The following is a 57,671-nucleotide window of genomic DNA, read 5'->3' as shown; positions in this document are numbered from 1 at the left end:
CCTGTCCGCCAACCTCGGCTTCGACCATGAGGCGGCCACCGGCGCGGCGCTGCCCGCCACGCTGCAGCCCAGCCGCATCGCGCCGGACGCGCTGGTCGGTCCGGCATGGCCGGCGATCTACGCGGCGCTCGGTTCCGTGTACGTGGACGGCTACCCGGTGATCGAGGGCCTGCTCAACGCCGTGCACCTCGACCATCTCATCGAACTCGAGGTCGATGAGGAGGAGCTGCTGCGCCATACCGGCGAAACCGTGAACCTCACCTCCTGGGCGGAGGACTACTTCGAATCCGCATCCGGCCGTGTGGTCACCATCCACGTGACCCACACCGCCGCCGACGGCACGCTGCTCGCCCGCGAAACCGAGCGTTTCGCCATCCGAGGCCGCGTCTACTCGGATGCGCTGCCGGCCGACGCGCCCGAATTCGGCGACGCGGCCCATGACGAGGTCGAAGCCACTCCCCGCCGCCTGCTGCGCCGCGTGAAGGTTACCGCCCCCACGGACATGACCGCGTTCGCCCGCACTACCGGCGACTTCAACCCGATCCACACTTCGGTGCGCGGCGCACGCATCTCCGGTCTGCAGGCACCGCTCGTGCACGGCATGTGGCTGTCCGCCACCGCCCAGCACGCGGTGCAGGCATTGGACGAGAAGGGCGCCCACTATGAGATTGCCGGCTGGACCTACAACATGTACGGCATGGTGCAGCTGGGCGATGTCGTCGAGATCTCCGTGGAGCGCGTCGGCAAGGTGCGCCACGGCGGCATGACCTTCGAGGTCACCTGCCGCATCGACGGCCAGCTCGTCTCCCGCGGCACCGCGCTGGTGCGCGCGCCCCGCGCGGCCTTCGTCTACCCCGGCCAGGGCATCCAGAAGCAGGGCATGGTGCTCGACGAGCGCGCCAAGTCCGCCGCCGCCCGCGATGTGTGGGAGCGCGCCGACAAGCTCACCCGCGCCAAGCTCGGCTTCTCGATCATCGGCCTCGTGCGCGATAACCCCAAGGAACTCACCGCCAACGGCGTCACCTACCGTCATCCGGAAGGACTGCTCAACCTCACCCAGTTCACCCAGGTGGCGCTCGCCACCGTGGCCTTCGCGCAGACCGCCCGTCTGCGCGAGGCCGGCGCCGACATCTGGCCCGCCTACTTCGCCGGCCACTCGCTCGGCGAATACAACGCGCTGTCCGCGTTCGCCGGCGTGATTCCGTTGGAGACCGTGCTCGAGCTCGTGTTCCACCGCGGCTCCACCATGCACCATCTCATCGATCGCGACGCCCAAGGCCGCTCCAACTACCGCATGGGCGCGCTGCGTCCGAACCAGTTCGGCGTGGACGACGCGCACGTGCGTGACTACGTGGAATCCGTGGCCAAGGCCAGCGGCGAGTTCCTGCAGATCGTGAACTACAACCTCGCCGGCCAGCAGTACGCCATTGCCGGCACGATCGCCGGTCTCAAGGCGCTCAAGGAGGATGCGAACCGCCGCGCCAAGGAGGCGGGCGGCAAGCCTGCCTTCATGCTGGTGCCCGGCATCGATGTGCCGTTCCACTCCACACTGCTCAGGAAGGGCGTGCCGGAGTTCCGCGACAAGCTCGACGCGCTGCTGCCGCAGCACATCGACTATCGCGGACGTCTGGTGGGCCGTTACATCCCGAACCTTGTGGCCGCACCGTTCGAAATGACCAAGGAATTCGCCGCAAAGATCCTCGAAGTGGTGCCGTCCGAGCGTATCAAGGAGGCGCTGGACAACCCGGCCGTGTGGGATTCCTACGCCGCCGACGACCAGAAGCTCGGCCGACTCCTGCTCACCGAGCTGCTCTCCTGGCAGTTCGCATCCCCGGTGCGTTGGATCGAGACCCAGGCGCTGCTGTTCGGCAAGCGCGAACAGTGCGGCCTCGGCGTCGAGGAGTACGTGGAGGTCGGCCTCGGCAACGCGCCGACCCTGGCCAACCTCGGTGCCAAGACCCTGCGCCTGCCCGCGTTCGCCGGCAACGATACGGTGGTCTACAACGTCGGCCGCGATGAAGGCCGCGTGTACATGACCGATTCGGATTCACTGATGCCCGAAGAGGACACGGACGAGTCCGCTGGAGCCTCGTCCGCGGCTCCTGCGCCGGTCGAAACCGCTCCCGCCGGCGGCTCCGCAGTCGCCAAGTTGGGTTCGGCCCCCTCTGACGGGATCTTGCCGTTAAGCGAGAAGTCCAGTGGACTTCTCGCAGGCAAGATGCGAGACGACAGTCGAGCTGAAAAAACGGCCGAAGGCTCTGTAATTGCAGGACGGGCTGGCACGGCGCACGCCGTGACTGGGGGAGAGAAGCAGGCAAGTACCGCGTCCGCTCCAGCGGTCTCCGCTCCCGCCGGTGCTCCGTCGGGAGCCTCCGTGCCGGACCTCCCGTTCAAGGCCTCCGACGCCATCGGCGTGCTCATGGCCTACTCCGCCAAGCTGCGCATCGACCAGATCGGCAGCAACGACACCACCGACACGCTGACCAACGGCGTCTCCTCGCGTCGTAACCAGCTGCTCATGGACATCAGTTCCGAGCTCGGCGTGGCCAGCGTGGACGGTGCGGCCGAGGCCACGCTCGACAAGCTCGCCGTCATCGTCAACAAGGCAGCCCCGAACTACAAGCCGTTCGGTGCAGTGCTGTCCGAAGCCCTGCGCGACCGTCTGCGTGCGCTGTTCGGCGCCGCAGGCGTCAAGCAACAGTACATCCGCGACCGCGTGACCAACGTCTGGCAGCTCGGCGAGGGCTGGGTGGCCAGCGTACTCGCCGCGCTCCTGCTCGACACCCGTGAAGGCGCCAGCTCCCGCGGCGGCGATCTGGCCAAGCTGCCTACCTCGGCCGTGCAGAACAAGTCCGAGGCCGACAAGCTCATCGATGCCGCCGTCGAAGCCGTGGCGCAGCTTAAGGGCGTTGCCGTCGCACTGCCCACCGCCGGTGGCGCTGCTGGCGGTGCCGTGGTCGACTCCGCCGCGCTGGACGCCTTCGCCGAGAAGTTCACCGGTGCCAACGGCGTGCTCGCCGCCACCGCCCGGTTCGTGTTGGGCGAGCTCGGCGTGGCCGCGCCTGTGCCCGAGGAAGGCGAGGATGAGAACGCGGCCGTAGTGGCCGCCGTCGAAGCCGAACTCGGCTCCGACTGGCCCAAGCAGGTGGCACCGCGGTTCGACGCCAACAAGGCCATCCTCTTCGACGACCGTTGGGCCTCCGCCCGCGAGGATCTGGCCCGCGCGTTCTATGAGCAGGACGCTTCGGCTCTGAACGGCAGCTTCATCGGCCTCGGCAAGGCCATCGCAGCCGAAGCCCAGTGGTATGCCTCTCAAGCTCCCTCTGATGAGAGAGCTGGCGTGCGCAGCGCGACTGAGGGAGAGACCAAGAGCATCCTGCGCGATGCCTTCGCTCGCGTCGCTTCTGAAGCCCTCGAAGCCGTCGCCGACAAGAACGCATCCCGCTTCGCGAACGACATCGCCATCGTGACCGGCGTGAGCCCGAACTCGATCGCCGCCCAAGTGGTCGAAGGCCTGCTCGCTGGAGGCGCCACCGTGGTGGCCACCTCGCACAGCTTCAAGCCGTCCATCAAGGCATGGGCCAAGCAGGCGTACCGCGAGCACGCCACCGGCAGCGCCAAGCTCTGGCTGGTCCCGGCCAACCTGTCCAGCTACCGTGACGTGGACGCGCTGGTCGACTGGGTAGGCCACGAGCAGAAGAAGACCTCCGGCGCCACCACGACCATCCTGAAGCCGGCGTGGGAGCCGACCCTGTTCTTCCCGTTCGCCGCCCCGCCAGTGCACGGCACCTTGGCCGACGCCGGCGACCTGTTCGAATCGCAGGCCCGACTCATGCTGTGGGGCGTGGAACGCGCCATCGCCGGCTTCTCGAAGATCGGCGAGGACACCAACGTGCAGCACAAGCTGCACGTGGTGCTGCCCGGCTCCCCGAACCGTGGCGTCTTCGGTGGCGACGGTGCATACGGTGAAGTCAAGAGCGCCTTCGACGCCATCGTGAACCGTGCGCGCGCCGAGCGCGACGCATGGGCCGGTCGCGTGACCTTCGCCCACCCGAAGATCGGCTGGGTGCGCGGCACCGGCCTCATGGGCGGCAACGATCCGCTGGTCGCCGTCGTCGAGCGCCATGGCATCCACACCTATTCCACCGCGCAGATCGCGGTCAGGCTGCTCGACCTGTGCACTGCGGAATCGCGTGCGGCAGCCGTCCAGCATCCGCTCGACGTGGACCTGACCGGTGGCCTCGGCAGCGAGCCCATCGACATCAAGGCCCTGCGCGCGGAGGCGATGGCCGACGCCGCTAAGGAAGCTCCCTCTGATGAGGGAGCTGGCGCGCGCAGCGCGACTGAGGGAGAGAAGCCGGAGAACAGCGCCGAAGGCTCCGCCATCAAGGCGCTGCCCACCCCGATTATCGCCAAGCAGGCCCCGGTCGACCTCGCTGATTGGCAGAGCGTCACCGCCCGCCCGGAGGACGAGATCGTCATCGTGTCCATCGGCGAGCTGGGCCCATGGGGCTCCGGCCGCACCCGTGCGGAAGCCGAACTCGGCATCCACCCGGACGGCACCGTCGACCTGAGCGCCGGAGCGGTGCTCGAACTGGCGTGGAGCATGGGCCTGCTTACCTGGCAGGACAGCCCGAAGCCCGGTTGGTATGACACGGACGGCAACCTGGTGCCCGAGGAGGACATCGCCGAACGCTACCACGACGAGGTCGTGGCCCGCTCCGGCATCCGTCCGTTCGAGACCGGCATGGGCAACGACTACAAGGACGGCGCCGACGAGGAGGAAGCCGAGGTCTACCTCGACCACGACGTCACCTTCTCCGTGCCGTCCGAGGAGGTTGCGCGCGAGTACGTCAAGCTGGACGAGGCGCACACCTCCATCGCCGCGGATGCTGAATCCGGCGAATGGAACGTGACCCGTCACGCCGGCTCGATGATTCGCGTGCCGCGCCGCGCCACCATGACCCGCACGGTCGGCGGCCAGTTCCCGACCGGCTTCGACCCGACCCGCTGGGGCATCCCGGCCTCGATGGTCGGCGACGTGGACGAGATCGCGCTGTGGAACATCGTGACCACCGTGGACGCCTATCTGGCGGCCGGCTTCACCCCGACCGAAATCCTCCAGTCGATTCACCCCTCGTTGGTGGCTTCGACCCAGGGCACCGGCTTCGGCGGCATGATGTCGATGCGCAAGCTGTACCTCGACCGCTTCCTGAACCACGAGATCCCGACCGACATCCTGCAGGAGGCGCTGCCGAACGTGGTGGCCGCGCACGTCATGCAGTCCTACATCGGCGGTTACGGCAATATGATCCAGCCGGTCTCCGCCTGCGCCACCGCCGCTGTGTCGCTGGAGGAGGGCGTCGACAAGATCGCGCTCGGCAAGGCCGACTTCGTGGTCACCGGTGCAATCGACGACATCGGCGTGGAATCGGTGATCGGCTTCGGCAACATGAACGCCACCGCCAACTCCGAGGAGATGTACGGCAAGGGCATCGACGCGCGCTTCTTCAGCCGCGCGAACGACCGTCGCCGTGGCGGCTTCCTGGAGTCCCAGGGTGGCGGCACGATCCTCGTGACCCGTGGCGACCTGGCCCTGAAACTCGGCCTGCCTGTCGCGGCCGTGGTCGGCTTCATCCACAGCTACGCGGATGGCGCACACACCTCGATTCCGGCACCGGGCCTTGGCGCCCTAGCGGCCGGCCTCGGCGGTCGCGACTCCAAGCTGGTGCATGATCTGGCCCGTCTTGGTGTCACGGCGGACGACATCGCCGTGGTCTCCAAGCACGATACGTCCACCAACGCCAATGACCCGAACGAGTCCGAGCTGCACAACACGCTGGCCCACGCCATCGGACGCGCGGACGGCAACCCGCTGTTCGTGATTTCGCAGAAGACGCTCACCGGCCACGCCAAGGGCGGTGCCTGCGTCTTCCAGGTCAACGGCCTGACGCAGCTGTTCAAGTCCGGTGTGATTCCGGGCAATGCCTCGCTCGACTGCGTCGATCCGAAGCTTGAGCGCGACGATCACATGGTCTGGCTGCGCAAGCCGCTGCGCATCGGTGGCGGTGAGGACGAGTTCGGTCGCGTCACGCCGGGCCGTCCGGTCAAGGCCGGCTTGGCCACCTCGCTCGGCTTCGGACACGTCTCCGGATTCGTGGCGCTGGTGCACCCCGGTGCCTTCGAGGCCGCCGTGGCCAAGGCTGACGGCGAGGCCGCGCTGGAGGCTTGGCGCGAGCGTGCCAACGCGCGTCTGGCGGCAGGTCAGCGCCACCTCGAGGAAGGCATGATGGGCCGTGCGGCGCTCTACGAGCCGATCGACAACCGTCGCTTCCATGAGGATGGTCGTGGCTACGACCACCACGAGGTCGAAAAGGCGATGCTGCTGAATCCTGATGCTCGCCTCGGCGAATCCGGCTTCTTCGAAGCCTGATTTCCTCGGTTCGCATCAGGATTCCCTAGCGGGGCACCTGTGGTGTGCCCCGCTCACTTCGCCTACGGGCGATTCGCGCGAAAAGCCCCTTTTCGGAGGGGCTTTCTGCGTTACGAGGGGCTGATTTCCGCTTCTGGGAACATCTATCTGCGTTATGAGGGGCTGCTCGCCAATGTATCTACGGCTATACAGTGCGTGATGACTACGCCATTACGCCGTTTTGTCAGCCGGGTATTGCGGACGGCAACCCCTCGTAGCGCCGATAGATGCTCCTGAAGACGAAAATCAACCCCTTGTAAGCGAGAATGCATGTTTCTACTAGTGGTCTGTCTCACAAATGATTGAGCACTGCTTCTCCTGTCTCTCCCCCAGTCAGCTTCGCTGACAGCCCCCTCGTCAGAGGGGGCCAAAATACCACCGCTGTCTGTTTCATGGCAACGTCCCATCAGGGGGCCAACACCACTCAACCAATTACGAGACGGACCACTAGCTGCGCGCGTTGCCGCAAGGCGAGAATAGGGTCGTGTCGGCAATGCGTGACGGCTTGCTGACAGGTGTTCTACTGTTGAAATGCGTGCGATCAAGCATTAAGGGAGGTGAATATGGCCATGGGCGTGCGTGGATTGGGTCATGACGTGGTGGATGTGGCGGCGTTTGCGACGCAGCTCGCCGAGCCGGGCACGCGCATGCGCTCGCTGTTCTCGGTGCGCGAGCTTCGGCAGGTGAGCGAACGCGCGCGCGTCAAAAACGACAGCGAGGCCGTGCATCTGGCCGTCAAATGGGCAGGCAAGGAGGCGTTCCTCAAAGCGTGGTGCGAGGCGCTGGGGGAGAAGCCTTATCCGTTCACGCTGGACGACTTCCCGTGGCGCGAGGTCGAGATCCTTGACGATTCGCGCGGTGTGCCGCATGTGATGCTGTCCGGCAGGGCGATGCGGGAGTTCCGCGATTCGCTGGCCGGCGATGGGCCCTCTACCGGTTCGCCATCCATGCCGCGTATCTCTGACGGCGGGGTGGCGGATCGTTACACCGATGGCAACGGAGCACAGCATCTTCGCGCAGATAGTGCCGATTGCGCGGGTCCGATTCCCGGCGTTCATATTTCCCTGAGCCATGACGGTCCCATTGCTTCGGCTGTAGTGATGATCGCCGTTTGATTCTCGAGCGACCGTCGCCTCAATCGCACTCCCAATCGCGCCCCTCCATCTCACTCTCAATTGCATCCGGTGCCTCGCGCAACACAATGCGCATGGGGTCGCTGGGATGCCGGTTCCTCTCCGGTGTGTCGCGCGCCATCCCGTCGAACCGGTTCGATATGATAGGCGTCAACGTCAATCGGTTGACGCAGATATGAAGCATGGAACGAAGGAGTTTCCGATGGCTCAGGGCAACCAGCCGGCACAGCACACAACTATCAGCGACACCAAGGCCGCGCAATCAGCCAAAACCGGCGCGACCAAGACCGCGACCAAGGCCGCGGCGAGGGCCCCAAAGCCAGCCAAAACCGCAGCGTCGAAGCGCCCGACCGCAGCCAAATCCGTCACCGCGGCTGCCGCGGCCAAACCGAAGCGCACTACTCCGAGCCCTGTGTTCCTCTCCCGTCTCAAATCGCACAAAGCCGAACTTGAGCGCCTGTTCATGAGCCTGTACGGCGAGCGCGAAACCGCCACGGAAGACTTCAGCGCACTCCTCGGTGCCATGGCCGAAGCCTACGCCGAGCGTCCCGCCGACCTCAAGCGCCTCGACAAGTCCCGCGAAGCCGATCCGGACTGGTACAAGCGCGGCGACATGTTCGGCATGACCATGTACACCGACCTGTTCGCCGGCGACCTCAAGAAGCTCGCCGACAAGATTCCGTACCTCAAGGAACAGAAGCTCACCTACCTGCATCTCATGCCGCTGCTCCAGATGCCCCGCCCGAACAATGACGGCGGCTATGCGGTCGAGGATTTCGATACCGTCGACCCGAAGCTCGGCACCAATGAGGACCTCGCGAATCTCGCCAAGAAGCTGCGCCGCGCCGGCATCAGCCTGTGCATCGACTTCGTGATGAACCACACCGCATCCACCCACCGCTGGGCCAAGGCCGCGCAGGCCGGCGACCCGGAATATCAGGATTATTACTTCTGCTTCGATGACCGGACCATGCCCGACAAGTACGAAGAGCATGTGCCGCAGGTCTTCCCGAACACCGCGCCCGGCAACTTCACGTGGAACGAACAGATGGGCAAGTGGGTCATGACCCAGTTCTACCCGTTCCAGTGGGACCTGAACTATCGCAACCCCAAGGTGCTCGTGGCGATGCTCAGCAGCGTGATGCACTTGGCGAACCTCGGTGTGGAGGTCTTCCGCATCGACGCCGTGCCGTACATCTGGAAGGAGCTCGGCACCGACTGCCGCAATCTGCCGCAGGTCCACACCATCGTGCGCATGCTGCGCATCATCCTCGAATGTGTCTGCCCGGCCGTGGTGCTCAAGGGCGAAGTCGTCATGGCCCCCAAGGAACTCGCGGCGTACTTCGGCACTCGCGAAGCGCCCGAGTGCCACATGCTGTACAACGTGTCCGTCATGGTGAACCTGTGGAGCGCGCTTGCCAGCCGCGACGTGCGCCTGCTCAAGACCCAGATCGACAAGCTGGACGCGCTGCCTGAGAACTGCTGGTTCGTCAACTATCTGCGCTGCCATGACGATGTCGGCTGGGGACTGGACGAGGACGTGGAACATGAGCTCGGCATCGATCCGCTCAAGCACAAGGAATATCTGTATCACTTCTACGAGGGCGCGGTGCTCGGCGGCTGGTCGATGGGGGAGCTCTACAACTACGACGAGGCCACGCGCGACGCCCGCAACTGCGGCACCACCGCATCGTTCTGCGGCATCGAAAAGGCCGTCATCACCCATGACAAGCCGTTGCTGGAGACTTCGATCAGGCGCGACCTGCTGATGCATCAGACCATGGCATTCCTGCGCGGCTTCCCGATGCTCAACTGCGGCGACGAAATCGGTCAGCTCAACGGCTGGGAATATAAGGATGATGCCGATCGTGTGGAGGACAGCCGCAACCTCCACCGCAGCAAGTTCGACTGGGACAAGGCCGCGCTGCGCAAGAAGCCCGGCACGCTGCAGAACCGGCTCTGGAAAGGCATGGAGGGGCTGCGCGAGATGCGCCACGACCCGTGCTTCGCCCCGGACGCCTGGGTCTCCACGTGGGATACGTCCAATGATGCCGTGCTCGCCGTGGTCCGCAAGGTTGACGGTGCCGTACTGATCGGCCTGTTCAGCTTCTCCGAACACGAGCAGCACGTGCACCTGAACCCAGGTGCCGACGAGCAGGGCACCGCCGTGGTCAGGGAGCCGCTCGACGCCGACCTTGCCCCGTATGAGGCGCGGTTCGTACGGCTGTAATGGCTCTGGAGGGTGTGATGGCGTCGTGAGTATGCGCGACTTGCCGCTTTCTGGGATTTGTGTATAATGTCTCAAGTCGCCAAAAGCGACGCCCTACACGCGGATGTAGCTCAATGGTAGAGCCTCAGTCTTCCAAACTGATTACGCGGGTTCGATTCCCGTCATCCGCTCCAAGCTGAAAGGCCGGAAACCCAACGATTCCAAGGGTTTCCGGTCTTTTTCGTTCCTTCTTCGATGCTCCCGTTCGCGGCCATGTCGAGTGCATCGAGCGCATCGAGGGCCTCGGACAGGTCGTGGCCCTCGATGACGAGGCCGGGCATGCCCGGGCGGAGTGCCGTGTATCCACCGAGGCTCCGGACGGGTAGGCGAGTTTCCGATTCTTCAATCGTCTATTCCGGTCTCAAGGATGCCCCTCAACGATTCCGATGCCCGGATTTTCAAAGGACGTTTCCCGGACTGGGTGACGAGGCCCGCACTCATGAGCTCACCCACATACTTTCTCGCGCTTTGCTTGGATAGGCCGATATGATATGCGGCATCGTCCAGCGTCATGGATTTGGATGAGTCGAACATCTCCTCTTGGATTACGCCGTACAGTATCGATGCCGCTTTTGCGGACAGGCCATGTTTTCGTTCAAGCTGCTCGCACATTCTTCCGCCTTTGTTGAGCTGGTCGACTCTGACCTCGAGTTCGTCGATCAGCTCGTCTTGGGATCGTCGGATGAACCCGAGGATGGTGTTCACGAAGAACGTGAGCTCGCCGCAGTTCAGTCTGTCCTCCGCCTCGGTGAATGCCTTGTAGTAGGCGTTCTTGTTCTCCGCGATGGTTCGGGACAGTGACAGCACGGTGGGCATGGTCAGGTCGTGGTTCAGGTACAGGGCTAGGAGGTACCGGCCGGTTCTGCCGTTACCGTCGTAGAACGGGTGGACGTATTCGAACAGGAAGTGCGACATGATGACAGCCGGTAGTCGGGGGATTTCGTCGGAGGTCGCAAGATGGATCATGTTGGTGAGGAGTGCGCCGATGTTGCCTTCGCCTTTGACTCCGTTGTGGATTGCAAGGCCGTGCGGTCCCTGTATCTCCACGTCGCCTTTTCGGAACAATTCGCCGTCCGGCTTGTCGTTCTCATCGATTTCGTCCAGCACGACCTTGTCGTAGATGTCGCGGATGTCCGCGATTCCCGACGGCAGCGCGGTGTCCTTGTCGGTGAGGTTCAGGTACAGCTTGGCGAATTCGCTGAACCGGGCCTTGGAGCCGTCTCCGTCCTTCCTCGCCCTGTCGGCAGCATCCACGGCGTCTAGGATTTCCTTGCGGGTGCTGCGCACGCCTTCCATCTCGTTGGTGGCGAACAGCTCCTCGCTGATGGAGTGCCGTATGTAGTCCCAGTGCATGATGCCGGGAATCTGGTTCCAGAGCCGGGACACCCGCCGTTCGGCGAGGAGTATCCTCTCCGTGAGCATGGATGTCTCGCGTGGCGTGCAGGTGAACAGTTCGCCCAGAGGGGTGATGATTCCGGTTCTGAATGTGGAGTCCGCCTCGAGCCGTTGCCTGGCGAGCTTTGCATGGTTGTTGAAGGCATCGTTCGACTTGTCGGCGTGGAACGACCGCGCCAGGCTCCTATATTTCATATCCATTGCTCAAGCAGTCTTTCCTGATTCCATCATAAATTATAGAAACTATAAGAAAGGGAAAGAAATAAGTCAAGCAAAAGCCGATGAGGATATAAATAATACAATTACAGTGCAATTGGATACGGAAGACGTGAAACAGCGGTAGGCGGCGGCCGCGAACGCGACCATGATGTTTTACGGGGTGGAGTCGAGGCAATCGAATTCCTTGTATTCCAACGATTCCTGTTATTCCGGGGTACGCAATCCCCCTATAGGGGTGTACGCATCCTCTTGCTTCTTTGAATACCTTAACGCCTTGTAGGCGCTTCGCTGGGCTTTCCGGCGTGCGCGGTCGTGAGAGACAGGCAAGGCATATGAAGAGAATCGGACAATGGCTCGCAACGGTTGCGGGCATGATTGGTACAAGCGGCAAGCGGTTGGCGGCCGTCGTTGCCGCTGTGGCGATGCTCGTCGGTGTCGCCGGTGTGAGCGCAACCGCCATGGCCGACAATCGTTCAGACCTGAATGACAATGGAGCCTCGCAGGCGAATCCTCAGGCCGCTCGGGTCGAATCCGCTCAGGTGCAACGGAAGGAAGCCCTTGCCGAGGCGACTAATCTCAAGGCTGAGGCCATGCCTGCCGCTGCCGGAGATGCCGATCTGGGTGCCCCAACCCATCGTAAATACATCAAATACAACAATGACGGCACCTACTGGCTGAGTCTCGACGTGACGGGAGCCTCCCGCGCCAGTACCGAAGAGAAGCGTCAGCCCGCCGACGTGGTGCTGGTGATGGACACTTCCGCCAGCATGTCATCCTGCACGAAACCGGAATACAGCGAGAGCAATGGCACATGGACCTGTGCCGAGTATGCGAGCCCGTCGCGTTGGGATATCGCCAAAAAGGCGGCTTCCGATCTTGCCGAGAAGCTGCTTACCGACCAGAACGCGGCCCTGCCAGAGGATCAGCAAGTGCAGATGTCCGTGGTCGATTTTGACACTAAATCCAGGATCGAAAACCTCGGCAGCGGTCAGTGGAGTACTTCGGCCCAGGCGGTCATCAACTCGTACGACGGCATGGACGTAAGCTATGAGAACGGTGGCGGCACCAACTGGGAAGCCGCCCTTGCGGATGCGAATACACTCAACACCAACCGTGCCGGCGCGCAGAAGTACATCGTATTCGTCTCCGATGGTGCCCCATCATTCCGCAACAGCGAGATGAATACGGATTGCGGCACCTTGAAGGACCCGTCGGATTCGTATACTTACGGCGACTGCGACTACCGCGACACCGAGGGCGTCTACGGCACTGGCCAATCAAATCTCGACTACAACAATTACAACTTCGATGCCGCGGTGCAGGCTGCGAACAAGCGCAACAGTGCCACGCTCTATGCAGTGAGCACCGGTGACGAGGCGAACGACAAGATGACGAAGTTCGCCGAAACGATTGATCCGCACGGTACGTTCTTCGATGGCACCGATGCCACTGGCCTGACCAATGCGTTCGACGCGATCGTGCAGCAGATCACCACTAATTCGTCCTATCAGGACGTGCTCATCAAGGACACCTTGTCCGGATACGCGGTGAACACCGATGCGAACGGCGGTACTGGTTCGTTGGTAGGAACATCCGCCCATAAGGCCGACGGCAGTGATGTGACGCAGACGGATGCCGCCGCCAAGGCCATGACCGCTGATTACGATCCGCAGACCAAACAGCTGGAGCTGAACTTCCCCAAGGGTACGGTGCTCAGCCCGGACGTCACCTATACGGTGTCGATCATGCTCAAGCCGTCCGATGCGGCGTACGAGTATTTCATCGACCATTCCGGCGCATACCCAAGCGTCGGCGATCAGGGTACGGATGCCGAGGGCAATGCCACGAGCTCCGGCAAGCCCGGATTCTATGCGAATGCGGATGTGGCGGACGGGTCGACTTCCGCCAAGGTGTATTACAAGACGGTCACGCAGGTCGAAGGTCAGGATCCTGTGGTCAGCGAGCAGAAGAGCTCCGATTATGACCGGCCGGTCGTTCAGGTCAATGTGCCGAGCCTGACCCTCACCAAGGCCGTGGACAATACGAACGCCGGCGACTATGGTGCCAAGCCGTCCGATTGGGCACTATCCGCCACTAAGAACAACGGGGCCTATGGCATCCAATCGCAGGTGCCTGCAGGCCAGACCACTGCAGAAGGCACAGTGACGAGGCAATCCGTTGCCACAACGAAGCTCGCCCCCGGAACCTACACCCTGAGCGAAAAGGCCAACCCGCAATCCACGTACCGGTACTTCGGCGGATATTCCGCCGGCGACTGGTCGTGCACGGACGATCGGGGAGCAGCGGTCACCGTCACCAAACGCCAGGATGGCTCGCAGACCATGAATCTCCTCCAGGGTGCGAACATTACCTGCACCGTGACCAACACCGCCAAGCCGGGCGCCGTCCAGTGGCAGAAGGTCGATGAGCATGACCAGTCCGAGACCCTGCCCGGCTCCGAATGGACGTTCGCCTCCAAGGACGCCACAGCCGCGGGGTTCGCGAGCAAGAACGTCGTGGACGATGGGGCCAACGATGACGCTGCCAGCAATCCCGGCACTGTGAAGGTTGCCAACCTCAAGTGGGGCGAATACACGCTGCAGGAGACCAAGGCGCCGGGCGGCTATGCCAAGTCCGACAAGACCTATGAGGTCGCCGTCCTGCCTCCGGCCAGATTGTCCGGCGATGCCACCGAGTCAGAGTTCACGGTGCACGCCGGCGACAACGGCAAGATCACCAACACTCGGCTGGCAGTTTCCCAGTTGCCGCTCACCGGCGGCACTACTGGGCGGCAGTGGCTGATTGCCGGTGTCGGTGGCTTGGGCTTCGCGATGCTACTCGCTGCGGCCGGTCACACCATCTGGCGCAAGCGGCGATTGATTTAGCTCCGGGTAAGGGCGGGTTCGCCGGGCGATGGCGAATCTGCCGGACGCCGATCGGGAGGAATACCAGCATTATTCATGCCCGGCCGGCGGACAACAGAAGATTTGCGGATCGCGAGGGCCCGTGTTGCGGGACCGTAGCCTCCGCGATTGCAGAAAACACATCAATAAACAAACAGGAAAGAAGGGTTCTCTCATGGAGATGAGGAAACTATTCGCAGGCGCGGCCGCTCTGGCCACCCTGCTGGGTGGCCTGGCGTTCGGCGCCACCACCGCCAATGCGGCCGATTCCACGGATGTGGCCGTATCCGCCACTGATCTTGCCGCGAAGCAGGACATCACCATCAAGGGTGACGTGGAAGGCCACACGTTCACGGCCGTGCAGCTCGGCTGGTTCAGCTCCGCCACCAAGAACGCGGCGGGCGACGCGCTCACCGGCGTGACCGTCGAGACCTCCGATTACGAGGATTTCAACAACTGGCAACATCCGGATGAGAACAAGTTCGAGGAGCTGCTGTCCGAGAATCTTCCGCAGGGCTGGGACACCACCGATACCGGCAAGTACTACGTCGGCAATCCGGCCGGGTACATCACCACGCTGTCCAACGATCAGGAGAATACACTGTGGGCGGGCCAGCTGCGTGACTTCGTCACCGCCCTCGCCAAGAGCGATGACTTCCAGAATGGCATCAAGACTGATGGCGGCATCCCCACGGCCGGCACGTACACCGCAGCCGAGGATGGCCAGTCCGGCGTGATCTCCGGCCTGCAGCCCGGCCTGTACCTCGTCATCGACTCCACCTCCACCGATCCCGCCACGGTCTCCATCCCGATGCTGGTGGCCACCAAGGTGAACGGCCTGTCCATCAAGGGCCAGACCCAGGGCGAGGTCAACCTGAAGAACCAGACCCCGACCTTCACCAAGGGCGTGAGCCTGACCGCTGACGGCACCCCGGCCGACCATGTGGCCGCATCCTTCGGCGACACCGTGTACTACACGCTGACCACCGAGGTCCCGGTCACCACCGGCTACGACGACTTCGTCTTCGCCGTCAAGGACACCCTGCCCGCCGGCATCGTGTACAAGGCCGACTCCGCCAAGGTCTCCGTCGATGGGGCCGAGGCCGTGGCTCCGGCTGTTTTGTTTCAATGTTTGTTCGACAGGTTCGGCAGTGTTTTTCCGCAGTGTGGGCTGATGGTTTTCCGCAGTTTCGGCAGTGTCCGTGAGTGGTGTGGGGAGGCATCGGCTCGCCGCCTGTATATTCCCGAGTGTCAGTTCGATTTGGTTTCGGTCGGTTGCCGCTGGCCGAAGGCTCGGGAAGGAAAGGATTATGGCGATACCGATGCCCATGGTGCAGGATATCAGGAGACTTGATCGGCAGGGATTGTCCCGCGCGGAGATAGCGCGTCTGTTGCATGTTGATCGCGGGACGGTCGCGAAGTACGCGGATATGCGGGATTGCTCGCCCAGGCCGAAGACGGATCGCAGGTATGGTTCGAAGATCGACCCGTACACGCATCTGGTGGATTCGTGGCTGGAGGCGGACCGGTTGATGCCCCGCAAGCAGCGTCACACGATCAAACGGGTGCATGAGCGTCTGCTCGCGGAGACTGATTACGACGGGGAGTATTCGACCACGTTGCGTTACGTGCACCGGTGGCGCGAGGCGAACCGGAGCGGTGCGGATCAACAGGGGTTCTTACGTCTTGATTGGCGTGCGGGCAGCATGCAGGTCGATTTCGGTCTGGCCCGGGCCGTGATCGCGGGCGGGCAGACGGACGTGCATTGCCTGGTGGTCTCGTTGCCGTGGTCGAACATGCGGCTGTGCGTGGCTTTGCCGGGTGAGAACGCGGAGTGCCTGTGCCACGGCCTGATGCTCGTGTTCGAGCATATCGGCGGCGTGCCGCCGCTGGTCGTGATGGACAACGCCACCGGCGCGGGCCACAGGAACGCGAAGGGCGAGGTGACCCTGACCGACGTGTTCGCCGCGTTCGTGGCGCATCACCGGCTCGAGGTCAGGTTCTGCAACCCGTATTCGGGCAACGAGAAGGGCAGTGTGGAGAACGCGGTCGGGTTCCTGCGCCGCAACATCATGGTCCCGCCCCTGCATGCGGAATCCTACGAACAATTGAGCCGGCTCATGCTGGAGCGGTGCGACGAGCTGGCGGCAGAATCGTATTGCCCGCGTCTGATGGACGTGCCCGTCACGCAGGTGTTCGCCGAGGAGCGGGCATCGTTGATGCCTTTGCCGTCGACCGTGTTCGATCCGGTACGCTGGCAGACCCGTATGGCCGACAAATACGGGCTGGTCGATATCGACTCGAACCAGTACCTCGCCGGCGCCTGTCATGCCCGTTCGCGTGTTCTGGCCGCGATCCGGTGGGACACGGTCACGCTCACCTCGCCCGCCGCCGGGGAGTTCCTGGCCGAGTATCCCAGACTCTACGGCAAATCGAACAGTGTGGAGGACCCCGTACTCGTGCTTCCCCAGCTCGCGCTCAAACCACGCGCGTGGAGGGAAAGCACGATACGCCCTGATATTCCCGACGATATCCGCGGCTGGCTCGATTCCATGGACGACAAGACCCTCAGGGAAAGCCTCAAGGCGATCGCATACGCGTGCCAGGCGGCCGGGTTCGAGCCCGTGATGCAGGCATGCGACGAGATCCTCGCGCATAACAGGAACATGGGCCTGCACGCGGACACGCTCACCCCGATCGCGTTGCGCATGCGCGATGGCGACTGGCAATACCCCGGCGCCATCGACGAACCGGACCTGAGCGACTACGACCGGTTCATCACCAGTAGCAGTCATACCGACAACAACCAGGAGGCGGAACGATGAGCGCCGGACCCGATCCCGTGATCCCGACACACGTCGCAGACGAGCGTCCACGACCGAGAAAAGCGAACGGATCCTCGCGATGAGCCGGAGCCTGCCCCTGACGCGCAGCGTGCTCGCCGACACGCTCGCCGAGGCCACGCCCAACCAGCTCGATCTCATCGAACGCTGGTTCACGGCCGAACTCGACTCACGCGAGCAATCCAGACGCGCCCGCCTGCTCAAACAGGCCGGGTTCCCGGCCGACAAGACACTCGACGGCTACGACTGGACCAACCTGAACATGCCCGCCGACTGGGGACGCGAACAGCTCGAAAACCTCGAGTTCATCAGTCGGTGCGAGGACCTCGTGCTCTACGGGAGCGTCGGCACCGGCAAAAGCCACCTCGCCATCGCGATCGGCAGGCTAGCCTGCGCCAGGGGCGTACCCGTCCGGTTCTTCACCGCGACCGGCCTGCTCATGCGCCTGCGCCGCGCCCAACAGGAGAACCGGCTCGACCGGGAGCTCGCCGGCATAGGCAAGGCCGGACTCCTGATCATCGACGAGTTCGGCTACCTGCCCATCGACGAGGAAGGAAGCCGCCTCCTCTTCCAGATCATCTCCGACAGCTACGAGACAAGGAGCATCATCTACACCACCAACATCGAATTCAGCGGATGGGGACGCGTCCTGGGCGACAAGAACATGGCCGCCGCCCTCATCGACCGCACCGTCCACCACGGACGACTCATCAGATTCGAGGGCCGCTCCTACAGGAGCCAACACGCCCTCATGACCAAATAACCAACACAACGCAGACAGGCAGCGGCCATATACCAATACCGCACACACCGCGGAAAACCCGCTGCCTACACTGCGGAAAAACACTGCACACAACGCGGACACCAACTTGACAAAACACAGCTCCGGCATTGACCCAGGACGGTCAGGCGCTCACCTTCGACCTGTCCGGGCAGATCAAGGACCAGACCAAGGCCGGCAAGAAGATCGTGGTCACCTACGCCGCGGAACTGACCTCCGACGCCAAGGTGTACACGGATTCCATCCAGAACAAGAACGCCGCCACCCTGACCTACTCCAAGACGCCGAGCTCCGTGGCCGGCGAGGCCCAGACCGGCACGCTGGACGCCTCCGCATACGTGTTCACCGGCAAGTTCTCCATCACCAAGAAGGACAAGGCCGACAACCCGCTGACCGGCGCCGAATTCCAGGTCTTCAAGGGCGGCTGGTCCGACGACGCCGCCGCCACCGACCCGGAGACCACCCCGCTAAAGTTCGTCAAGGTCAAGGACGGCGTGTACAAGCTCGCCGACTCCGACGACACCGGCACCGTGGACACCATCCCGGCCGGCACCGCGGAACTGCAGGGCCTCGAGGGCTACTTCACCGTGAAGGAGACCAAGACCCCGTCTCCTGAGTACTCCGACGGGCTGAAGCCCACCTTCGTGGTCGGTCTGCACTCCGACTGGAACACCCCGAAGGACGCCGTCGCGCAGGCCACCTACAAGATGAACAGCGGCGATCCGTTCGACCTTGTCGACCTGCATGTCGACATCTTCACCGTGCACAACGTGAAGAACATCACCGAGCTGCCTCTCACCGGTGCCGCGGGCACTGTGCTGTTCGTGGTCGTGGCCGCCCTGCTTGCTGGCTCCGCCGTGACCGTGTACGCCAAGTCCCGCTCCACCAAGCGCGCACTCACCGCGTGAGTGGTGACAGTCATTCAACATTGATTGAGTGATTCCGCAGCCGGTCTGAGCAATCAGGCCGGCTTTTTCAATGCAAATTACGCGCGATTACATGTTGCAATGGAGGAAGAATAGTCTGAGATGCCCAATTCTATGTATCAGAGAAAAAGAATGAATGACCGAGGGAATGCGATGGGAGTAATCCCGCCAGTGTATTACGGTCGTCGACATTTATTTAAATATGACCCCAAAGCTGTTATCGCATATCGAATCAGTATTGAAATCATTGCTCCTGGACTCAACGCATCTACATTGGACCGTTCTCTACGGGTTTCTGCAATACGTTTTGCTGGATTTATTGCTGAAAGACAACTGGCGAAAGTTCAGAAAACAATGCATGCGCGTTATCCTTTGCGGTCGGACCTTATAGCGGCCGGAATTAGGGACGGGTCTGTCTTTATCGATGTTGCTGGGCAGATTATTCAGTATGGTTTCGATGTCATAGGGATTTTGGCTGCTGTTGATGGCACTCGCAGCTTTGTAGCTCATTGTGTTAGCGATATTGAAAGTATTGCGAATCGGATGAATAAAACCGGCAGCAGGCCGAAGCATGAACGTTCTTCAAACGATAGTCAGGTGGAAAGTGACTTACGCGATTTGAAGAGTAGCGGCCAAGTCAATGTTGATATTACTGCTCAGCCGGTTCGAAGAAGTGGGCCTAAGCATAATGCGCATCAGCGAATCCGGCTGTGAAGAGTGGGGCCAGGATAGTTCTGGATTGTGCCACGGAAATGCAAAAGCGCGGATTATGCGCTCGCGTGGCATACAACCGTGCCACGCGAGCGCATAATGGCTTGATTGGCGTCTGTGTGGCATGTTTTTGGGCGGAAAATGAGTGTAGCGCGCGGTGCAACGTGTCACGAGACTGCATTTTGCCTGTTATTGCACTGCCGTGGCACGCGATTCACGCGCGATTCTCCGAAAATGCGCAGTGCAGCGTTGCACTGCCTCATGCTGCCTCACGCTGCACTGAGCCGCGTCGCGCGACTGCGACTCACCCTGGCCTCGCACAATGCAATGGGGACAGAACAGCCCCCAATAGGGGGTATAAGTGTCCGAACTGCAAGCGATATCGTCCTAAATAATGGCGTGCCTCTCAATCGAGGGGTACAGAATCCAAGACAATTCGCAGTTCCTCAGCGGAATCGAGGGAGAGATGACCAGTGGCGGAGGGATGTTCAGCCCGGAGGAGATCAGATACCTCAAATCATTGCCGGCGGTGGCGGAAGTCACCGCGAAGCGCATCACCTATACCGATGAATTCAAGCGGTACTGCATCAGGCGTTACAACGAGGGCGCGTCGCCGGTGCGATTGTTTCGGGATGCCGGCCTGGATCCGGCACTGATTGGATACAAGCGGATCGAACGATGCATCGCCCGCTGGCGTGCCGCGCAAAGCAGGAATATGCGCGCCGACTTGGCCGTTTTGGCGAAAACGCCCGCGGGGGGGGTATCCAAAGCTGCATCGCCGCACGAGATACAGGAGTCTGCGGAGCTGCCAGAATCGCCGTCGCCGGTCGACACTGCGGACGAATCCGGCTTCCATATCGCCCCCGAACGGCGCGCCATCGTCGTGCCGTCGTCCGGGCAGGCGGAGCACGATACCGACTTGCGCGACCTGCTCATCGCGCAGCAGGTGCGTCTCGTCGATTCGCTGGAGCGGAAGGTCGATATGCTCGAGGCCATGCTGCACGCGCAGCGGAGAGACGGCCAATCCGATGACGAATCTGACGACGAGAGGCACGGTGGCGCAGCCCGAACCCGGGGAACCACCTGACTTCCTGACGTGCACTAATATAGGCATCGCGGTCACATATGGGCGCGCAGCAGGCAATCAGGCAGTCAATCGGCGAGGCGGTGCATGACCAGAGAACCCAACGAGGCGACGGAAATCGTAGGCGACAAAATCGAAACCGTTGAGGTATCCAAGCATCCTGAGGCGTCGATTCCCGTCACGGAACTTTCGTTGGCGGACATCGAGCGCCGGCGCTCGCATCCGGTGCGTGGAGTGCTGGTCATTCTGGCCGTGCTCGTGGCCATCGTCGCGCCGTACTGGTTCGGTCGCACGTTGGCGGTCAATAATACGGACGCCGTGGTCGCCGCGCTGGGCGGGGTCGAGCCGCGCGGCATCGCGCTGATCGGTTGGGCGGTGGTGGTCGTCGCCTATGTGGGGCTGGCGATGGCCGTGGTCGTTTCGCCGTCCTGGCCTTGGCTGATCGTGTTCGTGCTGGGCCTTGCCGCCGAGCAGTTCATCGCCGGGCTGAGTATGCTGAACCTGAACTTCTGGTACTCCACGTATGTGGTGTACGGCGATCAGGCCGGGGTTGCGAATGCCGCCAATCTGGGGATCCTGGCCGCCGCCATCGGCATCGCGGTGTACGCGGTGGTTTTTGTGGGACTACTGGTGCTGATCAAGAAAACGTCGCCCCTGAACTTCCTGACCAGAAGCTGGGCCAGCTTCATCCTGTACTTCGCCATTGAAGCGTTGGCTTTGCTTATCGTACTGTTCGGCGGACTGCTGACTGCGGTGTGAGCGGCGGATGCGCGCGTGCCGCGTTGCCCCGCACGCTCAGCTACGTCCTTACCCTGACCTATAGTTTCCATTTGGCGTAATTTCGCCCGCGGATAGAGAGCGTTTCGAGCGAGCCCGCACGGAACACCGCGCAACGGAACAATTAAGGAGGATGCCGTGGCACTGACGGCTGAAGAGAAGACCCAGATTATCAACGAGTACGCAACGCACGAAGGTGACACCGGTTCCCCTGAGGTTCAGGTTGCCCTCCTGTCCAAGCGTATTTCCGACCTGACCGAGCACCTGAAGCAGCACAAGCATGATCACCACTCCCGTCGTGGTATGCAGCTGATGATCGGTGACCGTCGTCGTCTGCTTGACTACCTCAAGGGCGTTGACATCAACCGTTACCGTTCCCTCATCGAGCGTCTGGGTCTGCGTCGATAATTGAAGACTTCCGCCCGAGTGCCTAAAATGGTGCTCGGGCGTTTTGCATATCGCCAACCAACGGCAACAACAACAAGAGGGTTAGAGGATAGGCCGTAACGTAAGCGGCAGAACAGAGAACCTGAATGAGATGGGTTGACACGAGGAACGGTGGCCAAGGGGCCAGCCGAAGCAAGGTATGTGACGTCCGCTGAAGAGGACATGCGGCATGTATCCGACGCGCTTGCAGTACACCATGTTTGCAGTACCGGCGCGTGCGATGCGGCTGTGAAGTATGTAGGAATAATCAGATAAATACAAAGGAGGAACCCTATGGAGGGTCCCGAAATCAAGGCCGTCGAGGCCGTAATCGATAACGGGTCGTTTGGCAAGCGCACATTGCGCTTCGAGACCGGTCGTCTGGCCCAGCAGGCCGATGGCGCCGTGGCCGCCTACCTGGACGACGATTCCATGATCCTGTCCACCACCACCGCAGGTTCCAGCCCGAAGGAGAACTACGACTTCTTCCCGCTGACCGTCGATGTGGAAGAGAAGATGTATGCCGCCGGCAAGATCCCGGGCTCGTTCTTCCGCCGTGAAGGCCGTCCGAGCTCCGAGGCCATCCTCGCCTGCCGTATCATCGACCGTCCGCTGCGTCCGCTGTTCCCGCACACCCTGCGCAATGAGGTGCAGGTCGTCGAGACCGTGCTCGCCGTGAACCCGGATGACGCCTACGACGTCATCGCGCTGAACGCAGCATCCGCCTCCACCATGATCTCCGGCCTGCCGTTCTCCGGCCCGGTGTCCGGCGTGCGTCTGGCCCTGATCGATGGCCAGTGGGTCGCCTTCCCGCGCTGGAGCGAACGTGAACGCGCCGTGTTCGAGCTCGTGGTCGCCGGCCGCGTGATCGAAAACGGTGATGTCGCCATCGCCATGATCGAGGCCGGCGCCGGCAAGAACGCCTGGCACCTCATCTATGACGAGGGCCAGACCAAGCCGGACGAGACCGTGGTCGCCCAGGGTCTTGAGGCCGCCAAGCCGTTCATCAAGGTCATCTGCGATGCCCAGAACGAGCTCAAGGAGAAGGCCGCCAAGGAGACCAAGGAATTCGAGCTCTTCCCGGAGTACACCGACGAGCTTTACACCCGAATCGACGAGATCGCCCACAAGGATTTGGACGAGGCGCTCTCCATCGCCGAGAAGCTGCCGCGTCAGGAGCGCATCCACGAAATCAAGGAGCACGTGCGCGAGGTTCTCGCCAACGAGTTCCCCGAGCTCGACGACGCCGAGAAGGACAAGGAACTCGGCAACGCATTCAAGGAGCTGCAGCGCCAGATCGTGCGCCGCCGCATCCTGACCCAGGACTACCGCATCGACGGCCGTGGCCTGCGTGACATCCGCACCCTGTCCGCTGAGGTGGACATCGTGCCCCGCGTGCATGGTTCCGCCCTGTTCCAGCGCGGCGAGACCCAGATCCTGGGCGTCACCACCCTGAACATGCTCAAGATGGAGCAGCAGATCGACGCGCTGAGCGGCCCGCAGTCCAAGCGCTACATGCACAACTACGAGATGCCGCCGTACTCCACCGGCGAGACCGGCCGCGTCGGCTCCCCGAAGCGCCGCGAAATTGGACACGGCGCCCTTGCTGAGAAGGCTCTGGTGCCGGTGCTGCCGAGCCGTGAGGAGTTCCCCTACGCTATTCGCCAGGTCTCCGAGGCCATCGGTTCCAACGGTTCCACCTCCATGGGTTCCGTGTGCGCATCCACGCTGTCCCTGCTTGCCGCTGGCGTGCCGCTGAAGGCACCGGTCGCCGGTATCGCCATGGGCCTCGTGTCCGGCGATGTCGATGGCCAGCACATCTACAAGACCCTCACCGACATCCTGGGTGCCGAGGACGCCTTTGGCGACATGGACTTCAAGGTGGCCGGTACTTCCGAGTTCATCACCGCCCTGCAGCTCGACACCAAGCTCGACGGCATTCCCGCCGACATCCTGGCCGCTGCCCTGCAGCAGGCCAAGGAAGCCCGCACCACCATCCTCGAGGTCATCAACGAGTGCATCGACGGCCCGGCCGAGATGAGCGAGTTCGCCCCGCGCATCATCACCACCACCGTTCCGGTCGAGAAGATCGGCGAGGTCATCGGCCCGAAGGGCAAGATGATCAACCAGATCCAGGAAGACACCGGCGCCGAGATCGCCATCGAGGATGACGGTACCGTTTTCATCTCCTCCGAGGGTGGCGAGGCCGCCGAGAAGGCCAAGCAGCTCATCGACCAGATCGCCAACCCGCATGTGCCGGAAGCCGGCGAGACCTACAACGGCAAGGTCGTCAAGACCACGAGCTTCGGCGCATTCGTGAACCTCACCCCGGGCACTGACGGTCTGCTGCACATCTCTCAGATCCGCAACCTCGCCAACGGCGAGCGTATCGACTCCGTCGAGGATGTGCTCAAGGAAGGCGACACCGTCGAGGTCGTCGTGCAGGGTGTGGACGATCGTGGCAAGATCTCCCTGGCCATCCCGGGCTTCGAGGATCAGGAATCCGGTGCTGGCGCTCGCGGCGGCCGTGGTGGCGATCGCGACGATCGTCGTGGCGGTGCCCGCGGTGGCCGTGATGATCGTCGTGGTGGTGCTCGCGGCGGCTCCCGTGGCGGCCGCGATGACCGCGGTTTCGACCGTGACGAGCATGCTGATCGCGACTTCGATCGTGACGATCGTGACGATCGCGATGTCCGTGATGTCCGTGATGATGATCGTCCGCGTCGCCGTCGTCCGGTTGAGCAGGATGACCGCGATTTCGATGACGAGTACGATGATCGTCCGCGTCGCCGTCGTTCCGCCGACCGTGATTTCGACCGCGACGATGATCGTGATGATGCCCGTCGTGGCGGCCGTCGTGGCGGCCGTGGCGCTGACCGTGATTTCGATCGCGATGATCGTGATGATGATCGTCCGCGTCGCCGTCGTTCCGCCGACCGTGGCTTCGATCGCGACGACCGTCGTTCCTCCGGCCGTGGCCGCGGTCGTGGTTCCGACCGCAACCCGCGTTACGCCACCGACGACAACTACGACGACTACCGCGCCGACCGCGAAGAGCGCTCCGAGCGCCCGCGCCGCCGCGTCCGTCGCGATTTTGATCCGTTCGAGGACTGACGTCCTCTCCGGATCCGTCGCGGCATAGCCGCTCCCCTCACCTACGGGGAACCCACTGGGTTCCCCGCTTGGCGGTTCGGTGTTCGAGGACTGACGTCCTCTCCGGATCCGTCGCAGGCGCGTGTAGCACGCGTGCTCGCTGGTGTCTTGCATCGGGAGGTCATTGTGACTGTATCTTCGGCTCCCCTTGTCAGGGGAGCTGACCTGCGGAGCAGGTCTGAGGGGTAGTTCGCCAACGACTTTCCACGCAGCCCACCAGCCCATCAGGCGGTCCGTTTCATGTCGTATGCCTTTGCACTGTGCCTATATCGCAGTGCAAAGGCATTTTTTTTCGTGCCACCGGAGTGCAGATTATGCGATATTGCGCTGGCGTGGCACGGGCTTATGTCGGAATCACTCTTTTTACCCCATAAATTGCGCCACGCGAGTGCAGCGCAAGGGGGTTGTGCGCTGTCGTGGCACTGGGCCCTGCCACGACAGCGCACAAGGCATGATATTGTGCTCGCGTGGCAGCTCGCGCTGCAGGGCATACAACACAACAACAAGTTATCCACCGTTTTTTCTCTTGCGATGTGGATAACTGAAGCTAGTGCCACATACCTTGGTAGAGCTTTCCCTTCGCGCCCCCAGCGGTTACGGTGGAACAATGGATGCGTATATCAATGACGATTTTCTTCCCGTGCCACCTCCAGGGGTGTTCGATGGCGAGTGCGAGCCGATGCCCGCTGCTTCAATGCATGCTTCAATGCGGGATAGTCTCAATACTCGCAGACAGGAAACGCTGCGTCGATGCGTACAGGAAGCCACGCGGCTTGACCGCAACCTACTGTTTGGCATGACCACCGCATTGATATTACATGAAGTGCCTCTTCCCGAGGACTGCGACTTGGACGGTTCCCGATTGCATACCGTGTTCAAGACAAAGGAGAAGCGGCTGCGTGCCAATAGTGCAACATTATGTCCGCATGTGTGGAAGTTCGTGCCACAGGCGCACATAGTGAAATTCAATGCGCGGGTGTATGCGCTCGATATGTTCCATGTGTGGGCCCAAATGGCAATCCATGTATCTCTGCGATCGCTGATCGTGCTCGGCGATTCCATAATCAACGTCATGAGCCGACGTCGCCAATGTGATACCAGACAGGTCTATTGCGAATTGGTGCGATTCGTGCAGTCGGTGACCGGATTCGCCGGCCGCCCTTCGTGCATCAGAGCATTGTCTCTGATTATGCCGGGTTCTTCGTCGCCGAAGGAATCCGAGCAAAGAATCGCCCTGCTTGCTCATGGCATTCCGCGGCCGAAGTTGAATTATGTTGTGCGCAATATCATGTTTGCCTCCGGTGCGGCAATGACGCTTGACCTTGCATGGCCGGAATATAAGGTCGCCGTGGAGTATGACGGCGACCAACATCGCACCGACAAAATGCAATGGCGCCGTGACCGGGAGAAGCGGGGCAAACTGGTGGGTCGCGGATGGTTGATTTTCACTGCTACTGCATCCAGTCTTGCGGACGATGATGCGCGAGCGGAATTCGCGTTTCATGTCGGCCGTGCACTGACTTTGCGTGGCGCGGACTTTGTCTTTCGACTGAAGGCTTTGCCGATTGAAGCATTGGCTCCTTTGCCGCGGAACGTCGATTGGACTGCGCTGGAGTCGAAAGTTGAATAAGGAGTGCGCACTGCTGATCATGTGCACTGCCACGTAGTATTACAGCATGATCGCGCTGCATGGGTGGGCGTTCGTGCCATGCGAGTGCATATTTGAGTCTATTGCGCTGGCGTGGCACGGGCTTATGTCGGGATCGCCCTTTTTTACTCCATAAACTGCGGCACGCGAGTGCAGCGCAGGGGGTTTGTGCGCTGTTGTGGCACGGGGTCTTGCCACGCCAGCGCAAAACAGTCCATATTACATTGGCGTGGCAGTGAGCTCGTTTGCCCGTCGATCACCGCTCGCGCAGCGGGGCGAGCTGGAAGACTTCGTCGGATTGGGCGGCGACCTCGGGGCTGTGCGTCACGATGATCACGCACTTGCCTTCCCGATGCGCCAGATCCTTGAAAATCGCCATGATGTCGTCCTGTGTGGCCAAATCGAGGTTGCCGGTGGGCTCGTCGGCCAGGATAATCTGCGGGTCGTAGCTCAGTGCGCGCGCGATCGCCACGCGCTGCTGCTCGCCGCCCGACAGATGCAGGATGCGTTCATTGAGATACTCTGGCTGCAGTCGCACCTTGGCGATCAGCTCGGCGGCGATCTCCTTCTTCGGCCTGTCGAAGGCCTTGCCTGAAGCGTCCATCGACAGCATGATGTTTTCCGCCACGGTCAGGGCCGGCAGCAGATTGAAGCTCTGGAAGATCACGCCGATGTCATGGCTGCGGAAGCGATAGCGATCAGCCTTGGCGAGATCCTCGCCATTATGCAGCACGCGTCCTTTGGTCGGGGTGGTGAGTCCCGAGAGCAGCGACAGCAGCGTGGTCTTGCCGGCGCCGGACGGTCCGGTGATTGCGATTACGCGGCCGGCGTGGAAGACGTAGTTCTTGTCGATGAGCACGCGCTTGCCGCCTTTGGTGTACGAGTAGGAGACGTGCTCCAGTTCCAGCGCGGCCGTGGTCGCGGAGTCTTGCGGCTTCTCATTGGCTGGAGTCGCGATGACGGTTGCGGTGGGGGATTCGGTAGTCATGATGATGTCCTTGAGGTGCTGGGATATGTGATTCGCCCACGGTGTAGGGATTCGCCCACGGTGTAGGGATGAAAAACGGCGGAATTCCGCCAATTCGAGTTTTCGGCTCCCTACATGGTGGGAAATTCCCTACACCGTGGGATAGGAAAGGGGCCGTATGCGGCGAGAAGGGATGCGTATGTGCGATGCGATGGCAGCGGAGCGGCGGCACGTGCACGTTGCATGCGCAGCCGCGGCACCGGCTACGAGCGGTCGGCGAGAATCTGCAGCGGTTCGTAGCGCATGACGAACACGATGCCGACCAGCGCGGAAATCAAAGTGAGTCCGAGTCCGATGAGGATCAGTTGACCCACCACCGCAAGATTCACCGTGGCGTTGATCTCGCTGACGTAATCGACTGCGCGATTCATGCCGAACGGTCCGCCGGACCGAGCATCGCGCGAATTGGCAGTACTGCCGGACGAAATGTTGCCATTGTCCGAAGTGGAATCGGAATCCGAGGAATCAGAGCCATTGCTCGCCCCGGTCGACGGCGAAGACCCCGCCGCCCCGCCAGGTCCGCCGCCCATGTCGGCCGCACGCCCGAATTGCTGCTGCTGGCTGGAGGCCTCGGACTCTTGCGCCGACACCTGCGAGGCGAGCAGCTGGTTCGACACCGGCACGGACGCCACTGCACCGCCGGCCACGCCCAGCGCGATGCCGCACATCGTGACAATGAGCAGCTCGATGACGAACTGCGCCGCCACCTTGGCTTTTTTCACGCCGATGGCGGTCAGCACGCCGACCTCATACTTGCGCTCGCGGATGTTGAACAGGTTGAGCACCACGAGCACCACCGCGCCCACCGCTAACACCACGATGAGCAGCGTCAGCGCGAACTTCGCCAGATTGTCGAGCGGCACAAGGCTGGATTCGTACTGCTCCACATCGGCGGATTGCACGGTGTATGTGTCGTCGAGTCCCGCGGCAGCGACATCGGAGGCGAAGGTCTCGTAGTCGTCGGCGCTGGAGAGCGCGTAGGTGTAATTGAGCTGGGTGGTCGTATTGTCGTTGTCGTCGTTCGCGGTGGTATCGGCATCAAGACCGAGCGATTGCAGTGTGGAGACCGACGTGTAGATGGCGTTGTCGGCGTCCTGCGAGGTGCCGCCCATCGGTCCCATCGCATTGGTGTTGCTGGAGGTGGAGTTCTCGTAGATGCCGCAGATGGTCAGCGTATAGGTCAGCGAGGTGTCGCTCGGGTTGGTGACGGTGATGGTGTCGCCCACCGAGAGATTGTTGAAGTCGGCCAGGGTCTTGGAGATGATGACCTTGCCGTTGTCCGACTCGTCGTAACCGAACACCGAGCCGGACGACATCGTGAACGAACCGTTTGCGGCGTTGGCGATGGCGGCGTCGGAGGAGAAGCCGGTCAGCGTGAAGTCTCCGGAGGTCATCATATTGCCTGGGCCGTCGCCGCGTCCGCCCATGTTCTGCCCGCCGTCAGGAGCCTGCATGCCCTGTCCGTTGCCGGCGTCCGCATCTGAGGAGCCAGTGGAATCCGAGGAATTCGCGGCGTTCGCGCTGCTGGACTCCACAGGCTGGAAGGAATCGGTGCCGGAGACCCCGGTGCTTTCGGAATAATAGGAGCTGACCGGCACGCTGGACGCCTTCTCATACTTCTGGTAATCCGCCAGAGTTAGGCTGCTGTCCTCCAGAGCGCTGCGCATCGAATCGAAGTCAGGCGCCGCGGTGTCGGAGGAGGAATCGCCTGACGAATCGGACGAACTCGCCTCACGCGCCTGCTCCATGAGTTTGCTGCGGTCCACGCTGATGGTGGCGGTCACCGACGTGTTCGCCAGCCCGGTTTCGCGCGCGTTGTCGGCGGCGCTCCGGATCGCGAGTCCGATGGTGGCCGCCGCGGCGATGATCGCCACGATCAGCACGATCAGAATATTGCGCCCCTTGTTCCGTATCACGGTTTTCCAGGCGTTGTTCAATACAAACATGTCGTGTCCTTGAGCTGATGCTGCATGTCGTACCTCAGCAATCCCGGCGGAAATCCCAAAACGCAATCGGCCGGGCATGATGGTATTCGGCAGATCATGGATCTGCGTTGCGCAGCATGTAATGGTGTGTTGTTTCGTGCGATTCCGCTCGGTCGGACGGACCTGATCCGTTCGCCGGCGCGGAACCTCTGCCCCCAACTATCGGCGGCGAGCATGATTGCCAGCTGCGCCAGGACTTACTGTTGCGCGCAAGGTCGATGATGCTGCCCTGTGACTTTGCTGGATGCTTCCTGAACTCGACTGCGCGGCTTCGTACGCATGCCGCAGCGATGCGATGCTCGCGTTTCGCCCGATGCTATGGAAGAATGAAACTGGAACACAGCAATCGCGCCGGCGGCTGCCGGTGCGGCGCACAGTGAGGAGCGTCGCAGACTGTCCTCACCGATGCCGCGATCGCGAGAAGGGCGGGGAAATCATGAATCCGGGTACTATTGTCGGCATTGTCGTCGTCATCCTGATCATCGCACTGATTGGTTGGGCGGTCAGCGCATACAACAATCTCGTCACACTGAAAAACCGCGTGAAGAACGGTTGGGCGCAGATCGACGTACAGCTGAAGCAGCGCGCGGATCTGATTCCCAACCTGGTGGAGACGGTGAAGGGATACGCGGGGCATGAGTCCGCGGTGCTCACCCAGGTGACCGCCGCCCGCGCCGGTGCCGTGGTGGCCGCCGGCGATCCGAATGCGACTGCCGCGCAGCGCGCCGATGCCGAGAACGCGCTCTCCCGTGCGCTGCTGAACCTGCAGGCCACCGCCGAGGCATACCCGCAATTGCAGGCCAACCAGAACTTCCTGGATCTGCAGGGGCAGCTCAAGGAACTTGAGAACAAGATCGCATACGCGCGCCAGTTCTACAACGATGTGGTGCTGAAGCTCAACACCGCCATCGAGACCGTGCCGACGAACATCATCGCCGGACTGTTCCATTTCGAGCAGGCGCAGTACTTCCAAACGGATGACGCTTCCCGGCAAGCGCCGCAGGTCAGGTTCTGATGCGCAAGCGGATGATTCGCGCCGCCATCGCCACTGTGCTTTTCACAGTGCTGATGGCGTTCATCTTCGGTTCGTTCGTATTGATTCCCGCGGGCACCAGCAGCCTCGCCGACCTGAGCTACCGCTCGCTCGACTATGACGTGAACGTCACCGGCGATGGCGATCTTGAGGTCACGCAGCACATCGATATGAAGCTGCGCAAGCGCGCCGACGGCGACGACAATGTCAAACCGTGGAAACAGCTGTACCAGCAGTACACTTTGCGCGCGGACAATCTCACCGACATCACGGACATCAGCGTCACCAACGTCACCACCGGAACCCGCTACGCCCAGCAGAGCGAGCCCAAGGTACCCAGCGACGTGCCGGATTCGGTATGGGACTCCGATTATGCCAATCACTGGTACATCGCCGACGTGGACGCGGGCGGCAACAATCCGCGGGCATACGTTCCGGGCGAGGACGGGCTGACGCCTGGCCAGGTGTCCGACTACAGCAAAACCGTGGAAATCGGATGGAATATCCCCGTCACCGAATCGGCGGACAGTCTGAAGTTCGATGTGCACTTCACCATGCACGATGTGGCGACCCAATGGGATGACATCGCCGCGTTCCAGTGGGAGCCGTTCGGCAAGTCGAATCAGGTGCCGATCGGCGTGGTCAGCGGCACCGTGCACTTCCCGGAAGGCATCACCAAGAACACGTCCTGGGGTTGGCTGCACACCGAACGCACGTCGGAAACCAGCCGTGCCGCGGACGGTGGCCTGACGTTCAAGGCATACAACATCAGGTCTGGCGATTATCTGGATGTGGTGGCCGCCTGGACCTCCGCTCCTACTACGAGCGGCATTGCGCGCACGTTGCCCGGCGATCATCTTGATGCGCTCAAGGCGGACGAGACAAGGCAGGAGCAGCAGTGGCGCGACAGACAGCACAATGCCGCCGTCGCAAGGCTCACGTTCTGGATCATCAGCGTCACACTCGGCATTGCCTTGGTGATTTGGGGCCTGTACGCCTCGATTATCAGCAACCGGAACGCCCAATACCACGGCCCGGTCGAATACTGGCGTGACAAGCCCGGCATCAGCCCCGCCTCGGCCGCCCGCCTCCTCGATGTGATGGAGCAGGGGCGTCGCTCCCGCAGCAACCGGCAGCTCACGGCCACGATGCTTGCGCTCGCCGTCAAGAAGGCCATTACGATCTATCCCGGTCCTGCGGAGATGTACCGTGGCATCGACATGAGCCGCGCCACGGCCCTGGGCGTAAGTCACATGATCGACCGTGGTGCGGTCAATCGTCAGCTGGTCAAAACCACCAGCACCATCGTGATCATGCCCGAGGCCATCGATCAGACGCCGAACAAGGCTCAGTTCGGTCTGAGCGACTCAGAGAACGCGCTGCTCAAGCTGCTTGTCGTGATCTCCAAGCGCGTGGGCAGTCCGGTGTTCGACTTCAATCAGATGAAGGCAGCGTGCGAGGACTGGGAAGACGGGTATATCGAACTCGGCAAGTTTACCGGTGCCTGTGACATCGAATATACGATGCTCGACGTCTCCCGCGCCCGCGGCTGGCAGTGGATTCTCGCCGGCACTTTGGCGGCGGTCGATGGATTCGCCATCATGCTCGCCAACCTGATCATCGGGTATGCTGCGGTCGGCCTGATTCTTGGACTGCCGGTGTTCGCGATGGGTATCTTCTGCGCCACCTCAGGCTCGATGCAGGAGCTGACCAAGCGTGGACAGGGGTACGCCGGCCGCGTGCTGGGCCTGAAGCGGTATATGGAGGACTTCTCCGATTTCAGCGATCGTGGCGCCGCCGACCTCGCCCTGTGGGATTGGTATATGGTGTATGCCGCGGCGTTCGGCATCAGCGACCGCGTGGCCGCGGAATTCGCCAAGGCGTATCCGCAGGTCAACGACCCGCGTTGGCTTGACGACAACGCCTCCGATTCGGTGCTGTACTGGTCGTATCGTTCGCATATGTGGGATGAGCGCTATTATGGCGGCGGCTATGGTGCCGGTTCCGCTGGTTCTGCCGGCTTCGGTGCTGGTTCGTTGTTCGGCGGAAACTCGTACGCCCCCGATTTCTCCGATCTAGGCACGCAGCTGTCTTCCGGACTGGGTGACATCACCTCCACCATCCAAGCGGCCATGCCATCCTCCGATTCCGGCGGCGGGTCGAGTTTCGGCGGTTCCGGCGGCAGCTTCTCCGGCGGCGGCTTCGGCGGTTCCTCAGGCGGTTCCGGCGGCGGTTCCTTCGGCGGCCGCTGACCGTGATGCGCGGATACGGTGCTTTGCCGCGTTGCTGTGCTGCTGTGCTGCCGTATTGCAGAGGGCACATTGCGACGAAATCCAGACAAATGCCTAGTCTTGAAGACAAGAGGATAATCAATTCGATACACGAATCGCAAAGGAGCCATCATGGCACTGTTCCGTAACCTCGGTCCATTTTCCACCACCGCCATCGGCCACGGCGAGATGCCGCTGACCATCGAAAACAATCGCGGCCATGATGTCGGCATCGAAACCCTGCACGCCTCGCTCGACGCAGGCTGCCGCCACATCGACACAGCTTGGGCCTACTACACGCCCGGCGAGGAGGAGCAGACCGGTGAGAAGCTGGTCCGTGAGGCGCTGGCCACGTGGAAGGGACCGAAAAACGAGGTCACCGTGGCCACTAAGATCGGCCTGCGCCGCGTCTGGGGCGAGAACGGAGAGCCGCTGTGGCCCCGCGACGGCAAGCCGGAGCATCTCATCGAATACGGCAAGCAGTCCGCGCTGGCGCTCGGCGTCGACACCATCGATTTGCTGTATCTGCACCGTCATGATCCCGAAGTGCCGTACAACGAGTCCATCGAGGCTCTGAAGCAGCTGGTGGACGAGGGCGTGGCCCGTGTGGCCGGCGTATCCAACGCTTCGATCGAGCAGATCGACATCGCGCGTTCCATCCTCGGCGACAAGCTCGTGGCTGTGCAGAACCAGTACTCGCCGATTCATCTCGATACGCAGGACACGCTCGACTACTGCGCCAAGCTGGGACTGGCGTTCGTGTGCTGGAGCCCGCTCGGCGGCTACCGTCACCCCTACGACGAGTCCAAGTTCGACCCGTTCCGCGAGGTGGCCTCAGCCCACGGCGTGAGCTACCAGCGCGTGGTGCTGGCCTGGGAGCTCGCCAAGGGCGACCATATGTTCGTGATCCCCGGCGCCCACCGTCCGGAAACCATCCTCGACTCCCTCAAGGCCGACCAGCTCGAGCTCAGCCCGGAAGAACTCGCCAAGCTCGGCTGATTGCTTCTCGCAGCAACGTCCTGACAGGGAAGCCCTACAAGGAGATTCCATGCGCAAGAAGCTGATTCTCGACCTTGACACCGGCATCGATGACGCCATGGCCATCGCCTATGCCTTGGGAAGTGCCGACGAGGCGGACCTCATAGGCATCACCGCCACGTATGGCAATGTCGCGGTGCCGCTTGCCGCACGCAATGCGCTGGCCGTGCTCCACCTGTTCGGCCGTGACGACGTACCGGTGTACCCCGGCGTTGACCATCCCATCGCGCCTGTTAATATTGCGCACAATATCGCGGCCCCAGCTGCAGTTGCCGCTGCCGCAGATGACGCCGTGCCGCCGATCGATCAGGCATATGCCGACTGGCGCGATGGCGGTAGGGGAGGCTGGCCGCGAGATGCAGTATGGGCTCCCAGCGCCGGTTCGGTGGCGGTTCATCATCCCAATGGCATCGGTGGCGCGGTGATTCCCGATTCGCCGAGGGAACCGGAGCCGAAAGGTTCCGCGGTCGGATTCATCGTCGATGCGATGCGTAAGTACGGGCCGGATTTGATCGTTATACCCACGGGCGCGATGACCACGATGGCCACCGTGTTCCGCAATGCGCCGGATGTGCGGGATTGCGGCGCGAACGTGACGTTCATGGGCGGGTCGCTGACGTTGCCCGGCAACGTCAGCCCCGCTGCCGAAGCGAACATCTCCCAAGATCCCGAGGCTGCCGATTACCTGTTCAAGTGCGGTGCTCGCACCACGATGATTGGCCTCGACGTGACCCACCAGACTGCGCTCACTCGTGAGAAGGCTCATCAATGGGCTGATCTCGGCACTCCGGCCGGCGACTTCCTCGTCACCATGACCGACTATTACATTGATTTCTATCTCAGGAATCAGCCGGAGATTCACGGCTGCGGACTGCACGACCCGCTGGCTGTCGCCGCAGCGCTCGACCCGAGCCTGGTGACGACGTTCGGCTTCAACCTTCAGGTGGACGTGGATGGGCCGTTCCGCGGGCGTACCATCGGCGATCGGTCGCGCCTTCAGGACCCCGACAAGCACACGCAGGTCGCCCTCGGCGTGGACGTGCCGGCATTCCTCGACCGGTTCATGGCCCGCGTCACCAACGCCGCAGCTGTATGCTGACCTGCCGCATATCTGCGGCATTCCGACGTAGATATGCGGCGGATAGTGGCAGGTCAACGCAGCGCCGTGTTCCCCTCTAGTGTGTTCCCGTCTGGCTGCTCACCGTACTACCTCACCAAACGTACACTGACTCCCGCTCAGCGTACGTTTACTGAGAAAAAGGGCGACTGTGGCTATGACCGCCGGCCCAGACGCCGGCTCAGTGCACGTCCGTTGCGATTTCGGCGGCGTCACGGGCCTGCATCCTGCCGACCAGATAACGGGCGGCGAACACCAGTCCGATGGCGGCCGCGGCCAGAATCGCGGAACCGATGTAACCGGCTACATAAGAACCGGTCGAGTCATAGAAGCTGGCGCTGATCTTCGGGCCGACGAACGCACCGATGCCATAGCCGATGAAGATCAGACCATAATTGCGATTGTAGAAGCGCGAGCCGAACACGTTCTTGACAATCGGCGCGAACACCACCAGAAGGCCTCCGAACGAGAAGCCCACCAGGCAGATGCACAGGATGAAGTACGGCAGCGTGTGCGCCATCGTGAGCATCACCATCGACAGACCGTTCAGCACCAGCACCAATACCAGCGAATTCCAGCCTTTGAGTCGGTCGTAGATGAAGCCGAAGCCGATGCGTCCGCACATGTTGGCCAGCGTCATGATGCTCACGCACAAGGCGGCGGTCATGGCAGTCTGGCCGATCTGCTTCTGCGCGATGGGGGAGGTGGCGCTGACCATCATCGTGCCGGCGGCATTGGCGAAGATGAACATGAGCAGCATCACCCAGAACACCGGAGTCTTCACCATCTGCGGAATGTTGTAGTTCTTGGTATTGAGATCCTTGGCCTGCTCCTTGCTGGGCGTCCATCCTTCCGGAGTCCATCCTTCCGGGCAGGGCACGATCATCCATGCCACCGCGCCTACACCGATCAGGAAGATCACTGCCAGAATCTTGCAGGCGGATTGCGCGCCATAGGTGTCGATAAGCCACTGGGCGATCGGCGACATGATGAACGGGCCACAGGAAGCGCCGGCCTGCACCAGACCGGAAATCGAGCCGGCCTTGTCTGGGAACCACTTCAGCGCGGTGGGCAGGCAGGCCGGATAGATGGTGCCGGCGCCGGCGCCGGCAAGGATGCCGTAGAACAGGTACAGCTGCGGAATCGAGGAGGCGAAGCCGGTGAGGAACCAGCCGGCTGCGAAGAACACCAGACCGATGTAGATGGCCACGCGCGGCTGGAGCTTTTCGGCCAGTAGTCCGCCGAGGAAGCCCACTGCGCAGTACACGAACATGTAGATGGTGTAGGCCATGGAGAAGTCCGAGCTGCTCCAGTCGAACTGGGTGGTCAGGGGCAGCGCGAACAGGCTGAAGAACGCGGTGGCCGAGGTGAACAGGCTTTGGATCCAGACGCCGGCGAACACGCGCCAGCGGGTTGCTTTGGTGATGGTCATGGTCGAAGAATCCTTGTGAACGACAATTATGAAACAACGATGATGAAACGACAATCGTGCTGGTGATTCGGGAATGGCTTGCCTTGGGAAGGTCGTTCCCGATGATTCGATTTCGCCTCAATCGGGAACGAAATCGATGCGGAACCAGACACGTGCCGTTGCTGGGGCAGTCGAAGCCTGGCCGAGTCGGATTTCGTGCCGTACAGCTTGCTGCCTGCCGGCCTACTGCTGGAGGGTGCCGAGGTCGAGGCCCAGATCGCGTCCGCTGAACTTGCCGGCTGCCCGACTGGTGCCGAGCCAGTACACCATGTCCGAAATATCCTCCACATCGAGGAACGGAACAGAGTCATACATCTCCTGCCAGGTCTGATAATGGTTGCCGGTCAGGTCGTTGATGAACTGCACATAGCTGTCGGTCTCACACATCGGTGTCTTGACTTTGGTGGGGCAGACGGTGTTCACCACGATGCCGGTACCTTTGAGCTCCTGCGCGAGCGTCTTGGTCAGGCCGCGCACGCCCCACTTGGCCATGCAGTAGGTAGCGAGCTGCGGGGTGCCGTACATGCCAGATGTAGATGCGATGTTGATGATGCGGCCGAAGCCCTGCTTGCGCATGTAAAGCGCGGCGTATTTGTCGGTGCGCCAAGTGCCGATCAGGTCGACATCGATGACCTTCTGCACCTGGGCGTCGGTGAGCTCCCAGGTGTAGCCGAAATTGATGACGCCGGCGTTGGCCACCACCACGTCGATTCGGCCGAACGTATCCCACGCCTGCGTGAACAGGGCGGACATGTCCTCATCCTTGGTAATGTCGCACTTGATTGCCAGTGCCTTGGCACCGGTGGTTTCGATTTCCTGTACGGTGGCGCGGAATGCGTCGCTTTCGGGGTCCTGCATGTCCGCGAGTACTACGTCGAAGCCGTTCTGCGCGAATTTCAGGGCGTGTGCCTTGCCTTGTCCCATGGCGCCTCCGGTAATCAGCGCGACTTTGCGTTCTGCCATGGCTGTTCCTCCTTGATGTTCTCAGCGGGGCGCGGGTGATCGTCGGCCGGCATAGGCAACCGGCGTGATTAGGGCCGCATTGCCCATGCATTCGGTTGTGCTGTGCTGTGTCGTCGATCGGAATCCGGTCTTCTCTGATCGGACAACGATAGTTGACGGAATGACAACTTAGTGGCTACGTAGTGCAAACGCAAATCTGTGCGCGTTGGTGTCCATATCAGCGTGCATTGCACGCGTCCATTGCGGGTGCCTGTCTCCGGCGTTATCTCAGTAAACGTACACTGACTCCCGCTCAGCGTACGTTTACTGAGATGGGCATGAATAATCCCCGGGCGAACGTACGCTCGGGGATTATTCATGCTGAGGTGTGCCGTGGCTTACAGGCCCGGAATCAGGCCTCCGGGCGGGTCGAGCGTGAGGTACTGCTCCTCCAGATCGATGTCGGGAACCAGTTCCTCCACGAACGGTACGAGCGCGGTCTTCTCGACCACGTCCTCGCCCTTGGAGTTCTGCCCGGTGACCACGGGCTCGGCCAGACGAATCTTCAGCAGGGACTGGGCGGGGGAGTCAATCACATCCACCACGGTGCCCACCACCTGACCGACCGGCAGATTCAGCCCGTTGCCGTCAGCCAGTCGTGCCTCAAGACCGATGAGATCCTTCGGATACCATTCATCCGCCTCGAGCATTTCGTCCGGGTCATCGGCTTCGCCGTAGAGTTCCACGCCGTTCAAGGCCTCGGCCGCAGTACGGTCATCGACGCCCTCGAACTTGATGATCCACCGGTCGCCCGCGGTGCGGGAGCGCTCCACGACGTATTCGGTTTCGCCATCGTCGTCCTGCTCATAGAGAACGGAATCCGGCTCGAATCGCCACTCGGGGTCGTCGGTGAAAATGCGCACGTTGACTTCGCCCTTCAGGCCCTGTGCGCGTCCGATACGAGCGACCCTCAGCAACTCGAGCTGCTGAGGGTCGTCGTGCATGTCGTACTCTGCCATGCTGTGAAATATCCTTATCGCTTATCGGCGGACGTCCATGATGTCGACGCGCACCTTGTGATCGGACAATGCCTGGATCACCGTGCGAATCGCGTTGGCGGTACGGCCACCACGACCGATCACTCGGCCGATGTCTTCCGGGTTCACACGCACACGAAGCAGTTCGCCGCGCGCATTCTCATAGGACTTGACAGAAACATCGTCGGGAAAATCAACGATGTTCTTGATGAGATGTTCCACAGCCTGTGCGAGCATTGCCAGCCTTCCTCGAAATCTCAGGCTTCGGCCGGAGCTTCTTCAGCGGCATCCTCGGCCGGGGCTTCCTCGGCGGCGGCAGCGGCCTCAGCCTCTGCCTTGGCCTTAGCTTCGGCTTCGGACTTGGCGGCCTTCAGCTTCTGGGCCTCGTTCTCGACGGCTTCGACGCGAGCTTCGGCATCCGGGCCGGCTTCAACGGTCTTGAGGGTGCCTTCGGCACCTTCGAGGCCCTTGAACTTCTGCCAGTCGCCGGTGATCTTCAGCAGGTGGGCAACGGGCTCGGACGGCTGAGCGCCGACGCCGAGCCAGTACTGAGCACGGTCAGACTTGATCTGGATGGTCGAGGGCTGGGTGTTCGGGTTGTAGATACCGATCTCTTCGATAACCTTGCCGTCACGCTTCTTGCGGGAATCAACGACCACCACGCGGTAGAAGGCGTAGAACTTCTTGCCCTGTCGCTTCAGACGAATCTTGGTTGCCAAAATGGCTCTCCTTGTAAATACTAGGTTTGTGGTTTCTCAGTGTGCTGTGTGGGGCACGGCTCGCCGGAACCCACGTGTCCTCACGGCACGGGGTGTAGAGGGCGCCACGCGCGCGTGAATAACTGGGTTATTATAGCCCCATGCCCAGGACGTGAGACACGCGTTGGACTATCGCGCTAGCACTCACGCAGCGCGAGCGTCGCGGTGAGCGCCAGATGGTCGGTGTCCGGTATTTCGAATGACTGCACTCCGGACGGATTCAATCCGGGTGTGAACAGGATATGGTCCAATTCGATGCGCGGCCAGGGAATCCATCGGGGGAATGTCAGCGTCGGCCCGGCGGCCTGTGTCAGGCTCGCGTCCTTGAATCCGGATTTGAGCAGCGCGCGGAAGCTGGGGTGGTCGGTGCTGGAGTTGAGGTCGCCCAGAACCACGGCGATATTGTGATCGCCGATGACTGAGGCGCGCGCGATGGCTCCGAGTCCCAGAATGCCCGCCGACCAGTCCGCACAGCCGCGCATCGGCGACTTCGGATGAGCCGAGCAGAAGGTCACCGTGCGCTCGGGCTGTGTGCTTGCGGTATCTGTTTGGTCTGCGACTGTGTCGTTTGCTTGGACGGTTTTACTGGACTGTGCGTTTTCGCCGGCCAGCCTGAGTGTGATGGCCGGTACGTCGGCGGCGGGGATGTCCACCACACTCGGCACGGCCGCGGCCGGTTCATAGCGGGAAAGGATGATGTTGTAGCCGCCGTTGTCCGTGTCTTGGGGATTGCCGGATTGGCGGTAGGGCAGCAGTTCGCCGATGCCTGCTTTGTCCAGTCGGGCGACGAGTGCGTCGGTGACCTCCTGCAGCGCGAGCACGGCGATGCGGCGCTCGCGAACCGCAGTGACAATGGCGTCGGCGTTCGCCCGCCCGTATCGGCAGTTCAGCGTCATGACTGCGAACTGCGGCGGAAGTGTTTCATACGATGTTTCACGCCATGTTTCACGCAGTGTTTCACGCTTTTTGCCGGCGGTGAGGCCGGTACCCCAGTAGCTGATGCGCTGGGAGCTGGTCATCAGGGCCGCGACCATGAGCAAGCACATCGCGCCCCATTCGTGCTGCCATACCGCCACGCCGGCGAGCACAATCAACGGCACCCAGAGAAACGGCGTCAGCGCGATCATGTACGGCAATGGCATGCGCGCTTCAAGCCCTGCGGGCAGTGCGGAGAGGCCGAGCCACAGCCATGCGAGAATGATAACCACAGCGAAAAACGTAGTCGTCATGGACAAACTCCTTAAGCACTGAAATACAGAAGTACAAAAAGCGGCTCTCCCCGGAAGGAGAGCCGCATCGTATTGCTGCCGATGATCGGCGGCTATCAGCGACCGAACAGTCCGCCGAGGCCGCCGCCGAGGTTCGGCGGCAATTCCGCGCCGTCGTTTCCGGCGTTGCCCATCATCTGCTCAAGGCCTGCGGGCAGGGCCGGATTCTGCGGCTTCTTGGCGAACGCCGAGCCGCCGGTGGCACCGGAGGCCTTGCCGGCGAGCTTGTCGCGCAATGCCTTTTCCTCGGCCTCGCGCTTCATCGGATTGCCGGACCTGCCGCCCTTCTTCTTGTTCTTGCCCTTCTTCTTGCCGCCACCCATCGACGGGCCACCGAAGCCGGGAATGCCGCCTCCCATGCCGTTGCGGTTCGACATGCGCTTCATCATCTTCGCGGCCTGCTCGAAACGTTGCAGCAGCGCGTTCACCTGCGAGACGGTCACACCGGAACCGTAGGCGATGCGGGCGCGACGGGAGCCGTTGATGATCGAGGGATTGCGACGCTCTGCCGGAGTCATCGAACGGATGATGGCCTCGGTGCGGTCGATCTCCCTTTCATCGAACTGCTCCAGCTCCTTGCGATGCTGGGCCATACCCGGAATCATGCCGAGCAGCGACTTCATCGAACCGAGCTTGCGCACCTGCTGCAGCTGGTCGAGGAAGTCGTCGAGTCCGAACGAGCCTTCCGAGATCTTGGCGGCGGCCTTGCGGGCCTCCTCCTCGTCGAACTGCTTCTGCGCCTGCTCGATGAGGGTCATGATATCGCCCATATCGAGGATGCGCGATGCCATTCGATCCGGGTGGAAGACCTCGAAGTCCTTCAGACCTTCGCCGGTGGAGGCGAACAGGATCGGCTTGCCGGTCACGCTCGCCACCGAAAGCGCGGCGCCGCCGCGGGCGTCGCCATCCAGCTTGGAGAGCACCACGCCGGTGAAGTCCACGCCCTCGTCGAAGGCCTTGGCGGTCTTGACCGCATCCTGGCCGATCATCGCGTCGATGACGAACAGGATCTCGTTGGGCTGCACGGCGTCGCGGATGTCGCGGGCCTGCTTCATCAGCTCCTCGTCCACGCCAAGACGGCCTGCGGTATCGATGATCACCGTGTCATACAGCTTCTGCTTGGCGAAGGCGATGGAGTCGCGTGCCACCTTCACCGGGTCGCCGGAAGTCTGACCGGGCGCGGCCACCGCCTCGCCGCCATCGGACTGCACGCCCTTCTCTGGCGCATATACCGGTACGCCGGCGCGCTCGCCGACCACCTGCAGCTGCGTCACGGCGTTCGGGCGCTGCAGATCGGCCGCCACCAGCAGCGGCGTGTGGCCGGAGTCCTTCAACCAATAGCCCAGCTTGCCTGCCAGCGTGGTCTTACCGGCACCCTGGAGGCCGGCGAGCATGATGATCGTCGGCGGGTTCTTGGCGAAGTTCAGCGGACGATCCACGCCCTGACCGAGCACATCGGTCAGCTCCTCGTCCACGATCTTCACCACCTGCTGCGCGGGGTTCAGCGCTTCGGACACCTCGGTGCCCAGCGCACGCTCGCGCACCTTGCCGGTGAAGGAGCGCACCACGTCGAGCGCCACATCGGCGTCGAGCAGTGCGCGGCGGATCTCGCGGATCGTACCGTCGATATCCGCTTCGGAAAGCTTGCCTTTGCTCTTCAGATGCTTGAACGCATTCGAGAGTCTGTCAGTTAACGATGAAAAAGCTGCCATAATGGGCAACAGTCTAGCCGCCACGCGGGAAATTGCGGCACTCTCCGCTGCGCGGCCGATTCTGCCGCCTGTCGGCCGGCCGTCCGGCTAGCAACGATTTTGCCAACGTTGTTGCTGGATGCCTGTTATTGCGTCAGTGCCTTCCGGATTATGGCAGAATCGTTGCGATTCTGCCCTGCTGCTACTATGGAATGGCAATTAATCCAGTGGTTTTGGAATGCTTACGCCGTTTGAAAATCCTTGGACACCACCTATACGCAGACTGCCGTGCGCCCTCGCGAATCGAGTCGCGAACGGATTCCCGGAGAATCCCGCCAGCCGACCAGTGAAGTAGCGGGCCAACGCAGACATGCCGTGCAATATGGAAGGCCCACCGATGCCCCAATATAAGACAATAGAACGCAAAGCCCTGATCGTCGGCAACGTCGTCAATCTGATTCAGGTCGCGGCCGGCATGGCCGTGTTCTTCATGACCGGACTCAAGGCGCTGTTCCTTGATTTCTCATTCACCGCGATATCCGTGCTCTCCGGACTGGTGGCGGTGTATCTCTCCTCGCGGACCGTCCGCACCACCGAACGATTCCCCAACGGCATGTTCGCGCTGGAACCCATCTACGCGATCTGCAAGGCCATCTTCACCATGTCGTTGCTGCTGTATTCGCTGATCGACGTGTGCCAGGTGGCTTACGACTACTTCGTATTCGGCGATGGCGAACGCATCGCGACCGGGCCGGTGGTGATCTATGAGATCGCGATGGTGCTCATGTGCTTCGGTCTCTACCTGTACTATCGCCGTGAAAACCGTGCCATCCGCAATGCCAGCACCATGCTCACCGCCGAGTGCAAAAGCACGCTGGTGGACGGCGCGATGTCGTTCGGCATCGGCATGGTGGCGCTGTTCCTGATGGTGCTGCCGACTGGCGGTCCACTTGATTTCCTGCACTACACCGGCGATTTCTTCATCACCGTGGCGCTGGTGGCCCTGACTTTCAAGGAGCCGTTCGGTGTGCTCAAGGATGCGTTTGTGGAGTTGGTGGGCGGCGTGCATGACGATGACGAGACCAACGCGTTCGTGGAGGCCGCGGCGCAGCAGCACCTACCGTCCAACACTGAGTATGAGCAGACGCTGATCTTCAAAACCGGCATGAACTACACGGTGGACGTGTATCTGGCCGGCACCGGCGAAACCATCGACGTGGCCGAGCTCGTGGAACGCAAGCGCTCGCTGGAGGCGGCGCTCAAACAGCGCCTGCACATCGTCGATGTGGACTTTGTGTTCGACTGACGATCTGCGTTATCGTCGACTTATCGTGCCACGCTGGCGCATAATAAGCGCTATTGCACCAGCGTGGCACGGCAATAATGTGTACGCAGTACGCCGGCATGATGCCGGCATGACGCTGACGTTGCCGTCAACGTGAACGGTATTACTTCAGACTCCAAGTGGAACCTTGCGGGCCGTCTTCGATGGCGATGCCGGCCGCGCCAAGCGCGTCGCGGATCGCGTCGGCCTTGGCGAAGTCGCGCGCCTTGCGTGCCTCGGCGCGGGCGGTCAGCTGTTCGCCGATCAGCGCCTCCAGTGCGGAATGCTCGGGAGACTCAGATGCGGCGTCGCCGGCACCTCCTGCGGCGCCAGCGGAAACCCACGGCTCGGCCAGCGGGTCAAGCCCCAAGGTATCCAGCATGGCTCGTACGGCAACAAGAGCCTCACGCACTTCGGCCTTGGCCGTCTCGGAATCCACGCGGTCGGCCAGCTTGGACAGCAGCGTATTGCCGGAACGGATGGCGGTGAAGATTGCGGCGGTCGCGCCGGAGACGTTGATGTCGTCGTTCATCGCGGCTACGAAGTTGGCCGGCAGCTCGTCTGCGGGCACTGCTGTGATTTCCTCGTACGAAGGCTGCTCGCCCAACACCACGCCGGCGCGCTCGATGAAGTTCGATACGCGGTCATATGCGGCTTGCGCCTCGACCAGCGCCTGACCGGACCATTCGAGCATCGAACGGTATTGCACGGAACCCAGGGCATAACGCACCACCCAGGCGGAATGCTCGGCGAGCACGGACGGTACGGACAGTCCGGTGCCAAGGGACTTCGACATCTTCTCGCCCTTGGTGGTCACCCATGCGGAGTGCATCCACCGTGCGGCGGAGGGGTATCCGGCGGCGCGTGTCTGCGCCATTTCGTTCTCGTGATGTGGGAATCGCAGATCCAGGCCGCCGCCGTGGATGTCGAAACCGTCGCCCAGATAGCGATGGGACATGGCGGAGCATTCGATGTGCCAGCCCGGGCGTCCGACGCCGAACGGTGTGGACCAGCGGGCGTCTTCGGGATCGGTGTCCTTCGGGGCCTTCCACAGGGCGAAGTCGCGCGGGTCGCGCTTGTCGGGGGAGGCGTCGGCAGGGTCGACCGGATTGTATTTGTCGGCTCCGGTGGCGTCCACGGACGGGCCCATGCGGTCGGCCACGGCTGCGGCCTCATCCACCTCGGCGGTCTGCTTCTGATGGGTCAGCTCGCCGTAATGCGGCCACGACGCCACGTCGAAGTACACGTTGCCGGTGGGCTTGCCGTTCTCGTCCAGCACCACGTAGCCGTGACCGTTGTCGATGATGCGCTGGATCATGTCGATCATGTCCGACATGTGACCGGTGGCCCGAGGCTCCACGGTGGGCGGCAGCACGCCCAGTGTGTTATATGCCTGGGTGAATTCGCGCTCGTAATAGTATGCACGGGCCCACCAGCGCTGGCCGGCTGCAGCGGCCTTGTCAAGAATCTTGTCGTCGATATCGGTCACATTGCGGACGAACGTGACCTGATAGCCGAGCTTGAGGAACCAGCGGCGGATCACGTCGAACGCCACGGCCGCGCGGATGTGTCCGATATGCGGCGAAGACTGCACGGTCGCGCCGCACACGTAGATGCCCACCTTGCCGGGTTTGAGCGGCACGAAACGACTGACCTGATGAGAGGCGGTGTCGTACAAGCTCAGCGCTTCGGCGGCTTTGGCCACGTGTACGGGCGTCAGGCTGGAAGGCATGACGGAATTGCTGAAATCCTGCGGTTCTTGGCTGTTTCCCATAGCCCTCAAGCGTAGGGAACAAGCCAGACATGAAGCGATGATGCGGTGCGTGTGGGGTGAAGCGGTGCGGAGTACGGGGTGCAACGTGCGGGGTGCGGAGTACGGGGTGAACGTTACTGGGTGTGCGGAGTGAAGCGCGCGGGGAGCGGAGTTAAAGGTAAAACGGGGAGGATGCGTAACGTTTCGCGATAACCCGCGGCAGCCCTCGATGGGCGAGGAGTTGCGCGGCACCCGCCTCGACGTCTCGGTATGCAATTAGCGCCGCGCCACGACTACGTAACATGCACGGTCGTACCTCATGCCACAATAGGTGGCATGGTCACACCACAAGTGCTCATTGTGCAACATGTTCCGTGGGAACGCCCCGGACGTATTCTGTCCAACCTTGAGGATCTTGGTATCCAAGCGGTGACGGTGAACATCGCCAAACAGAAGAAGCCCGACCTTCCCGATTTCAAGGAACTCGCCGGCGTGGTGATTATGGGCGGTCCGATGGGGGCATTGGATTACGACAACTACCCGGGCTTGAAGGCCGAGGCCAAGCTGGCGAAGGCGGCGGTGTCCGTGGGCAAGCCGGTGCTGGGCGTGTGTTTGGGACATCAGATCATCGCCACGGCTCTGGGTGCGCAGTTGCGCAAGGGCGATGCGCCTGAAATCGGCTTCGCCCCGATCAAGCGCATGGAGAAACATGACTATTTCTCCATGTGGGACAAGCAGATGAATGTGCTGCATTGGCATAACGACGTGGTGGGGCTGCCTGAAGGGGCCGATTTGCTTGCGCGCTCGGCAGGCACCAAGGTGCAGGCGTTCCGCGTCGGGTCGGCGCTGGGGCTCCAATTCCACCTTGAGGTATGCGGTTCGTTGCTGGACGAATGGCTTGAGGAGCCGAGCATGGTCAAGGATCTGAAGGCCGCCGGCGGCTCGAAAACCCAGCTGCGCGAACAGTTCGCGCAATACGATCCGCTGTTGCTGCCACTGTCCGAACAGGTCTTCTCCGGATTCGCCGCCCGTTGCAACGCCTACGCGCAGACGTTGGGTGCAGCGCAGGCGTAATAAGTGCGCCCAATAGGCGCTAGCTATCCCCATCGTGTAGGGATTTGCCCATGATGTAGGGATTCCCCCATCGTGTAGGGAACAGGAATGGCCATTTTCCGCCATTTGCAGGTAATGATGGGATTCGGGCTCCCTACACGGTGGGAAATTCCCTACATGGTGGGCGGTCGGGAGGTGGTGGGAAGCGCGGTGATGGCGTCGGTGCCGTCAACGCCAACGTCAACGCCGCGCCACCGCCACCGCTACCGCCAGCGCCAACGCCGCCGCAACTGTGTGCCTGCGGCTGGGTAAGCATGACGCTACATTGGTGAATCATGCCGACTTACGATATTGGATTGGAACACGTTTCGCTCGCCTTCGCCACCAAAACCATCTTCACCGATGTGACGCAGGGCGTGTTCGAGGGCGATCGCATCGGCATCGTAGGCCGCAATGGCGATGGCAAATCCACGCTGCTGCATCTGTTCCGCGGCACGCAGGAGCCGGATTCCGGCCGCGTGACCAAGCGCGGCGGTCTGACGTTCGGCATGCTCGACCAGCGTGACCCTCTTGATGACGACGCCACCATCCGCGAAGCGGCGCTTGAGGGCCGCGCGGATTACGAATGGGCGTCCGACAACACCTCCCGCGAAATCGTCGAGGCGCTGCTCGGCGGCATGAGCCTGGACGCGAAGATCGGTTCGCTCTCCGGCGGCCAGCGCCGCCGCGCCGATCTCGCGCGCCTGCTGCTCAAGGATTGGGACATCCTTGCGCTCGACGAGCCCACCAACCATCTGGACGTGGTCACCATCCATTGGCTGGCCGAGCATCTGAAGAACCGTTGGTCGCGCGGTCAGGGCGCGCTGCTGCTCGTCACCCATGACCGCTGGTTCTTGGACGAGGTCTGCGAATCGATGTGGGAGGTTCACGATGGCGTGATCGAGCCGTTCGAAGGCGGCTACTCCGCATACATGCTGCAGCGCGTCGAGCGTGACCGTCAGGCCGACGTGCGCGAGACTAAGCGGCGCAATCTGGCCCGCAAGGAGCTCGCGTGGCTGTCCCGTGGCGCCCGTGCCCGCTCCACCAAGCAGAAGTTCCATGTCAAGGCCGCTCGCGAGCTTATCGCCGACGTGCCGCCGATGCGCAATACCTTGGAATTGAAGCAGATGGCCACCTCCCGGCTCGGCAAGCAGGTGGTGGATCTCATCGATGTGACCCAGATCTTCGAACATGTGCAGGGGCAGGTTTCGGCAGCCGATGCGATCGATCCGGATGCTATGGCGCTCGCTGACTCCGCCTCCCGGGTGGACGTGGTCAATGCCATGTACGCTGAGCCTCAGCTACACGGTTCGGTCGAAGTGGCGGTCACCGATATGACCGATCCTCGTCTGGTGGACGCCGGTGTGCCTGAGGCTGTGGCCGCCGCTGAGGAAGCGCGCCGGAAGGCCGAAACCGAAGGCGCAGGCAATCCGCAGCTGTCCGATGATCGCGAGGTCCGTCGTATGAACACCGGCGGCGAAACCATCGGCGTGGACGACCAGACGGCTGCCGATGCGGAAGGTTCCACGTCCGCAGCCCGCAAGGTCACCGTGTCCGGCCGTGAGATTCTCGACGATGTGACCTGGCTGATTGGTCCGGGCGACCGTTTCGGCATCGTCGGCGCCAACGGTGCTGGCAAATCCACGCTGCTGAAGCTCATCGACGGTACGCTCACCCCGACCGCGGGCCATGTGAACATCGGCAAGACCGTGAAGTTCGCCGTACTCTCGCAGCGACTTGACGAGCTGGAGAAGCTCGGCAAATACAAGATCAAGGAAGTGCTGTCCCGCTATAAGCCGAGCTACATCGTGGACGGCAAGGAAGTCACGCCGGGGCAGCTGATGGAGCGTCTGGGCTTCGAGTCCGCCCAGCTGATGACGCCTATCGCCGACCTGTCCGGCGGTCAGAAGCGCCGCATGCAGCTGCTGCTGATCCTCCTCGACGAGCCGAATGTGCTCATCATGGACGAGCCCGGCAACGACTTGGACACCGATATGCTCGCGGTGATGGAGGACCTGCTCGACACCTGGCCGGGCACGTTGATCGTCGTCTCCCACGACCGGTACCTGCTTGAGCGTGTCACCGATCAGCAGTTCGCGCTGATCGGCGGCAAGGTGCGTCATCTGCCTGGTGGCGTGCAGGATTACCTCGACATGGTCGAGGACATCAAGAACGGCAAGGGATTGCCTGCGGACAATCCCGGATTCGCCGGAACGGGTGGCAGTTCGTCCAAGCGGGGAGCCAAAGGTGCCGCCGCCTCCGCTCAGGGAGGCTCGGGTTCCGGCATCCAGACTTCGAACGACGGCAAGGCCGACGGCGACGCCGGGGAATCCGCCGCTGAGGCGAAGCTTACCGGTAAGGCGTTCCATGAGGCGTCGAAGCGCGTGAAGGCCATCGAACGCAAGCTGGCGAAGCTGGAGGGCCAGAAGGCCGATCTCGAGCAGCAGATGGCCGCCCACGACCCGGCCGACTATGAAGGCCTCAACAAGCTCAACGGGCAGCTGACCGCCATCAACGCCGAGTCCGATGATCTCACCGCCGAGTGGATGGAGCTGTCGGAGCAACTTGAGTAGTGGCAGTTGGAGTAGTGGCAGTTGGAGTAGCGGAAGCAACTGCAACGCTCACTGGGCCTCGCCGTAAGTTCGTTGATTAATTCACTACCCCTCAGTCCCGCTTCGCAGGCCAGCTCCCCTGACAAGGGGAGCCTCCAATTTCTTCAACGAATTAATGACGCGGGATACTAGGCCTCGGTACGTTTGCTGCCGGGGCCACCGCGTGGTGGATGGCCTCATGCACGCTGACTATGCGCACTCCCATGGATTGATCAATTCCACGCCGGTGCCTTCGAAGTCCTTGATGTTGCGCGTAGCCACGGCGGCTCCCCAGGAACAGGCAGTCGCCGCGATCATGGCGTCTTGAATACTAGTAGGTTTGCCCCTGTGCTCGCGTTCGACAAGGATACGGGCATAATCTGAGGCTGCCTCGGTATCAAATGCAAACGTCCTGTCCTCTAATGTCATAAGCGCCAGCTTGACGGTTGCATCTGTGTATTTCTGTCGTTTACCTTCAGGCATACGGCGTATTCCGGCCAGCAACTCGGCAACGGTGATAGTGGTGGTCGCCAAGTTGCTGGCATCTTGGTTCCTCAGCCAATTGGCAACGTGCTCGTCTGGTTGCTTCTTGACAATTTCACTGATGACGTTGGTGTCCAGAATGATCACGGATTATTCCTCTTCAAAAGATACTGGTGGTCGGGAATCAGCGGGATCTCGCTTGGGTAGCAGGAGCTCACCTTCGTCGAGTCCTTCAAAATCCATGCTTTTCATGAATTCGCGGATTTCATCATAGAAATTGGTCTTTCGCGTGATTTCACGCGACACCGTGCCGGCCAACCATTCTTCGAGAATGGACCGTACCTGAGATTCCATGGAGCGGTTGTTCTTTTCAGCCACTTCCTTGAGCTGTTGAATTTGTTCGTCGGGTATCTTTCGGATAGTCAGTGTTGCCATGTCGCACCTCCTCGTTGCTTTCATAATGCTAGCATGACGTGCTGTCATTATGAAAGCAACGATTGAGGTTGTGTCGGCGGAATGATGTCGCCAAGAACAACGAAGGGGGAATGCACTATAAGTGCATTCCCCCTTCGTTGTTATGTGAGGCAATCAGCGTCCGGTGACTTCGGAGCCGACAACCTTCTCGGCCAGCGCACGCGGGCCGCGGGTCACGGCCACCGCGCCGGAGCGCACCAGCTCGATGACGCCGTAATGCTCCAGCAGGCCGAGCAGCGCGTCGATCTTGCCCTCGGCACCGGTGGCTTCGATGGTCAGCGACTCAGGGTTCACATCCACCACGCGCACGCGGAACAGACGCACGATCTCCAGCACGTCGGAACGGTTGGACTCGTCGGCGGCCACCTTGATGAGCACCAACTCGCGTTCCACGGTGGAATTCGGGTCAAGCTCCACGATCTTGAGCACATGCAGCAGCTTGTTGAGCTGCTTGATGATCTGCTCCAGCGGCACCGCCTCCACGTCGGCAGTCACGGTGACGCGGGAAATGTCGGGACGCTCGGTGGGGGAGACGGACAGCGAGTTGATGTTGAACGCACGGCGCGCGAACAGGCCTGCGATACGGGCCAGCACGCCAGGACGGTTCTCCACCAGCACGGACAGCGTATGACGCTCGGAACCGGGCTGCGATGCAGGATACATAGCCATCGTCAATCTTCTCCCCTCAGTGCTCGTTCACCGCGGAATCAATGGAATCAGCGGACCCAGCAGAATCAGCGGAATCCACCGCTCCTGTTCCCGGGGCCGGCGTGCCGCCGATCAGCGGCTTGATGCCGGGCTTATACGTCACTTCATCATTCGATGCGCCAGCGGCGACCATCGGCCAGACCATCGCATCCTTCCAGACGCGGAAGTCGACAAGCACCGGACGGTCGTTAATCTCGTTGGCCTTCTTGATCGCCTCGATGGCCTCTTCTTCAGTGAACGCGCGGATGCCGACGCAACCGTATGCCTCGGCCAGCTTGATGAAGTCCGGCACCTCGAGCGGCGCATTGCCGTCAGCCAGCGCGGTCTCGCCGTCCACGCCGTGCGCCTCGCCGTCCTTGAGGTTGGTCTGCGAATAGTGGTGCTGGTAGAACAGCGTCTGCCACTGACGCACCATGCCGTACACGGAATTGTTGAGGATGGCGATCTTGACCGGGGCATGGTCAAGGAACGCGGCGGCCAGTTCCTCCGAAGTCATCTGGAAGGAGCCATCGCCATCAATCAGCCACACCGGCTTCTTTCCGTCGAATTCGCGCGCGGAACCCACGGAAGCACCGATTGCGGCCGGCAGGCCATAGCCCATCGTGCCGAGGCCGCCGGAAGACAGCCAGGAGTGCGGATTCTTGAAATCGATGAACTGGGATGCCCACATCTGATGCTGTCCCACACCGGTGACCCAGATTGTGGACGGGTCGGCCAGATCGGACAGCTTCTTGATCACCCATTGCGGGGCCAGCGAACCGTCGGTCGGTTCATCCCACGTCATCGGGTACGCGTTGCGCCAGCCGTCGATCGCCTGCCACCACGGAGCCAGATTCGGCTTGCCGACAATGGCCTGCGTACGCTCGATCTCCGGAATCAGATCGTCCAACACCGTGGCCACGTCGCCCACGATCGGCACGTCTGGCTGACGGTTCTTGCCGATCTCGGCCGGGTCGATGTCGATATGGATCACACGGGCGGTGGGCGCGAAAGCGTCCAGCTTGCCGGTCACACGGTCGTCGAAGCGGGCGCCGATGGCCACCAGCAGATCGGCGCGCTGAACGGCGCCGGTGGCGGCGATCGTGCCGTGCATGCCCAGCATGCCCAGGTTCTTCGGGTCGCTGTCCGGAATGATGCCGCGTGCGGGCAGAGTGGTCACCACAGGGGCGCCGGTCAGATCGGCCAGCCGCTTGACCTGGGCGCCGGCGTTGGAGCGGGCGGCGCCACCGCCCACATAGAGCACCGGGCGGTAGGACTTGGAGAACAGTTTCGCGGCGTCGGACAGCACGCGGCCGTGCGCCTTGGTTGTGGGATTGTATCCGGGCAGAATCATGCGCTGCGGCCAGGAGTAGTACATCTCACCGGTCTGCGCGGTCTTGGTCAAGTCCACGACCACGGGGCCGGGGCGGCCGGTGCTGGCGATGTGATACGCCTCGGTGAGCACGCGCGGGATATCCTGAGCGCGGGTCACCAGGAAGGAGTGCTTGGACACCGGGTAGGTGATGCCCACGATATCCGCCTCCTGGAAGGCGTCCGTACCGATGGCCTGTACGCCCACCTGACCGGTGATGACCACCATCGGCACCGAATCCATGTTTGCGTCCGCGATGGCGGTGACCACGTTCGTGGCACCCGGGCCGGACGTCACGATGCACACGCCCACCTTGCCGGTGGCCAGCGCATAGCCTTCGGCGGCATGGCCGGCGGCCTGCTCGTGGCGCATCAGCACGAAGCGGAACTTCGTGTCATCGTTGATCTGATGGTAGACCGGCAGGATAGCGCCGCCGGGGATGCCGAAGACGTCGGTGACGCCCAGGTCCTCCAGCGAGCGCACCAGCGCTTGGGCGCCGGTCATCTTCTCGCCGTCTACGATGGTCTGCTTGTCTACGGCCGCAGTGGTTTTGGGCACACCGCTGAAGGCCTGCAAAGGCGTGGGTAAAGCCATGATTCCTCTCACCTCATCATGTATCGCGCTGCGCCATCCGGCTGCTAGTGTTGCCGGGGCGGCGCGCATACCATTCCGTCCGCTGCTCTGGGCTTGTGGCTCGGCATGCGGCTCGCTGCTCATGTTGTGGTATCAGTCTATTCACAAAGCAGACAGCGCACCTAGTCGGTTTGCTATTTCGTCCGCTTCTTGGGCTTCTTGGCATTCTTGGCCTGCAATGCGGCTTCCAGCGCCTTCCATCCGGCTTCGGCGGCGGCCAGCTGCGCCTTGCGTTTGCTGCTGCCCTTGCCGATGCCGATGATCCGGTCGCTGTCGCCCAGGCTCACGCGCGCGGTGAAGACCTGCGCATATTCCGGGCCGGTGACCTCCATGTGGTAGACCGGCTCGTCCTTGCCCATGTCGTGCGCCTTGACGGTGAGCGACGTCTTCCAATCGAGCGCCGGCCCTTCGGTGGCCACTTCGGCGAGCGTGTCGTCAATTAGGTGATGCACCACCTTGCGCGCTTCGTCGATGCCGTGCTCCAGGAAAGTGGCGCCGATCAGCGATTCCACGATGTCGCACAGGATGGAGCTCTTCTCCGCTCCGCCCTGCTCCGCCTCGCCGTGTCCGAGCAGGATGTACGGGCTCACCTTGAGCTTGGTGCGGGCGATGGCGCTCAGCGCCTCTTCCGAAACGGCCTTGGCTCGCATCTTGGCGAGCTGCCCCTCGGTCATGTCCGGATGGAGGGTGAACAGGGTTTCGGTGGAGATGAGCTCAAGCACCGCGTCGCCGAGGAACTCGAGGCGTTCGTAGTTGAGCGCGCCCGGATGCTCGTGGGAGAAGGAGCGGTGGGTGAGCGCTTGCACCAGCAGATCGGGGCTGATGGTGGTGCCGAGCGCCTGGAGCAGCTCGCTCGCCGGTGTGGCGTCTGTGTTGGTTCGGCTGACGCGCACTGTGCGGTCGGTGCGCTGCTCGTCGTATTGTCCGGCTGATGATTCAGTCATGATGATTGATGATCCTTCGCAATGCGGTGATGATGGATGGCTGATGCAGGTCGGTCGTGGGCTGCCGAGGATTGCCGGGTGACGGCGTCGCCGAAAGGCCACGACTTGCCTGTGCGTTGGTGTGTGCTCGTGTTGATGTGTTCTTCGGGCGTGCTCTTAGGGAAGCGTCTCTTAGGGTAACGTCTCTCCGGGCAACGCCCGATATGCGAAGGCCCCGCCACCCGTCGATGGCAGGGCCTTCATCATGCCGTTGTCGTTACGCTCACTTGGTGTGGGCGGAACGGATGGCGGCGCGGTAGGTGCGGCCGCGGTAGTTACCGCAGCTCGGGCAGGCCATGTGCGGCAGGGCCGGAGCGCCACAGTTCGGGCAGCTCACGGTCTGGGCAGCGGTAGCCTTCCAGTTCGCGCGACGCGAATGCGTGTTGGCGCGAGAGGTCTTGTACTTAGGCAGTGCCATTTGAGTATCCTCTATTTCGTTCGAACAATTGAGCTTAAGCGTCCGTTATCTTAACGCATGGCTCGTACAAACGCGAGACACGCAACTTCTGCGGGCTCCGACATGCCCTCTCGGACGCTCCTGTCACTTGCCTTGTTCGGCTTCAAGCTGCGCTTTGAGCGCCTCCAGACCGGCGAAGCGGATGTCTGCGACGTCGTGATGATGGTCCGGCTCCTCGTTCAGGTCCGCGCCGCACTGGGAGCACAGGCCTTTGCAATCCGGCTTGCACAGCGGCTGCAGCGGCAGCGATTCCACCAGCGTGTCGCGGATCAGCGCCTCGATGTCCGCGAATGCGCCGTTCTCCAGCAGCGGATAGGTGTCTTCGGACTCGTCCTCGCCCGCGATGATCTCCACTTCCTCGCCCTTGCCGCCGCGCACGGTGTCATGCGCCGCGGACTCGTACGGGAAGAACACGGTGACGTCGACCGGCCAATCCTTGTCGATAGGCTTCAGGCACCGCGTGCATTCGCTGACGAACGGCGCCACGAGGCGACCCGTGAAGATTAGTCCGTCCACGATTGAATCGAACTGTCCGCGCACGTGCACCGGCGTGCCTTCCTTGATGCCGACGATGTCGTCGCCGATGCCGCTCGGGGCCGGGAAATCGGCGTCGATTGTTTTGGACTGACCCGCGCGTGATGCGATCTGCGCCACCGGAATCGCCCAGGGGGAATGCTCTACTCGTGCCATAATCTGGTCTTTCTGCCTTGTTTTTTGATGCTATTGATGCTGTGCGCTCGCCATGCGCCGCGCCTTGGTCGCGCGCGGCCCGAGCGCGGGTTACTGTGCCTCAGGATAATCGTTCAGCGTGATGTTCGGCATGTCCTCGGCCGCGGCCTGCTGCCGTTCGTGCAGCACGTTCAGCCCCGCCTGAACGTCGTGGTTGAGCTTGGTGAGCTGCTGGGACAGGCCTTCCATCACCGTGATGCAGTACTGGTCCGCGCCTTGGGTGAGATGGTCGGACTTGTTCTGCGCCTGCTCGAGAATCATGCGGGCCTTCTGTCGCGCCAGCTCCGTCACGTTCTCCTGACCGGCGAGGAACTGCGCCTGCTCGTTGGCGTCTTTGATCATGTCGGCGGCCCGGCTTTGCGCCGATGCCACCACCGCGTTGGCCTGAGATTGCGCGGATTCCAGACGACGCTCGGCCTCGCGCATCAAAGCGGACGCGCGCTCCAGCTGCACCGGCAGCAGTTTCTTCAACTCATCGAGCTGCGCGGTGAATTCATCGCGGTCCACGCGCACCATGCCGGGGGTGAAGATGCTGGTCTTGGCTTCGGCGAGCATGGCGTCCAATTCATCGATCACGTCATACACGGTGGTGAATTCCGCGCGGCTTTTCTCGGTCGCCGGATCGGATTCCGCGTTCTCGCGCAGATCGGGAAGCGCGTCCATGTTGAATCCTCGAGGCCTGCCTCCGTTGGCGTTCGCAGTGCTCGCGGCGTTCGAGGAGTTCGGCTGCGACGCCGGGGCCGCCGGGGTTGCCGTTTCGGGATGGTCGGTGTGCGGCGCGCGCGAATCTGCCGAAGGCATGACCGTCGAGGCTTCCTCGGTGGATGCCAGCACGAAATCGGGGGCGTGGGGAGCGCCATTGTCCGCAGTGTTATTGCCGGATGCCGCAGCGGCTGTACCTGTTGCATCGGTCGCTGCAGCTGCGTGTCCCAGCGCGTTGACCGGCACGGCGGGCGGTTCGCTGGCCGCGCTCGTATTGCCGGCTGCGGCACCGGCGCCAAAGCCCTGATTCGGCTCCGGCTTGGTCAGATCGATGTATCCCGTAGGGTGGTCGTCGCTCATCATCAGTCCTTCTTCTGGCTTTCCTTCGTCAGTGCTTTCTGGCTTTCCTTCGTCAGTGTCTTCCGGCTTTCCTGCGTCAAGGCGTCGGCGAGCAGGGGAACGACGCAATCGGGCACCATGCCGGTCACATCTCCACCATGGCGAGCCACGTCCTTGACAATGGAGCTGGATATATGTTCAAGAATCGGGTCGGCCGGCAGGAACAACGTCTCCACTCCGGCGAGCTTGCGGTTGACCAAGGCCATGCCGAGCTCGGCCTCGTAGTCGCCGTTCTGGCGCAGTCCCTTGACGATGACGGTCGCGCCGACCTTCTTGCAATAGTCGGTGATCAATCCTTCCGTGGAGGATACGACCACGTTCGTGCAGCCGGCCTCAGCCAAGGCGCGCCGGATCACGTCGACTCTGATGGCTTCGGAAAACATCGGTGTTTTCGCGGCGTTGACGGCCACCACCACGTGCACCTCGTCGAAGAACCGCGCCGAGCGCTCGATTACATCCAAGTGGCCGGCGGTTACGGGGTCGAACGAGCCGGGGCATACTGCGATAGTCATGACTTCTAGACTACATCGTCTGACGTATGCGGACACCTCGCGATTACGCGCTACGGGTTTCCGCAGGGAACAAAGGGAATCTATGATGGAAGCCGGTCGAATCTTGCATCGTACAACAGTAAGGAAGTGCATCATGGCTTTTGCCGGTATGTTCGTTGATGACGCCGAACCATTGCGCAATCCCGATCAAAGCGCCGGAACTTCGGTATTGGAGCGCCCGCAGGTCGAGGAATCACCGGTGCGTGACGATGGCGGCGACGCCGATCGATTCGCGCATTACGTCTCCCGCGACCGCATCGCGGAATCCCGCGCCACCGGACGTCCGGTCGTGGCGCTGTGCGGCAAGGTCTGGGTGCCCAAGCATGACCCGTCCAAGTATCCGGTCTGCCCCGATTGCAAGCGCATCTATGACGAGATGATGGGCTGAGGCGTGAAGCGGACAACCCGGTGGGTTGTCCGTAGTCTCGGCCTGAGCTGAGGCGGTAGCCGGGCGAGGGTGTGTTGGGTCTCCGCGTTGCGGAGTCCATTCTTGCGGATTGAGGCGTGAAGCGGACAACCCGGTGGGTTGTCCGTAGTCTCGGCCTGAGCTGAGGCGGTAGCCGAGTGAGGATGATAATTGCCACGGTGAAAGAGTCAATCGTTTGACGCCGATACCGTGGCAATTATTCGTGTCCCTGAATGACGATTTCGTTGTTTTTCACGTATCGGGACAAGCCTACTGTGCGGCGTCGCGCGGTCGTCGGTGATCTCGATGTCCAAAATGGCGGAATTCCGCGGTTTTGCAGATTGTCGCGATTGTCCCGGTAGATAATGTCAATCGTTTGACCGACGTTGTGGGCCAAATCGACTGTCCCGGAACCGGAAAAACCGCCGAATCGCGCTAGCGGGACAGAAAACTGTGTCCCGCTAGCGCAACCATGCGGTTATTTGCGCTAGCGGGACAATTATCTATGGGGCATCGCCGAAATGGAGGGCTCGCGTTCCGGCGTGCGCTCACATTCGTACTTGCGTGCGCGTTCGCACGTTCATGCGTGCATTTCGCGCGCCGCCACGCCCGTCGCACGCCATGTGCGGCGCGCGCTCGCGCTGCTCGACGCCGCGTC

At 62.0% G+C, this 57,671-nt stretch carries 41 protein-coding genes, 1 tRNA gene and 2 pseudogenes (1 of these 44 running past the window's edge); 24 read left to right on the top strand and 20 right to left on the bottom strand.

Annotated features, from left to right (window positions below):
- From BREU_RS09005 to BREU_RS08990, 4 genes are all read left to right on the top strand, one after another.
- Nucleotides 1-6,433 carry the 3' portion of a type I polyketide synthase gene (locus BREU_RS09005; protein ID WP_044090465.1) on the top strand. The gene continues 3,371 nt to the left of window position 1, outside the view, so only the last 6,433 of its 9,804 coding nucleotides appear in the window; its start codon lies off the left edge, out of view; the stop codon is at nt 6,431-6,433.
- A gap of 608 nt (nt 6,434-7,041) precedes the next feature.
- The gene (locus BREU_RS09000) at nt 7,042-7,587 is read left to right on the top strand and encodes a holo-ACP synthase (RefSeq protein ID WP_044090470.1); all 546 of its coding nucleotides are present in this window, start codon (nt 7,042-7,044) and stop codon (nt 7,585-7,587) included.
- A 220-nt stretch (nt 7,588-7,807) separates the two neighbouring features.
- On the top strand, nt 7,808-9,835 hold the full coding sequence (locus BREU_RS08995; protein WP_238567047.1) for an alpha-amylase family protein: 2,028 nt from the start codon (nt 7,808-7,810) through the stop codon (nt 9,833-9,835).
- Between the two features lie 99 nt (nt 9,836-9,934).
- Nucleotides 9,935-10,008: transfer RNA gene (locus BREU_RS08990), tRNA-Gly, on the top strand.
- A gap of 208 nt (nt 10,009-10,216) precedes the next feature.
- Here BREU_RS08990 and BREU_RS08985 read toward each other — a convergent pair.
- Nucleotides 10,217-11,470, bottom strand: a complete 1,254-nt coding sequence (locus BREU_RS08985) for a Fic family protein (RefSeq protein ID WP_044090466.1) — start codon at nt 11,468-11,470, stop codon at nt 10,217-10,219.
- Nucleotides 11,471-11,820: 350 nt separating this feature from the next.
- Between BREU_RS08985 and BREU_RS08980 the strand changes: the two genes are divergently transcribed.
- The 11 genes from BREU_RS08980 (at nt 11,821) to BREU_RS08935 (ending at nt 26,722) form a co-directional block, all read left to right on the top strand.
- On the top strand, nt 11,821-14,373 hold the full coding sequence (locus BREU_RS08980) for a DUF7604 domain-containing protein (RefSeq protein ID WP_044090467.1): 2,553 nt from the start codon (nt 11,821-11,823) through the stop codon (nt 14,371-14,373).
- Between the two features lie 193 nt (nt 14,374-14,566).
- Nucleotides 14,567-15,745, top strand: a complete 1,179-nt coding sequence (locus BREU_RS08975) for an isopeptide-forming domain-containing fimbrial protein (RefSeq protein WP_044095925.1) — start codon at nt 14,567-14,569, stop codon at nt 15,743-15,745.
- Nucleotides 15,702-17,216: an IS21 family transposase gene (gene istA / locus BREU_RS08970; protein WP_044090687.1), complete on the top strand. Its 1,515-nt coding sequence runs from the start codon at nt 15,702-15,704 to the stop codon at nt 17,214-17,216. Before BREU_RS08975 ends, istA begins: the two co-directional genes overlap by 44 nt.
- On the top strand, nt 17,185-17,997 hold the full coding sequence (istB, locus tag BREU_RS08965) for an IS21-like element helper ATPase IstB (protein WP_044095924.1): 813 nt from the start codon (nt 17,185-17,187) through the stop codon (nt 17,995-17,997). Before istA ends, istB begins: the two co-directional genes overlap by 32 nt.
- A 128-nt stretch (nt 17,998-18,125) precedes the next feature.
- Nucleotides 18,126-18,923, top strand: a complete 798-nt coding sequence (locus BREU_RS08960) for a SpaA isopeptide-forming pilin-related protein (RefSeq protein WP_052382102.1) — start codon at nt 18,126-18,128, stop codon at nt 18,921-18,923.
- A 120-nt stretch (nt 18,924-19,043) separates the two neighbouring features.
- Nucleotides 19,044-19,655 carry a hypothetical protein gene (locus BREU_RS11965; protein ID WP_140490455.1) on the top strand — a complete coding sequence of 204 codons (612 nt, stop codon included), beginning with the start codon at nt 19,044-19,046 and terminating at the stop codon, nt 19,653-19,655.
- A 463-nt stretch (nt 19,656-20,118) separates the two neighbouring features.
- Nucleotides 20,119-20,739: a hypothetical protein gene (locus tag BREU_RS12440; protein ID WP_044095923.1), complete on the top strand. Its 621-nt coding sequence runs from the start codon at nt 20,119-20,121 to the stop codon at nt 20,737-20,739.
- Between the two features lie 84 nt (nt 20,740-20,823).
- On the top strand, nt 20,824-21,495 hold the full coding sequence (locus BREU_RS08950) for a hypothetical protein (RefSeq protein ID WP_044089620.1): 672 nt from the start codon (nt 20,824-20,826) through the stop codon (nt 21,493-21,495).
- A gap of 156 nt (nt 21,496-21,651) precedes the next feature.
- A complete protein-coding gene (rpsO, locus tag BREU_RS08945; RefSeq protein WP_044089619.1) occupies nt 21,652-21,921 on the top strand; it encodes a 30S ribosomal protein S15 in 270 nt (89 codons plus the stop codon).
- Nucleotides 21,922-22,233: 312 nt separating this feature from the next.
- Nucleotides 22,234-25,053, top strand: coding sequence for a polyribonucleotide nucleotidyltransferase (locus BREU_RS08940; RefSeq protein ID WP_044089618.1), 2,820 nt, complete (start codon nt 22,234-22,236; stop codon nt 25,051-25,053).
- A gap of 646 nt (nt 25,054-25,699) precedes the next feature.
- On the top strand, nt 25,700-26,722 hold the full coding sequence (locus BREU_RS08935; RefSeq protein WP_238567046.1) for a hypothetical protein: 1,023 nt from the start codon (nt 25,700-25,702) through the stop codon (nt 26,720-26,722).
- Nucleotides 26,723-26,996: 274 nt separating this feature from the next.
- Here BREU_RS08935 and BREU_RS08930 read toward each other — a convergent pair whose 3' ends face one another.
- Both BREU_RS08930 and BREU_RS08925 read right to left on the bottom strand, forming a co-directional pair.
- Complete coding sequence (locus BREU_RS08930; RefSeq protein ID WP_081886654.1) at nt 26,997-27,728, bottom strand: ABC transporter ATP-binding protein; 732 nt, start codon at nt 27,726-27,728, stop codon at nt 26,997-26,999.
- A gap of 242 nt (nt 27,729-27,970) precedes the next feature.
- Nucleotides 27,971-29,713, bottom strand: a complete 1,743-nt coding sequence (locus tag BREU_RS08925; RefSeq protein ID WP_044089615.1) for an ABC transporter permease — start codon at nt 29,711-29,713, stop codon at nt 27,971-27,973.
- Between the two features lie 475 nt (nt 29,714-30,188).
- On the opposite strand from BREU_RS08925, the gene BREU_RS08920 reads away from it, so the two are divergent.
- The 4 genes from BREU_RS08920 (at nt 30,189) to BREU_RS08905 (ending at nt 35,192) form a co-directional block, all read left to right on the top strand.
- Nucleotides 30,189-30,767: a LemA family protein gene (locus BREU_RS08920; RefSeq protein ID WP_044089614.1), complete on the top strand. Its 579-nt coding sequence runs from the start codon at nt 30,189-30,191 to the stop codon at nt 30,765-30,767.
- On the top strand, nt 30,767-33,037 hold the full coding sequence (locus BREU_RS08915; RefSeq protein ID WP_044089613.1) for a DUF2207 domain-containing protein: 2,271 nt from the start codon (nt 30,767-30,769) through the stop codon (nt 33,035-33,037). Before BREU_RS08920 ends, BREU_RS08915 begins: the two co-directional genes overlap by 1 nt.
- A gap of 150 nt (nt 33,038-33,187) precedes the next feature.
- Nucleotides 33,188-34,054 carry an aldo/keto reductase gene (locus BREU_RS08910; RefSeq protein WP_044089612.1) on the top strand — a complete coding sequence of 289 codons (867 nt, stop codon included), beginning with the start codon at nt 33,188-33,190 and terminating at the stop codon, nt 34,052-34,054.
- A gap of 49 nt (nt 34,055-34,103) precedes the next feature.
- Nucleotides 34,104-35,192 (top strand): nucleoside hydrolase, encoded by a 1,089-nt coding sequence (locus BREU_RS08905; protein WP_044089610.1) that lies wholly within the window; start codon nt 34,104-34,106, stop codon nt 35,190-35,192.
- Nucleotides 35,193-35,391: 199 nt separating this feature from the next.
- Here BREU_RS08905 and BREU_RS08900 read toward each other — a convergent pair whose 3' ends face one another.
- From BREU_RS08900 to ffh, 7 genes are all read right to left on the bottom strand, one after another.
- On the bottom strand, nt 35,392-36,642 hold the full coding sequence (locus BREU_RS08900; RefSeq protein WP_044089609.1) for an L-lactate MFS transporter: 1,251 nt from the start codon (nt 36,640-36,642) through the stop codon (nt 35,392-35,394).
- Nucleotides 36,643-36,864: 222 nt separating this feature from the next.
- The gene (locus BREU_RS08895) at nt 36,865-37,644 is read right to left on the bottom strand and encodes an SDR family NAD(P)-dependent oxidoreductase (protein ID WP_044089608.1); all 780 of its coding nucleotides are present in this window, start codon (nt 37,642-37,644) and stop codon (nt 36,865-36,867) included.
- Nucleotides 37,645-38,021: 377 nt separating this feature from the next.
- Nucleotides 38,022-38,642, bottom strand: coding sequence for a ribosome maturation factor RimM (rimM, locus tag BREU_RS08890; protein ID WP_044089606.1), 621 nt, complete (start codon nt 38,640-38,642; stop codon nt 38,022-38,024).
- A gap of 21 nt (nt 38,643-38,663) precedes the next feature.
- Nucleotides 38,664-38,897 carry an RNA-binding protein gene (locus tag BREU_RS08885; RefSeq protein ID WP_044089605.1) on the bottom strand — a complete coding sequence of 78 codons (234 nt, stop codon included), beginning with the start codon at nt 38,895-38,897 and terminating at the stop codon, nt 38,664-38,666.
- 20 nt (nt 38,898-38,917) lie between these two features.
- Nucleotides 38,918-39,379, bottom strand: coding sequence for a 30S ribosomal protein S16 (gene rpsP / locus BREU_RS08880; protein WP_044089604.1), 462 nt, complete (start codon nt 39,377-39,379; stop codon nt 38,918-38,920).
- A 176-nt stretch (nt 39,380-39,555) separates the two neighbouring features.
- Nucleotides 39,556-40,647 carry an endonuclease/exonuclease/phosphatase family protein gene (locus BREU_RS08875; protein ID WP_044089602.1) on the bottom strand — a complete coding sequence of 364 codons (1,092 nt, stop codon included), beginning with the start codon at nt 40,645-40,647 and terminating at the stop codon, nt 39,556-39,558.
- Nucleotides 40,648-40,742: 95 nt separating this feature from the next.
- Nucleotides 40,743-42,398, bottom strand: coding sequence for a signal recognition particle protein (gene ffh, locus BREU_RS08870; RefSeq protein WP_044089601.1), 1,656 nt, complete (start codon nt 42,396-42,398; stop codon nt 40,743-40,745).
- Between the two features lie 376 nt (nt 42,399-42,774).
- Between ffh and BREU_RS08865 the strand changes: the two genes are divergently transcribed.
- On the top strand, nt 42,775-43,683 hold the full coding sequence (locus tag BREU_RS08865) for a cation transporter (RefSeq protein WP_044089600.1): 909 nt from the start codon (nt 42,775-42,777) through the stop codon (nt 43,681-43,683).
- A gap of 142 nt (nt 43,684-43,825) precedes the next feature.
- Here BREU_RS08865 and cysS read toward each other — a convergent pair whose 3' ends face one another.
- Complete coding sequence (cysS, locus tag BREU_RS08860) at nt 43,826-45,475, bottom strand: cysteine--tRNA ligase (protein WP_044089599.1); 1,650 nt, start codon at nt 45,473-45,475, stop codon at nt 43,826-43,828.
- A 315-nt stretch (nt 45,476-45,790) separates the two neighbouring features.
- Between cysS and BREU_RS08855 the strand changes: the two genes are divergently transcribed.
- From BREU_RS08855 to BREU_RS12685, 3 genes and pseudogenes are all read left to right on the top strand, one after another.
- Nucleotides 45,791-46,528 (top strand): type 1 glutamine amidotransferase, encoded by a 738-nt coding sequence (locus BREU_RS08855; protein WP_044089598.1) that lies wholly within the window; start codon nt 45,791-45,793, stop codon nt 46,526-46,528.
- Nucleotides 46,529-46,842: 314 nt separating this feature from the next.
- A pseudogene (locus tag BREU_RS08850) lies at nt 46,843-48,787 on the top strand (ABC-F family ATP-binding cassette domain-containing protein); the annotation flags it as partial.
- A 104-nt stretch (nt 48,788-48,891) separates the two neighbouring features.
- A pseudogene (locus tag BREU_RS12685) lies at nt 48,892-49,119 on the top strand (ABC transporter C-terminal domain-containing protein); the annotation flags it as partial.
- A 228-nt stretch (nt 49,120-49,347) separates the two neighbouring features.
- Here BREU_RS12685 and BREU_RS08845 read toward each other — a convergent pair.
- The 9 genes from BREU_RS08845 to coaD all read right to left on the bottom strand — a co-directional run bounded on the left by BREU_RS08845 (nt 49,348) and on the right by coaD (nt 56,568).
- Nucleotides 49,348-49,767 carry a type II toxin-antitoxin system VapC family toxin gene (locus BREU_RS08845; RefSeq protein ID WP_044089595.1) on the bottom strand — a complete coding sequence of 140 codons (420 nt, stop codon included), beginning with the start codon at nt 49,765-49,767 and terminating at the stop codon, nt 49,348-49,350.
- A 3-nt stretch (nt 49,768-49,770) separates the two neighbouring features.
- Complete coding sequence (locus BREU_RS08840; RefSeq protein ID WP_044089594.1) at nt 49,771-50,055, bottom strand: FitA-like ribbon-helix-helix domain-containing protein; 285 nt, start codon at nt 50,053-50,055, stop codon at nt 49,771-49,773.
- A 153-nt stretch (nt 50,056-50,208) separates the two neighbouring features.
- Nucleotides 50,209-50,763, bottom strand: a complete 555-nt coding sequence (gene ilvN, locus BREU_RS08835; RefSeq protein WP_044089593.1) for an acetolactate synthase small subunit — start codon at nt 50,761-50,763, stop codon at nt 50,209-50,211.
- A gap of 16 nt (nt 50,764-50,779) precedes the next feature.
- The gene (locus BREU_RS08830) at nt 50,780-52,747 is read right to left on the bottom strand and encodes an acetolactate synthase large subunit (protein WP_044089592.1); all 1,968 of its coding nucleotides are present in this window, start codon (nt 52,745-52,747) and stop codon (nt 50,780-50,782) included.
- 173 nt (nt 52,748-52,920) lie between these two features.
- On the bottom strand, nt 52,921-53,730 hold the full coding sequence (gene rnc / locus BREU_RS08825; protein WP_081886653.1) for a ribonuclease III: 810 nt from the start codon (nt 53,728-53,730) through the stop codon (nt 52,921-52,923).
- A 262-nt stretch (nt 53,731-53,992) separates the two neighbouring features.
- Complete coding sequence (gene rpmF, locus BREU_RS08820; RefSeq protein ID WP_044089590.1) at nt 53,993-54,187, bottom strand: 50S ribosomal protein L32; 195 nt, start codon at nt 54,185-54,187, stop codon at nt 53,993-53,995.
- A 123-nt stretch (nt 54,188-54,310) separates the two neighbouring features.
- On the bottom strand, nt 54,311-54,916 hold the full coding sequence (locus BREU_RS08815; RefSeq protein ID WP_044089588.1) for a YceD family protein: 606 nt from the start codon (nt 54,914-54,916) through the stop codon (nt 54,311-54,313).
- A gap of 90 nt (nt 54,917-55,006) precedes the next feature.
- Nucleotides 55,007-56,023: a DivIVA domain-containing protein gene (locus BREU_RS08810; RefSeq protein WP_140463369.1), complete on the bottom strand. Its 1,017-nt coding sequence runs from the start codon at nt 56,021-56,023 to the stop codon at nt 55,007-55,009.
- Complete coding sequence (gene coaD / locus BREU_RS08805) at nt 56,020-56,568, bottom strand: pantetheine-phosphate adenylyltransferase (protein ID WP_044089586.1); 549 nt, start codon at nt 56,566-56,568, stop codon at nt 56,020-56,022. The genes BREU_RS08810 and coaD overlap by 4 nt, the downstream gene beginning before the upstream one ends.
- Nucleotides 56,569-56,701: 133 nt before the next feature.
- On the opposite strand from coaD, the gene BREU_RS08800 reads away from it, so the two are divergent.
- The gene (locus BREU_RS08800; RefSeq protein ID WP_044089585.1) at nt 56,702-56,995 is read left to right on the top strand and encodes a DUF3039 domain-containing protein; all 294 of its coding nucleotides are present in this window, start codon (nt 56,702-56,704) and stop codon (nt 56,993-56,995) included.
- Nucleotides 56,996-57,671 lie beyond the last annotated feature (676 nt).

The sequence above is a fragment of the Bifidobacterium reuteri DSM 23975 genome, assembly GCF_000741695.1.
GTDB lineage: Bacteria > Actinomycetota > Actinomycetes > Actinomycetales > Bifidobacteriaceae > Bifidobacterium > Bifidobacterium reuteri.
Note: the sequence above shows the minus strand (reverse complement) of the source record. Positions and strands in the feature narration are given on the sequence as shown.

Bases quoted from the DNA above. Each gene is read 5' to 3' on its own strand.
- BREU_RS09000 (WP_044090470.1), top strand. From the start codon at position 7,042: ATGGGCGTGCGTGGATTGGGTCATGACGTGGTGGATGTGGCGGCGTTT.
- BREU_RS08995 (WP_238567047.1), top strand. From the start codon at position 7,808: ATGGCTCAGGGCAACCAGCCGGCACAGCACACAACTATCAGCGACACC.
- BREU_RS08985 (WP_044090466.1), bottom strand. From the start codon at position 11,470: ATGGATATGAAATATAGGAGCCTGGCGCGGTCGTTCCACGCCGACAAG.
- BREU_RS08980 (WP_044090467.1), top strand. From the start codon at position 11,821: ATGAAGAGAATCGGACAATGGCTCGCAACGGTTGCGGGCATGATTGGT.
- BREU_RS08975 (WP_044095925.1), top strand. From the start codon at position 14,567: ATGGAGATGAGGAAACTATTCGCAGGCGCGGCCGCTCTGGCCACCCTG.
- istA (WP_044090687.1), top strand. From the start codon at position 15,702: ATGGCGATACCGATGCCCATGGTGCAGGATATCAGGAGACTTGATCGG.
- BREU_RS11965 (WP_140490455.1), top strand. From the start codon at position 19,044: ATGCCCAATTCTATGTATCAGAGAAAAAGAATGAATGACCGAGGGAAT.
- BREU_RS12440 (WP_044095923.1), top strand. From the start codon at position 20,119: ATGACCAGTGGCGGAGGGATGTTCAGCCCGGAGGAGATCAGATACCTC.
- BREU_RS08950 (WP_044089620.1), top strand. From the start codon at position 20,824: ATGACCAGAGAACCCAACGAGGCGACGGAAATCGTAGGCGACAAAATC.
- BREU_RS08940 (WP_044089618.1), top strand. From the start codon at position 22,234: ATGGAGGGTCCCGAAATCAAGGCCGTCGAGGCCGTAATCGATAACGGG.
- BREU_RS08935 (WP_238567046.1), top strand. From the start codon at position 25,700: ATGGATGCGTATATCAATGACGATTTTCTTCCCGTGCCACCTCCAGGG.
- BREU_RS08930 (WP_081886654.1), bottom strand. From the start codon at position 27,728: ATGACTACCGAATCCCCCACCGCAACCGTCATCGCGACTCCAGCCAAT.
- BREU_RS08925 (WP_044089615.1), bottom strand. From the start codon at position 29,713: ATGTTTGTATTGAACAACGCCTGGAAAACCGTGATACGGAACAAGGGG.
- BREU_RS08920 (WP_044089614.1), top strand. From the start codon at position 30,189: ATGAATCCGGGTACTATTGTCGGCATTGTCGTCGTCATCCTGATCATC.
- BREU_RS08915 (WP_044089613.1), top strand. From the start codon at position 30,767: ATGCGCAAGCGGATGATTCGCGCCGCCATCGCCACTGTGCTTTTCACA.
- BREU_RS08910 (WP_044089612.1), top strand. From the start codon at position 33,188: ATGGCACTGTTCCGTAACCTCGGTCCATTTTCCACCACCGCCATCGGC.
- BREU_RS08905 (WP_044089610.1), top strand. From the start codon at position 34,104: ATGCGCAAGAAGCTGATTCTCGACCTTGACACCGGCATCGATGACGCC.
- BREU_RS08900 (WP_044089609.1), bottom strand. From the start codon at position 36,642: ATGACCATCACCAAAGCAACCCGCTGGCGCGTGTTCGCCGGCGTCTGG.
- BREU_RS08895 (WP_044089608.1), bottom strand. From the start codon at position 37,644: ATGGCAGAACGCAAAGTCGCGCTGATTACCGGAGGCGCCATGGGACAA.
- rimM (WP_044089606.1), bottom strand. From the start codon at position 38,642: ATGGCAGAGTACGACATGCACGACGACCCTCAGCAGCTCGAGTTGCTG.
- BREU_RS08885 (WP_044089605.1), bottom strand. From the start codon at position 38,897: ATGCTCGCACAGGCTGTGGAACATCTCATCAAGAACATCGTTGATTTT.
- BREU_RS08875 (WP_044089602.1), bottom strand. From the start codon at position 40,647: ATGACGACTACGTTTTTCGCTGTGGTTATCATTCTCGCATGGCTGTGG.
- ffh (WP_044089601.1), bottom strand. From the start codon at position 42,398: ATGGCAGCTTTTTCATCGTTAACTGACAGACTCTCGAATGCGTTCAAG.
- BREU_RS08865 (WP_044089600.1), top strand. From the start codon at position 42,775: ATGCCCCAATATAAGACAATAGAACGCAAAGCCCTGATCGTCGGCAAC.
- cysS (WP_044089599.1), bottom strand. From the start codon at position 45,475: ATGGGAAACAGCCAAGAACCGCAGGATTTCAGCAATTCCGTCATGCCT.
- BREU_RS08855 (WP_044089598.1), top strand. From the start codon at position 45,791: ATGGTCACACCACAAGTGCTCATTGTGCAACATGTTCCGTGGGAACGC.
- BREU_RS08840 (WP_044089594.1), bottom strand. From the start codon at position 50,055: ATGGCAACACTGACTATCCGAAAGATACCCGACGAACAAATTCAACAG.
- ilvN (WP_044089593.1), bottom strand. From the start codon at position 50,763: ATGGCTATGTATCCTGCATCGCAGCCCGGTTCCGAGCGTCATACGCTG.
- BREU_RS08830 (WP_044089592.1), bottom strand. From the start codon at position 52,747: ATGGCTTTACCCACGCCTTTGCAGGCCTTCAGCGGTGTGCCCAAAACC.
- rnc (WP_081886653.1), bottom strand. From the start codon at position 53,730: ATGACTGAATCATCAGCCGGACAATACGACGAGCAGCGCACCGACCGC.
- rpmF (WP_044089590.1), bottom strand. From the start codon at position 54,187: ATGGCACTGCCTAAGTACAAGACCTCTCGCGCCAACACGCATTCGCGT.
- BREU_RS08815 (WP_044089588.1), bottom strand. From the start codon at position 54,916: ATGGCACGAGTAGAGCATTCCCCCTGGGCGATTCCGGTGGCGCAGATC.
- coaD (WP_044089586.1), bottom strand. From the start codon at position 56,568: ATGACTATCGCAGTATGCCCCGGCTCGTTCGACCCCGTAACCGCCGGC.
- BREU_RS08800 (WP_044089585.1), top strand. From the start codon at position 56,702: ATGGCTTTTGCCGGTATGTTCGTTGATGACGCCGAACCATTGCGCAAT.